Origin of the sequence: Streptococcus sp. 17.1, from assembly GCF_016648655.1 — a bacterium.
GTDB lineage: Bacteria > Bacillota > Bacilli > Lactobacillales > Streptococcaceae > Streptococcus > Streptococcus salivarius_E.
The window spans coordinates 214,233-271,903 of the sequence record NZ_JACLQM010000001.1 but is presented as its reverse complement, the minus strand read 5'-3'; the positions used below and the strand labels follow the sequence as shown (position 1 = coordinate 271,903).

Annotated in this window: 40 protein-coding genes and 3 pseudogenes (1 of these 43 only partly in view); 40 read left to right on the top strand and 3 right to left on the bottom strand. The window is 39.5% G+C overall.

Annotated elements, in window-relative coordinates:
- From H7T99_RS01255 to H7T99_RS01245, 3 genes are all read left to right on the top strand, one after another.
- Positions 1-130, top strand: the final stretch of a protein-coding gene (locus H7T99_RS01255; protein WP_037601048.1) for a glycosyltransferase. It extends 893 nt beyond the left edge of the window; 130 of the gene's 1,023 nt are visible here — the last part of the coding sequence; the start codon falls outside the window, past its left edge; its stop codon occupies positions 128-130.
- Positions 131-403: 273 nt separating this feature from the next.
- A complete protein-coding gene (locus H7T99_RS01250; protein WP_037601051.1) occupies positions 404-4,885 on the top strand; it encodes a glycoside hydrolase family 70 protein in 4,482 nt (1,493 codons plus the stop codon).
- A 427-nt stretch (positions 4,886-5,312) separates the two neighbouring features.
- Positions 5,313-9,869 (top strand): glycoside hydrolase family 70 protein, encoded by a 4,557-nt coding sequence (locus tag H7T99_RS01245; RefSeq protein ID WP_037601054.1) that lies wholly within the window; start codon positions 5,313-5,315, stop codon positions 9,867-9,869.
- Positions 9,870-10,082: 213 nt separating this feature from the next.
- Here H7T99_RS01245 and H7T99_RS01240 read toward each other — a convergent pair.
- A pseudogene (locus H7T99_RS01240) lies at positions 10,083-11,284 on the bottom strand (IS110 family transposase).
- Between the two features lie 242 nt (positions 11,285-11,526).
- Between H7T99_RS01240 and H7T99_RS10650 the strand changes: the two are divergent.
- Positions 11,527-11,592, top strand: a pseudogene (locus H7T99_RS10650) (DNA-3-methyladenine glycosylase I); the annotation flags it as partial.
- Positions 11,593-11,673: 81 nt separating this feature from the next.
- Here the strand turns inward: H7T99_RS10650 and H7T99_RS01235 are convergent.
- Positions 11,674-11,937: a SemiSWEET family transporter gene (locus tag H7T99_RS01235; RefSeq protein WP_037599404.1), complete on the bottom strand. Its 264-nt coding sequence runs from the start codon at positions 11,935-11,937 to the stop codon at positions 11,674-11,676.
- A gap of 204 nt (positions 11,938-12,141) precedes the next feature.
- On the opposite strand from H7T99_RS01235, the gene H7T99_RS01230 reads away from it, so the two are divergent.
- The 26 genes and pseudogenes from H7T99_RS01230 to H7T99_RS01105 all read left to right on the top strand — a co-directional run bounded on the left by H7T99_RS01230 (position 12,142) and on the right by H7T99_RS01105 (position 39,784).
- A complete protein-coding gene (locus H7T99_RS01230) occupies positions 12,142-13,248 on the top strand; it encodes an IS256 family transposase (RefSeq protein WP_037601060.1) in 1,107 nt (368 codons plus the stop codon).
- Between the two features lie 208 nt (positions 13,249-13,456).
- Positions 13,457-18,256, top strand: a complete 4,800-nt coding sequence (locus tag H7T99_RS01225; protein WP_037601063.1) for a glycoside hydrolase family 70 protein — start codon at positions 13,457-13,459, stop codon at positions 18,254-18,256.
- 140 nt (positions 18,257-18,396) lie between these two features.
- A pseudogene (locus H7T99_RS01220) lies at positions 18,397-19,566 on the top strand (FtsW/RodA/SpoVE family cell cycle protein); the annotation flags it as partial.
- A gap of 377 nt (positions 19,567-19,943) precedes the next feature.
- Positions 19,944-21,182 (top strand): GTPase HflX, encoded by a 1,239-nt coding sequence (gene hflX, locus H7T99_RS01215; protein WP_037601066.1) that lies wholly within the window; start codon positions 19,944-19,946, stop codon positions 21,180-21,182.
- Positions 21,175-21,816, top strand: coding sequence for a cystathionine beta-lyase (locus H7T99_RS01210; protein ID WP_037601068.1), 642 nt, complete (start codon positions 21,175-21,177; stop codon positions 21,814-21,816). The genes hflX and H7T99_RS01210 overlap by 8 nt, the downstream gene beginning before the upstream one ends.
- Positions 21,817-21,847: 31 nt before the next feature.
- Positions 21,848-22,777, top strand: coding sequence for a ribonuclease Z (rnz, locus tag H7T99_RS01205; protein WP_037601071.1), 930 nt, complete (start codon positions 21,848-21,850; stop codon positions 22,775-22,777).
- Positions 22,777-23,544: an SDR family NAD(P)-dependent oxidoreductase gene (locus H7T99_RS01200; protein ID WP_037601073.1), complete on the top strand. Its 768-nt coding sequence runs from the start codon at positions 22,777-22,779 to the stop codon at positions 23,542-23,544. Before rnz ends, H7T99_RS01200 begins: the two co-directional genes overlap by 1 nt.
- An 11-nt stretch (positions 23,545-23,555) precedes the next feature.
- On the top strand, positions 23,556-24,266 hold the full coding sequence (locus H7T99_RS01195) for a class I SAM-dependent methyltransferase (RefSeq protein WP_037601076.1): 711 nt from the start codon (positions 23,556-23,558) through the stop codon (positions 24,264-24,266).
- 1 nt (position 24,267) lies between these two features.
- Positions 24,268-24,672: a GNAT family N-acetyltransferase gene (locus tag H7T99_RS01190; protein ID WP_037601079.1), complete on the top strand. Its 405-nt coding sequence runs from the start codon at positions 24,268-24,270 to the stop codon at positions 24,670-24,672.
- A gap of 310 nt (positions 24,673-24,982) precedes the next feature.
- On the top strand, positions 24,983-27,184 hold the full coding sequence (recJ, locus tag H7T99_RS01185; RefSeq protein ID WP_037601081.1) for a single-stranded-DNA-specific exonuclease RecJ: 2,202 nt from the start codon (positions 24,983-24,985) through the stop codon (positions 27,182-27,184).
- Between the two features lie 120 nt (positions 27,185-27,304).
- Complete coding sequence (locus H7T99_RS01180; protein WP_037601084.1) at positions 27,305-27,823, top strand: adenine phosphoribosyltransferase; 519 nt, start codon at positions 27,305-27,307, stop codon at positions 27,821-27,823.
- Between the two features lie 172 nt (positions 27,824-27,995).
- On the top strand, positions 27,996-28,940 hold the full coding sequence (gene metA, locus H7T99_RS01175; RefSeq protein ID WP_037601087.1) for a homoserine O-acetyltransferase MetA: 945 nt from the start codon (positions 27,996-27,998) through the stop codon (positions 28,938-28,940).
- Between the two features lie 71 nt (positions 28,941-29,011).
- Positions 29,012-29,710 carry a DnaD domain-containing protein gene (locus tag H7T99_RS01170; protein ID WP_002890756.1) on the top strand — a complete coding sequence of 233 codons (699 nt, stop codon included), beginning with the start codon at positions 29,012-29,014 and terminating at the stop codon, positions 29,708-29,710.
- Positions 29,710-30,354: an endonuclease III gene (gene nth, locus H7T99_RS01165; RefSeq protein ID WP_013990728.1), complete on the top strand. Its 645-nt coding sequence runs from the start codon at positions 29,710-29,712 to the stop codon at positions 30,352-30,354. The genes H7T99_RS01170 and nth overlap by 1 nt, the downstream gene beginning before the upstream one ends.
- A gap of 127 nt (positions 30,355-30,481) precedes the next feature.
- Positions 30,482-31,243 (top strand): hypothetical protein, encoded by a 762-nt coding sequence (locus tag H7T99_RS01160; protein WP_037601090.1) that lies wholly within the window; start codon positions 30,482-30,484, stop codon positions 31,241-31,243.
- Between the two features lie 186 nt (positions 31,244-31,429).
- Positions 31,430-32,758, top strand: a complete 1,329-nt coding sequence (gene xseA / locus H7T99_RS01155) for an exodeoxyribonuclease VII large subunit (RefSeq protein WP_013990727.1) — start codon at positions 31,430-31,432, stop codon at positions 32,756-32,758.
- The gene (locus tag H7T99_RS01150) at positions 32,748-32,963 is read left to right on the top strand and encodes an exodeoxyribonuclease VII small subunit (RefSeq protein ID WP_002884058.1); all 216 of its coding nucleotides are present in this window, start codon (positions 32,748-32,750) and stop codon (positions 32,961-32,963) included. Before xseA ends, H7T99_RS01150 begins: the two co-directional genes overlap by 11 nt.
- Positions 32,963-33,835: a polyprenyl synthetase family protein gene (locus H7T99_RS01145; protein WP_037601093.1), complete on the top strand. Its 873-nt coding sequence runs from the start codon at positions 32,963-32,965 to the stop codon at positions 33,833-33,835. Before H7T99_RS01150 ends, H7T99_RS01145 begins: the two co-directional genes overlap by 1 nt.
- On the top strand, positions 33,828-34,655 hold the full coding sequence (locus H7T99_RS01140; RefSeq protein ID WP_037601096.1) for a TlyA family RNA methyltransferase: 828 nt from the start codon (positions 33,828-33,830) through the stop codon (positions 34,653-34,655). Before H7T99_RS01145 ends, H7T99_RS01140 begins: the two co-directional genes overlap by 8 nt.
- Positions 34,642-35,088 carry an arginine repressor gene (locus tag H7T99_RS01135; protein ID WP_037601099.1) on the top strand — a complete coding sequence of 149 codons (447 nt, stop codon included), beginning with the start codon at positions 34,642-34,644 and terminating at the stop codon, positions 35,086-35,088. The genes H7T99_RS01140 and H7T99_RS01135 overlap by 14 nt, the downstream gene beginning before the upstream one ends.
- 8 nt (positions 35,089-35,096) lie before the next feature.
- The gene (recN, locus tag H7T99_RS01130) at positions 35,097-36,767 is read left to right on the top strand and encodes a DNA repair protein RecN (protein WP_037601101.1); all 1,671 of its coding nucleotides are present in this window, start codon (positions 35,097-35,099) and stop codon (positions 36,765-36,767) included.
- A gap of 69 nt (positions 36,768-36,836) precedes the next feature.
- Complete coding sequence (locus H7T99_RS01125; RefSeq protein WP_037601103.1) at positions 36,837-37,679, top strand: DegV family protein; 843 nt, start codon at positions 36,837-36,839, stop codon at positions 37,677-37,679.
- Entirely contained in the window at positions 37,672-38,547 is an 876-nt protein-coding gene (locus H7T99_RS01120) for an SGNH/GDSL hydrolase family protein (RefSeq protein WP_037601106.1), read from the top strand. The genes H7T99_RS01125 and H7T99_RS01120 overlap by 8 nt, the downstream gene beginning before the upstream one ends.
- Positions 38,540-39,112 carry a YpmS family protein gene (locus H7T99_RS01115; RefSeq protein ID WP_037601109.1) on the top strand — a complete coding sequence of 191 codons (573 nt, stop codon included), beginning with the start codon at positions 38,540-38,542 and terminating at the stop codon, positions 39,110-39,112. Before H7T99_RS01120 ends, H7T99_RS01115 begins: the two co-directional genes overlap by 8 nt.
- Positions 39,113-39,248: 136 nt before the next feature.
- The gene (locus H7T99_RS01110) at positions 39,249-39,524 is read left to right on the top strand and encodes an HU family DNA-binding protein (RefSeq protein ID WP_002884048.1); all 276 of its coding nucleotides are present in this window, start codon (positions 39,249-39,251) and stop codon (positions 39,522-39,524) included.
- A 59-nt stretch (positions 39,525-39,583) separates the two neighbouring features.
- A complete protein-coding gene (locus H7T99_RS01105; protein WP_002890779.1) occupies positions 39,584-39,784 on the top strand; it encodes a hypothetical protein in 201 nt (66 codons plus the stop codon).
- Between the two features lie 62 nt (positions 39,785-39,846).
- Here H7T99_RS01105 and H7T99_RS01100 read toward each other — a convergent pair whose 3' ends face one another.
- A complete protein-coding gene (locus tag H7T99_RS01100) occupies positions 39,847-40,782 on the bottom strand; it encodes a dihydroorotate oxidase (RefSeq protein ID WP_037601112.1) in 936 nt (311 codons plus the stop codon).
- 255 nt (positions 40,783-41,037) lie between these two features.
- Here H7T99_RS01100 and H7T99_RS01095 point away from each other — a divergent pair, with 255 nt between their 5' ends.
- The 10 genes from H7T99_RS01095 to H7T99_RS01050 all read left to right on the top strand — a co-directional run.
- Positions 41,038-41,730: a phosphoglycerate mutase gene (locus tag H7T99_RS01095; protein WP_000240128.1), complete on the top strand. Its 693-nt coding sequence runs from the start codon at positions 41,038-41,040 to the stop codon at positions 41,728-41,730.
- Between the two features lie 346 nt (positions 41,731-42,076).
- Positions 42,077-43,633, top strand: a complete 1,557-nt coding sequence (locus H7T99_RS01090) for a 2-isopropylmalate synthase (RefSeq protein ID WP_037601116.1) — start codon at positions 42,077-42,079, stop codon at positions 43,631-43,633.
- Between the two features lie 18 nt (positions 43,634-43,651).
- Positions 43,652-44,689, top strand: coding sequence for a 3-isopropylmalate dehydrogenase (gene leuB, locus H7T99_RS01085; protein WP_002884071.1), 1,038 nt, complete (start codon positions 43,652-43,654; stop codon positions 44,687-44,689).
- 4 nt (positions 44,690-44,693) lie between these two features.
- Positions 44,694-44,975 carry a DUF1294 domain-containing protein gene (locus tag H7T99_RS01080; protein WP_037601120.1) on the top strand — a complete coding sequence of 94 codons (282 nt, stop codon included), beginning with the start codon at positions 44,694-44,696 and terminating at the stop codon, positions 44,973-44,975.
- A gap of 30 nt (positions 44,976-45,005) precedes the next feature.
- The gene (gene leuC, locus H7T99_RS01075; RefSeq protein WP_013990716.1) at positions 45,006-46,397 is read left to right on the top strand and encodes a 3-isopropylmalate dehydratase large subunit; all 1,392 of its coding nucleotides are present in this window, start codon (positions 45,006-45,008) and stop codon (positions 46,395-46,397) included.
- An 11-nt stretch (positions 46,398-46,408) separates the two neighbouring features.
- Positions 46,409-46,999: a 3-isopropylmalate dehydratase small subunit gene (leuD, locus tag H7T99_RS01070; protein ID WP_002884116.1), complete on the top strand. Its 591-nt coding sequence runs from the start codon at positions 46,409-46,411 to the stop codon at positions 46,997-46,999.
- 214 nt (positions 47,000-47,213) lie between these two features.
- Positions 47,214-50,324, top strand: coding sequence for a DNA polymerase III subunit alpha (locus H7T99_RS01065; RefSeq protein ID WP_201035936.1), 3,111 nt, complete (start codon positions 47,214-47,216; stop codon positions 50,322-50,324).
- A gap of 91 nt (positions 50,325-50,415) precedes the next feature.
- Positions 50,416-51,435, top strand: a complete 1,020-nt coding sequence (gene pfkA / locus H7T99_RS01060) for a 6-phosphofructokinase (RefSeq protein WP_013990713.1) — start codon at positions 50,416-50,418, stop codon at positions 51,433-51,435.
- 69 nt (positions 51,436-51,504) lie between these two features.
- Positions 51,505-53,007, top strand: a complete 1,503-nt coding sequence (gene pyk / locus H7T99_RS01055; protein WP_037601125.1) for a pyruvate kinase — start codon at positions 51,505-51,507, stop codon at positions 53,005-53,007.
- 748 nt (positions 53,008-53,755) lie between these two features.
- Positions 53,756-57,671 (top strand): CshA/CshB family fibrillar adhesin-related protein (locus H7T99_RS01050; RefSeq protein ID WP_201035935.1); only part of this gene is annotated, 3,916 nt, incomplete at its 3' end.

The window sequence follows — 57,671 nt, the reverse complement described above, 5'->3', positions numbered from 1 at the left end:
GGCCTGTAACTATTTCTTACTTAGTAGTCTAGTTGCTATTGGTTTAGGCTTGGTTCTGGCAAAACTAGTTACAGAAACCTTGCTCTTTTTAGTTAGCTACAGGGTCCAACATAATGTGGTTTTTGCTTAATAGCTGACTTGAAAATCGCTAAGTGATTGAATAGAGATAGCTTATTCACCTCTCGATTACTTCTAAAAATTTTCCTAAAAAATAGAAAAAACTACCGTTTTCGACATTCGGTAGTTTTTAATATTTATCGAAATGTTGTTCAATTTACATTATGATTAAAAAGTTAAAAGGGCTGATAAAGTTTCCAAATGCTTAAAAAAAATATGCTATAATGAAATTGTTTGAATTATGTAGATTTTTATTCAAACGAGGAAAATGAAATGAGGACCGAAAATGGGAAAAAAGGTACATTATAAGCTTCACAAAGTTAAGAAGCAGTGGGTGACGATTGCCGTCACTTCGGCAGCACTTGCCTCTATCGTAGGTGGTGCTACAGTAGCTAATCAAAAGGTTTCAGCCGATGAAACAACGAAACCAGTTGCCTCTACGACAGCTGAAAGCGATGTTGTGGTAGAAACGCATGAAGTAGCCGCTCCTGAAGCAACTGCTACGACAGATGCGACAGCAGTAACAACTGACAAGGCTGCTGATACTACAACAGTCGAAACTCCTGCGGCAGTAACCACTGCAGCAGACACCACTACTAATACGGCAGCACCAGCAGCAACTGATCGTGCAGCAGTAGCAAATGGTGCGACAACAGAAACACCAGCTGCAACTTGGACTGCGACAGATACAACGCTTACAGTAGCTGAAAAACCAAAATCTGGTGTTACTGAAAAAGAAGAAACAGCAGCACTCTCTTTGGACAACATCAAACAAGTTGATGGTAAATACTATTATGTCAAGGAAGATGGTTCATACAAAACAAATTTTGCTGTTTCAGTTAATGGCCAGTTGCTTTACTTCGGTAAAGACGGTGCTTTGACAAGCACATCAACACACTCATTCACACCAGGTACAACTAATCTAGTTGATGCTTTCTCTTCACATAATCGTGCTTACGATTCTAAGAAAGAAAGCTTCGAGTTGGTAGATGGATACTTGACACCAAACAGCTGGTATCGTCCAGTCACTATTTTGGAAAATGGTGAAAAATGGCGTGTATCAACTGAGAAAGACTTTCGTCCACTTTTGATGGCATGGTGGCCTGATGTAGATACACAAGTTGCCTACCTCAATACTTTCTCTAAACACTTTAACCTTAACGCAACTTATTCAACCAGCCAAAGTCAATCTGAATTGAATGCAGCTGCTAAGACAATTCAAATTAAGATTGAACAAGAAATTTCAGCTAAAAAATCAACTGAATGGCTTCGTCAAGCAATTGAGTCTTTTGTAAAAGAACAAGACCAGTGGAATACTACAACTGAAAACTATACCCTTGCTGACCACCTTCAAGGGGGAGCTCTTCTTTATGTCAATAATGACAAGACACCTTGGGCAAATTCTGATTACCGTTTGCTTAACCGTACACCAAGTAACCAAGATGGTTCTCTAAATGGTACAGGAAGATATTTGGGTGGTTATGAATTCCTACTTGCCAATGACGTTGATAACTCAAATCCAGTTGTGCAAGCTGAGCAGTTGAACCAAATTCACTATCTTGTGAACTGGGGATCAATTGTTATGGGTGATAAGGATGCTAACTTTGATGGTATCCGTGTTGATGCAGTTGATAATGTTGATGCAGACCTTCTCCAAGTTTATACAAACTACTTCCGAGCAGCCTTTGGTGTGGATAAATCTGAAGCCAATGCACTCGCTCACATTTCTATCCTTGAAGCTTGGGATTTAAATGATAATGCTTATAATCAAAAACATGATGGTGCAGCCCTTGCCATGGATAATAACCTTCGTTATGCAATTATGGGTGCACTTTATGGATCAGGCTCTTCATTGAAAGATTTGATTACTAGCAGTTTGACAGACCGTACAAATAATAGTAAGTATGGAGATACACAAGCTAACTACATCTTTGCGCGTGCTCATGATAACCTTGTTCAAGATATCATTCGTGATATCGTTCAAAAAGAGATCAATCAAAAATCAGATGGTTATACCATGACTGATGCTGAATTGAAACGTGCCTTTGAAATCTATAATGAAGATATGAAGAAGGCAGAAAAACGTTATACTATTAACAATATTCCAGCTGCCTATGCTTTGATTCTTCAAAATATGGAGCAGGTAACTCGTGTTTATTATGGAGATCTTTATACGGATAACGGCCAATATATGGCTACCAAGTCTCCTTACTACGATGCTATCACAACGCTCTTGAAGAACCGTATGAAATATGTTTCAGGTGGACAATCGATGAAAGTCGACACGTTCAATGGAAAAGAAATCTTGTCATCTGTTCGTTACGGTAAAGATATTATGACTGCTGACCAAACTACGGGTGTAGCAGAAACAAGTAAACATTCTGGTATGTTGACACTTATTGCCAATAATCAGGATTTCTCACTGGGTGATGGTACGTTGAAAGTTAACATGGGTAAACTTCATGCTAACCAAGCCTACCGTCCATTACTTCTTGGTACTGATAAGGGAATTGTCACTTACGAGAATGATGCAGCTGCAGCTGGAAAAATTAAATACACCGATGCTGAAGGGAACTTGACTTTCAGTGGAGATGAAATCAAGGGATATCGAACTGTTGATATGAGAGGTTATCTTGGTGTTTGGGTACCAGTAGGTGCGCCTGATAACCAAGATATCCGTGTTAAAGGTTCAGATAAGAAACTTGACAAGACATTTTCTGCTACTGAAGCATTGGACTCACAAGTTATCTATGAAGGTTTCTCAAACTTCCAAGATTTTGTTGAAAAAGATAGCCAATATACTAATAAATTGATTGCAGAAAATGCAGAACTCTTCAAGTCATGGGGAATCACATCATTCGAGATGGCTCCTCAATTTGTATCGGCTGATGACCGTACCTTCCTTGATTCTGTTATCCAAAATGGCTATGCCTTTACTGACCGTTATGACCTTGCCATGAGTAAGAATAACAAATACGGTTCTAAAGAAGATCTTCGTGATGCCCTTAAGGCGCTTCACAAGCAAGGTATTCAAGCAATTGCTGACTGGGTTCCAGATCAACTTTACCAATTGCCAGGACAAGAAGTTGTAACAGCAACACGTGCTAATAGTTATGGTACTCCAAAGGCCAATGCTTATATCAATAACACTTTATATGTTGCAAATTCTAAATCATCAGGTAAGGACTTCCAAGCTCAATATGGTGGTGAGTTCCTTGATGAGCTCCAAAAGAAATATCCACAGTTGTTTGAAGATGTGATGATATCAACTGGTAAGAAGATTGATCCATCTGTTAAAATCAAGCAATGGTCTGCTAAGTACATGAATGGTACTAATATCCTTGGTCGTGGTAATCGTTATGTTCTCAGCAACGATGCTACTGGTCGCTATTATCAAGTTACTGATAATGGCATCTTCTTGCCAAAACCTTTGACAGACCAAGGTGGTAAGACAGGTTTCTACTATGATGGTAAGGGTATGGCCTACTTTGATAATAGTGGTTTCCAAGCTAAGAATGCTTTCATTAAATATGCTGGAAATTACTATTACTTCGATAAAGAAGGTTATATGTTGACTGGTCGTCAAGATATCGATGGTAAGACTTATTTCTTCTTGCCAAATGGTGTACAGCTTCGTGATTCTATTTATCAACAAGATGGTAAATATTATTACTTTGGTAGCTTTGGTGAGCAATACAAAGATGGTTACTTTGTATTCGATGTACCGAAAGAAGGTACTTCAGAAACAGAAGCTAAATTCCGTTATTTCTCACCAACTGGAGAAATGGCTGTTGGCTTGACTTATGCTGGTGGAGGATTGCAATACTTTGATGAAAATGGCTTCCAAGCTAAAGGTACTAAGTATGTGACTCCAGATGGGAAACTCTACTTCTTCGATAAAAATTCAGGTAATGCCTATACAAACCGTTGGGCAGAAATCGATGGTATCTGGTATGAATTCAACGATCAAGGCTATGCACAAGCTACGAAGGGTGAATTCTACACAACTGATGGCTCAACATGGTTCTACCGTGATGCAGCTGGTAAGAATGTGACAGGTGCCCTTACTTTGGACGGTCACGAATACTACTTCCGTGCAAATGGTGCCCAAGTTAAAGGTGATTTTGTTACTGAAAACGGTAAGATCAGCTACTACACTGTAGATAATGGTTACAAGGTTAAAGACAAGTTCTTCGAAGTAAACGGCAAGTGGTACCATGCTGATAAGGATGGTAACCTCGCCACAGGTCGTCAAACAATTGACCACCTTAACTATTACTTCAATGCTGATGGAAGCCAAGTCAAATCTGATTTCTTCACTCTTGATGGTGGTAAGACATGGTACTATGCCAAAGATAATGGTGAAATCGTGACAGGTGCCTATAGCATTGGCGGTAAAAACTATTACTTCAAAGAAGATGGTAGCCAAGTTAAAGGTGACTTTGTGAAGAATGCTGACGGTTCACTTTCATACTATGATAAAGATTCAGGTGAACGTATCAATAACCGTTTCTTGACAACTGGTAACAATGTTTGGTACTACTTCAAAGATGGTAAGGCTGTAACAGGACGCCAAAATATCGATGGTAAAGAGTATTACTTTGATCATTTGGGACGTCAAGTTAAAGGTAGCCCAATCAGCACACCAAAAGGAGTGGAATACTACGAATCAGTTCTTGGAGAACGTGTGACAAACACATGGATCACTTTCCAAGACGGTAAGACTGTCTTCTTCGATGAAAATGGTTATGCTGATTTTGATAAATAATCAATCAATCTAATCTTAATCTGAGAGATTAAGTGAAAAACGATATGATTTGACATGAATTTATAGGTGAAATTTCTTGAAAACGAGAATCGTTTAAAGAAATTTTGCCTTTTTTTGCTCCTTAAAGAAAAAAATCTGACAAATATCAATTTTGAGTCAGAATCGTTGTAAAAGCCATTGTATCAAGGGTTTTAGTGGTTTTTATAAAAAATAGTTTTACTTATCAAATGATATAAAAATGAGAATTGAAAGCCTATGAAATAGGTGTGTTACAAAACCTTTCTAATATTAATATTATGTTACATATATTTTATAAAAAAAACAATTAATTCGAGAAATAGTTAGAAAATAATGATATAATGTAATTGTTTGAAATCGGATAGATTTCAGTCTGATTTTGACAAATAAAATCACGGGGAAAATTATAATGGAAAATAAGGTACACTATAAGCTTCATAAAGTTAAGAAGCAATGGGTTACAATTGCAGTTGCCTCTGCAGCACTTGCTACTGTCGTAGGAGGATTGTCTGCAACAACATCTTCAGTTTCAGCGGATGAAACTCAAGTTAAGACAGTAACTCAACCAAATTCAGATACAACAGCCGATTTAGTTACTTCTACTGAAGCAACCAAAGAAGTCGATAAACGTACAAATACAAAAGAAGCAGATGTTTTGACACCTGCTAAAGAAACAAATACTGTCGAAACAGCAGCTACAACGAATACACAAGCAACAGCTGAAGCAGCTAAAACAGCAACTACTGCTGATGTAGCAGTGGCAGCTGTTCCAAATAAAGAAGCAGTTGTGACAACAGATGCACCAGCTGTTACTACTGAAAAAGCAGAAGAACAACCAGCTACAGTTAAGGCTGAAGTCGTCAATACAGAAGTTAAAGCTCCTCAAGCTGCTTTGAAAGATTCAGAAGTGGAAGCAGCACTTTCTTTGAAAAACATCAAATACACTGATGGTAAATATTACTATGTTAATGAAGATGGTTCACACAAAGAAAACTTTGCCATTACTGTAAATGGTCAATTGCTTTACTTCGGCAAAGATGGCGCCCTTACAAGTTCATCAACACACTCTTTCACACCTGGAACAACAAATATTGTTGATGGTTTCTCAATCAATAACCGTGCCTACGATTCATCTGAAGCAAGTTTTGAATTGATTAATGGTTATTTGACTGCTGATAGCTGGTACCGTCCAGTTTCTATCATCAAAGATGGTGTGACTTGGCAAGCATCAACTGCAGAAGATTTCCGTCCACTTTTGATGGCTTGGTGGCCAAATGTAGATACGCAAGTTAATTACTTGAACTACATGTCTAAAGTCTTCAACTTGGAGGCTAAGTACACAAGCACAGATAAGCAAGCAGACTTAAATCGTGCTGCTAAGGATATCCAAGTTAAGATTGAACAAAAGATTCAGGCTGAAAAATCAACACAATGGTTGCGTGAAACTATCTCTGCCTTTGTTAAGACACAACCACAGTGGAACAAAGAAACTGAAAACTATTCAAAAGGTGGAGGAGAGGATCACCTTCAAGGTGGAGCCCTTCTTTATGTGAATGACTCACGTACACCATGGGCAAATTCTAACTATCGTCTTTTGAACCGTACGGCTACTAACCAGACTGGTACGATTAATAAGTCAGTTCTTGATGAGCAGTCTGACCCAAACCACATGGGTGGCTTCGACTTCTTGCTTGCTAATGACGTAGACTTATCTAACCCAGTTGTTCAAGCGGAACAATTGAACCAAATTCACTACCTTATGAACTGGGGTTCAATTGTTATGGGTGACAAGGATGCTAACTTCGATGGTATCCGTGTCGATGCGGTAGATAATGTCAATGCTGACATGCTTCAACTCTACACAAACTATTTCCGTGAGTACTATGGTGTAAATAAATCTGAGGCGCAAGCTCTTGCTCATATCTCAGTTCTTGAAGCGTGGAGTCTTAACGACAACCATTACAATGACAAGACTGATGGTGCTGCGCTTGCCATGGAAAATAAACAACGTTTGGCCCTCCTTTTCTCATTGGCTAAACCAATTAAGGATCGTACACCAGCTGTAAGTCCTTTGTATAACAATACTTTCAATACGACTCAACGCGATTTTAAGACTGACTGGATTAACAAAGATGGAAGCACTGCCTACAACGAAGACGGTACAGCTAAACAGTCTACAATTGGTAAATACAATGAGAAATACGGAGACGCGTCAGGAAACTACGTCTTTATCCGTGCCCATGATAACAACGTTCAAGATATTATTGCTGAAATCATTAAGAAAGAAATCAATAAAAAATCAGATGGTTTCACTATCTCTGATTCTGAAATGAAGCAAGCATTTGAAATTTACAACAAAGACATGCTCAGCAGCAATAAGAAATATACCTTGAATAACATCCCTGCAGCTTATGCTGTAATGTTGCAGAACATGGAAACGATCACTCGTGTCTACTATGGAGACCTTTATACAGATGACGGTCACTATATGGAAACTAAATCACCATATCACGACACCATCGTTAACTTGATGAAGAACCGTATCAAGTATGTATCTGGTGGACAAGCGCAACGTTCTTACTGGTTGCCAACTGATGGTAAGATGGACAATTCAGATGTTGAACTTTACCGCACAAGTGAAGTCTACACTTCAGTACGTTATGGTAAAGACATCATGACAGCTGACGATACAGAAGGTTCTAAATACAGCCGTACCTCTGGTCAGGTAACTCTTGTAGTGAATAATCCAAAATTGACTTTGCATGAGTCAGCTAAACTTAATGTTGAAATGGGTAAAATCCATGCCAACCAGAAATACCGTGCTTTGATTGTTGGTACAGCTGATGGTATCAAGAACTTTACATCTGATGCAGAGGCAATCGCAGCAGGTTACGTGAAAGAAACAGACAGCAATGGTGTCTTGACTTTCGGCGCTAATGACATCAAGGGTTATGAAACATTTGATATGTCAGGTTTCGTAGCAGTTTGGGTTCCAGTCGGAGCTTCAGATGATCAAGATATCCGTGTAGCACCTTCAACAGAAGCTAAAAAAGAAGGCGAATTGACCCTTAAAGCGACTGAGGCTTATGATTCACAATTGATCTACGAAGGATTCTCAAACTTCCAAACTATCCCGGATGGTTCAGATCCTTCAGTCTATACTAACCGTAAGATTGCTGAAAATGTTGATTTGTTCAAATCATGGGGCGTAACATCATTTGAAATGGCACCACAATTTGTATCTGCCGATGACGGTACCTTCCTTGACTCAGTTATCCAAAATGGTTATGCCTTTGCAGATCGTTATGATCTTGCCATGAGTAAGAACAATAAATATGGTTCTAAAGAAGATCTTCGTGATGCTCTTAAAGCCCTTCACAAAGCGGGTATCCAAGCAATCGCTGACTGGGTTCCAGACCAAATTTACCAATTGCCAGGTAAAGAAGTCGTAACAGCGACTCGTACTGACGGTGCAGGACGTAAGATTGCAGATGCTATCATTGATCACTCACTTTATGTAGCTAACTCTAAGTCATCAGGTAGGGATTACCAAGCTCAATATGGTGGCGAATTCTTAGCTGAACTTAAAGCTAAGTACCCTAAAATGTTCACGGAAAACATGATCTCAACTGGTAAACCAATTGATGATTCTGTTAAATTGAAACAATGGAAGGCTAAATACTTCAACGGAACAAACGTTCTTGACCGCGGTGTTGGCTATGTACTTAGCGATGAAGCAACTGGTAAATATTTCACTGTCACTAAAGAAGGTAACTTCATTCCTCTTCAATTGACAGGAAATGAAAAGGCTGTTACTGGGTTCTCAAATGATGGTAAGGGAATCACTTACTTCGGTACAAGTGGTAATCAAGCTAAATCTGCCTTTGTTACTTTCAATGGAAATACCTATTACTTTGATGCACGTGGTCACATGGTTACAAATGGTGAATACTCACCAAATGGTAAAGATGTTTATCGTTTCTTGCCAAATGGTATCATGTTGAGCAATGCCTTCTATGTTGATGCTAACGGTAATACTTACCTTTATAACTATAAAGGTCAAATGTACAAGGGTGGTTACACTAAATTTGATGTAACTGAAACTGATAAAGATGGTAATGAATCTAAGGTTGTGAAATTCCGTTACTTCACTAATGAAGGTGTCATGGCTAAAGGTCTTACTGTTATCGATGGTTCCACACAATACTTTGGTGAAGATGGTTTCCAAACTAAAGATAAGTTAGCAACCTATAAAGGTAAGACTTATTACTTCGAAGCTCATACTGGTAATGCTATCAAGAACACTTGGAGGAACATCGATGGTAAATGGTACCACTTCGATGAAAATGGTGTTGCCGCTACAGGTGCTCAAGTTATCAATGGTCAAAAACTTTACTTTAATGAAGATGGAAGTCAAGTTAAAGGTGGCGTTGTTAAGAATGCAGATGGTACTTATAGTAAGTACAAAGAAGGTTCTGGAGAATTAGTTACTAACGAATTCTTCACAACTGATGGAAATGTATGGTACTATGCAGGCGCTGACGGTAAGACTGTTACAGGTGCTCAAGTTATCAATGGACAACACCTCTACTTTAAAGAAGATGGAAGCCAAGTTAAAGGTGGCGTTGTTAAGAATGCAGATGGTACCTATAGCAAGTACGATGCTGCAACAGGTGAACGTTTGACTAATGAATTCTTCACAACAGGTGATAACAATTGGTATTATATTGGTTCTAATGGTAAGACAGTAACTGGTGAAGTTAAAATCGGTGCTGATACCTATTACTTCGCTAAAGATGGTAAACAAGTAAAAGGACAAACGGTAACTGCTGGCAATGGTCGTATTAGCTATTACTATGGTGATAGTGGTAAGAAAGCCATCAGCACATGGATAGAAATCCAACCAGGAATCTACGTTTACTTTGATAAGACTGGTATTGCTTACCCACCTAGAGTGTTAAACTAATAGAATAAAATAAAAAGGAGAACTTCGGTTCTCTTTTTCTACCATTTGCCAAGTCTATCAAGGCTTTAAGTAAAAAAAGAGATAAGATAGTGGCTATTCTGAGGTTACTGTCTTATTTTTAACACTTTTTGATCCATAAATGGGCATGCTAAAAAAACACCTCATCTGGTATTTTTTGAAACAAGGTGTTACCATAATACGGCATAGACAGCCTTATCGATTTTGGGTCAAAGAGTAATCGTAAAGTTTGTTATGCGTAATGAGGTAATACATTGTTCGAATGAGACGATGTATAGAGGAAATCGTATGTGGCTTAGTTGAAGCTATTGTCGATTGTCTGTTTCGTTTCTCATAGAAATCTGCGATATGACAAGGATTGGTATGGCTAGCTGAAGCGATATTGCGAATAGATTTGTACAGAATTTTTCTTGCACAAGGATTCCCACGCTTAGTAATATGCTCTTGACCTAGGAAATCTCCCGACTCATAGTGTTTGAGATCAATACCGATAAAAGCGTTGATTTGATTAGCAGACGTAAAGCGACGAATGTCTCCTAATTCGCCAATAACGCTTGTACCCGTTGTCTCTGCGATGCCAGGAATAGAGAGAAGAATCACATATTCAGGTAGAGGTTTAGCTAACTCTATCAACTGTTCTAAAACTTGTTCTCGACGGCTTGTCAACCTTATAAGTTTCTGTGCATTATACTTAACCTCTTCTATTATAGGAGAGGTTTTTGAAATGGCAGAATAAGATTGCTTTACCAGTCCAACTAGCTTCTCAGCCAAGTTACCTACTCTGTTCTCTGAAATGCGTTTAGAGGTTGACTGGCGAATAGTCTCTTTCAACTCAACTTCCGATAATTCCAGCACCTAATGCTTTGTTGGGAAGATGGACACGAGATTCTAATATTGCTCACCTGCAGGAGTAGATAGTAGAATCTCGATTTCTGGGAAGGCGACTTGAAGAACTTTGTGCAGCCTATTCTTCGTCCTTACGATATCCTCTGTCAGATTTTGGTAGAACCGGCTAAGATCATGCAAGTTTTGATAGACTTTTTCTTGAACATAAATTGGCTTACGGTTTAAAACGAATTGTGACGAAGCTAGTTTCCCTGCGTCAATTTTATCGGTTTTCCGGACTCGTAAGCTGTCAAGTTGCTTTTTAGCTTCCAAAGGATTAAGACGTGTATAGTCATAGCTGTTTTCTTCTAGAAAAGCCTGAAGTCGACAAGAGTAGACACCATTAGCTTCGAAAATAATTTCGGGGTTTCTCACGGTCTTTAGTCCTTCAGTAGACGAGAAAATCCGATAATGTCATTAGACATAGTATAGCCATGAACCCTTTCACCATTCACAAGAATAGCGACTTCTGAGCTTGCTTTACTCACATCAATTCCAAAAACTGTCCGCATTATGTTTACCTCTTTGTCTTGAATGATTCCTTATTTTAGTGATTTCATTTTCAATACTCGACGTCTAGCGTCCAACATACTTTGATAAAATTCCATCTAAAACAGGTGTCTTGCCAGTTTTTTTACGGCGTCTAGCGCCAAAAGAAGCCACGACTTCACAAGACACCTCTACTTTAACACAAAGAAAAAGTAGTGAGTACTCACTCCCGTCGGAGATTTCTTCACTACTAATCTTAGTATGTTTTCTACAGGCGGCAGGTCTAGTTGATGACCATGAGAATGATTGTGAATGGAAAAGCGGAAGTTAGTGAGTGCAGCGTTTAATTATCTGAGAATAGAGAAAAAGCTGAGAAACTCATCTCAGCTTTTTATACATACTATTAAATTTGTTAAAGTGAAGTCAAAAAAGTGAGTCCACCCAAAATCACACCAGCTGAGTTTGGAATAATTAGTATCCAATCTTTCTTGGGTTCTTTTGTCCATCCATAAAGAACCCAAATTAAACAAGATACTGCTGCGGATAAAGGCTGGAATGGTTGAGCTTTGTTGCCTTGTAAATTGGCAAAAATTTGTGGGATGTAGGCGATAAATACAATAATCCCGATAAAGGCCCCAATGGAACCGACAATTTGATTTATTTTTTGTTTAGTCATATATACCTCCAATTGTAGAGTATCAAAATGATTGAAAATAGGCAAGGAATATGGTCATTTGTTGTTATTTTCTGTACAAAATAGAATAAAATGTTTATATCTATATTTTGCAGAGGATAGTATACAATATGTTGTGTAAACACAAAAAGGAATAAATCCGTTATAGTAGAGTTGCGAAACATTACTAGAAAGAGATTTATTCCTATGACTCAGTTTAGCACAGAACTACTTAACTTCTTAGCCCAAAAGCAAGATATTGATGAATTTTTCCGTACTTCTCTTGAAACGGCGATGAATGATCCGCTTCAAGCAGAATTGTCAGCCCTTTTAGGGTATGAGCCTTACGATAAAGTAGGCTATAATTCTGGTAATAGTCGTAATGGAAACTTTAGTCCAGCTTTGATCCCCTCTTATGGACGTCGAGATGACCACTTGGAAGAGATGGTTATCAAACTCTATCAAACCAGCGTAACGACTCGAGAAATTAGCGACATCATCGAGCGAATGGATGGTCATCACTATAGTCCTGCCACAATTTCTAATATCTCAAAAACAACTCAGGAGAATGTCTCTGCTTTTCATGAGAGAAGCTTAGAAGCCAATTACTCTGTTTTATTTCTTGATGGAACCTATCTTCCATTAAGACGTGGAGCCGTTAATAAAGAATGTATTCATATCGCACTTGGCATTACACCAGAAGGACAGAAGGTTGTTCTTGGATATGAAATCGCCCCAAATGAAAACAATGATTCATGGTCCACCCTGTTAGATAAGCTTCAAAAACAAGGCATTCAACAGGTTTCTCATGTAGCGACCGATTGCTTCAAGGGGCTTGAGCAGATGATCAGTCAGGCTTACCCATTAGCTAAACAACAACGTTGCTTAATTCATATTAGTCGAAATCTAGCTAGTAAAGTGAAACGAGCAGATAGAGCGGTTATTTTGAAGCAATTTAAAACGATTTATCGTACTGAAAATTTAGAAATAGCAGTCCTGGCTTTGGAGGACTTTATCGCTGAATGGAAACCAAAGTATAGGAAAGTCATGGAAAGTCTGGAGAATACGGATAATCTTTTAACTTTTTATCAGTTTCCCTACCAGATTTGGAACAGCATTAATTCGACAAACCTCATTGAGTCTCTTAACAAAGAAATCAAACGTCAAACGAAAAAGCAGGTTCTTTTCCCTAACGAGGAGACTCTGAAACGTTACTTAGTTACTTTGTTTAAAGATTATAATTTCAAGCAAAGTCAACGAATCCATAGAGGGTTTGGCCAATGTTCTGACACACTTGAAAGCTTATTTGATTAACATTCTTCAACTCTACTTGAGTGTTTACACAAAATTATTGACAGTATCCAATTCGATTACATGACAATTATTTAATCTTTCATTAAGATAGTAAAAAACTCGTTAAAATAAGATTTATCAAGTTTTTTTGGCGCTAAAAAATGATATAATGAATGAGTCTTTAAGGTGTAGATTTTTAGACAAAAAATATATTGGGGAAAAATTGAATATGGAAAATAAAGTACGCTATAAACTGCACAAAGTGAAGAAGCAATGGGTTACTTTAGCGGTTGCTTCAGTAGCCTTGGCTACCATTGTTGGTGCTAGTGTTACCACGTCTTCACTTGTTTCGGCAGAAGAAATAAATAATACTAATGGATCACCTTCAACAACTACAGTCGGGGAAAATACAAATCCTGTGGTTGAAAAAGAGGTAGGCACAACAACAGAGGTGGCAAATACTTCAAATGCCACAACAACAGACCGAGCAGCAGTTACTGCTGATAAACCAGCTGAAACGACAGTTCAACCAAATTCAGGAGCAACTAGTGATAGAGCTGCAGCAGTAGAGGTTGAAGCCAAACCTGAAACGACTGCTAAGCCAGAAGTAGCCGCTAAACCAGAAACAGCTACAACATCTGAAGTAGCTGCAAATGCTGGAGTAGCCGCTCCAACGACTGAGAAGTCTAAAGAGCTTTCTGAAGCTGAAATTAAAGCTGCAGTCTCACTCGATAATATTAAAAAAGAAAAAGATGGTAAATATTACTATCTTTTAGAAGATGGATCACATAAGAAAAACTTTGCCATTACTGTAAATGGTCAGGTCCTTTATTTTGATGAGAATGGTGTCCTTTCAAGCACATCAACTTATTCATTCACACAAGAAACAACAAATCTTGTCACTGATTTTACTAAAAACAATGCTGCCTACGATTCAACAAAAGCAAGCTTTGAACTTGTTGATGGTTATTTGACAGCTGATAGTTGGTACCGTCCAAAAGAAATCCTTGAAGCAGGAACAACTTGGAAAGCGTCAACTGAAAAAGATTTTCGCCCACTTTTGATGTCTTGGTGGCCTGATAAGGATACTCAAGTAGCTTACTTGAACTACATGACTAAGGCTCTTAGCAATGGTGAAGAAACAAAAGATGTCTTTACGATTGAAAATTCTCAAGCTAGCTTGAATGCCGCTGCTCAAATCATTCAACGTAAGATTGAGGTTAAGATTGCTGCTAATAAGTCAACAGACTGGTTGCGTCAGTCAATCGAGGCCTTTGTTAAAGACCAAGATAAATGGGACATTAACTCTGAATCTCCAGGTAAAGAACACTTCCAAAAAGGGGCTCTCCTCTTTGTTAATAGTGATTTAACGAAGTGGGCTAACTCAGACTACCGTAAACTTGACCAAACGGCAACAAGTCGTTTGGCAAACGATAAGATCAAGAGTGGTAGTGATGCTGGTTATGAGTTCTTGCTTTCAAGCGATATCGACAACTCAAACCCAATTGTGCAAGCTGAAATGCTTAACCAATTGTATTACTTCATGAACTGGGGACAAATCGTCTTTGGTGACAAGGACAAAGATGCTCACTTTGATGGTATCCGTGTTGATGCTGTGGACAATGTCAGCATCGATATGCTTCAATTAGTGTCTTCATACATGAAGGCTGCTTACAAGGTCAATGAGTCTGAAGCACGTGCCCTTGCTAATATCTCAATTCTTGAAGCTTGGTCTCAAAACGACCCATATTATGTGGACGAACATAATACAGCTGCCCTTTCTATGGATAATGGTCTCCGTTTGTCTATTGTTCATGGATTGACTCGTCCAGTAACTAATAAAGGTACAGGTGCTCGTAATGCATCAATGAAGGACCTTATTAACGGTGGTTATTTCGGTTTTTCAAACCGTGCGGAAGTTACATCATATGATCAACTTGGTTTTGCAACCTATCTCTTTGTTCGTGCACACGACTCAGAAGTTCAAACGGTTATCGCAGACATTATCAGCAAAAAAATTGATCCTACAACAGATGGATTTACTTTTACATTAGATCAATTGAAACAAGCTTTTGACATTTATAATGCTGATATGTTGAAAGTGGATAAGGAATATACGCATTCAAATATTCCTGGAGCTTATGCTTTGATGCTTCAAACAATGGGTGCAGCAACACGTGTTTATTATGGAGACTTGTATACTGATAATGGTCAGTACATGGCTAAGAAATCACCATACTTTGATCAAATCACAACTCTTCTTAAAGCGCGTCCTAAATATGTAGCTGGTGGACAAACATCTTATATCCACAATCTTGCTGGAGATGGCGTATCGTCTGCTAAAGACAATAAAGAAGTTTTGGTTTCTGTCCGTTATGGTCAAGATTTGATGTCTAAGACTGATACAGAAGGTGGAAAATACGGTCGTAATTCTGGTATGTTGACCCTCATTGCTAATAACCCAGATTTGAAATTAGCAGATGGTGAAACAATTACTGTAAATATGGGTGCAGCCCACAAGAACCAAGCCTACCGTCCACTCTTGCTTGGTACGGATAAAGGTATCGTGTCCTCATTGAATGATTCAGATACTAAGATTGTTAAATACACAGATGCACAAGGAAATCTTGTCTTCACAGCTGATGAAATCAAAGGCTTTAAGACTGTTGATATGAGTGGTTACCTTTCAGTTTGGGTACCAGTAGGTGCGACTGACGATCAAAACGTTCTTGCCAAACCATCAACAAAAGCCTACAAAGAAGGGGATAAGGTTTATAGCTCTTCTGCAGCACTTGAAGCACAAGTGATTTACGAAGGTTTCTCAAACTTCCAAGACTTTGTCAAAGAGGATAGTCAATATACTAACAAATTGATTGCAGCTAACGCAGACCTCTTCAAGTCATGGGGTATTACGTCATTTGAGATTGCACCTCAATATGTCTCATCTAAGGATGGCACTTTCCTTGATTCTATTATTGAAAATGGTTATGCCTTCACAGACCGTTACGACTTTGCCATGAGCAAAAACAATAAATATGGTTCAAAAGAAGATCTTCGTGATGCCCTCAAGGCTCTTCACAAACAAGGTATTCAAGTCATTGCTGACTGGGTTCCAGACCAATTGTATACTCTCCCAGGTAAAGAAGTAGTGACAGCTACTCGTACAGATACGCATGGTAAGGTGCTTGATGATACTAGCTTGGTTAATAAGCTCTATGTGACAAATACCAAGTCATCAGGAAATGATTTCCAAGCACAGTATGGTGGGGCCTTCCTCGACAAACTTCAAAAACTTTATCCAGAAATCTTCAAAGAAGTTATGGAAGCGTCAGGTAAGACAATTGATCCATCTGTGAAGATTAAACAATGGGAAGCTAAGTACTTTAACGGTACAAACATCCAAAAACGTGGTTCAGACTACGTTCTCAGCGATGGTAAATTGTACTTCACCGTTAACGATAAAGGTACCTTCCTTCCAGCTGCCTTGACTGGTGATACAAAAGCTAAAACTGGATTTGCTTATGATGGTACAGGGGTAACTTATTATACAACATCTGGTACTCAAGCTAAGAGTCAATTTGTGACATATAATGGCAAACAGTACTACTTTAACGATAAGGGTTACCTTGTAACTGGTGAACAAGCTATCGACGGTTCAAACTATTTCTTCTTGCCAAATGGTGTTATGTTTACTGATGGTGTTATTAAAAATGCCAAAGGTCAATCATTGGTTTATGGTAAGTCAGGTAAATTGACGACTCAAACTGGTTGGAAAGAAGTTACTGTTAAAGATGATAGTGGTAAGGAAGAGAAATTCTACCAATACTTCTTCAAAGGTGGCATCATGGCTACTGGTTTGACTGAAGTAGAAGGTAAGGAAAAATACTTCTATGACAATGGTTACCAAGCTAAAGGCATCTTCATTCCTACAAAAGATGGACATTTGATGTTCTTCTGTGGCGATTCAGGTGAACGTAAGTACTCAGGCTTCTTTGAACAAGATGGTAACTGGTACTACGCTAATGATAAGGGCTATGTTGCCACTGGATTTACTAAGGTAGGCAAACAAAACCTTTACTTCAATGAAAAAGGTGTTCAAGTTAAGAACCGCTTCTTCCAAGTTGGTGATGCTACATACTATGCAAATAACGAAGGTGATGTTCTTCGTGGTGCGCAAACCATCAATGGTGACGAGCTCTACTTTGATGAGTCAGGTAAACAAGTTAAAGGTGAGTTCGTGAACAATCCTGATGGAACGACTTCATACTACGATGCCATTACAGGTGTGAAACTTGTGGATACATCACTAGTAGTTAATGGTCAAACCTTTAATATCGATGCTAAGGGTGTTGTGACTAAGGCACATACACCAGGCTTCTATACTACAGGGGACAACAACTGGTTCTATGCAGATTCACATGGACGTAATGTCACAGGTGCTCAGATTATCAATGGTCAACATCTCTACTTTGATGCAAATGGTCGTCAAGTTAAGGGTGGCTTCGTAATGAACACTGACGGTAGTCGTTCATTCTACCATTGGAATACTGGTGATAAATTGGTATCAACCTTCTTCACTACCGGTCATGATAGATGGTATTATGCTGATGATAAGGGAAATGTCGTTACAGGAGCTCAAGTGATTAACGGTCAAAAACTCTTCTTTGCTACTGATGGTAAACAGGTTAAAGGTGACTTTGCAACAAATGCGAATGGCAGCCGTTCATACTACCATGGAGCTACTGGTAATAAGTTAGTATCAACCTTCTTCACTACTGGAGACAACAACTGGTATTATGCTGATGCCAAAGGTGAACTTGTTGTTGGCGAACAGACGATCAACGGCCAAAACCTTTACTTTGACCAAACTGGTAAGCAAGTGAAAGGTGCAACAGCTGCGAATCCTGATGGCTCAATCTCTTACTATGATGTTCATACAGGGGAAAAGGCTATTAATCGTTGGGTTAAAATTCCTTCAGGGCAATGGGTATACTTCAATGCTCAAGGAAAAGGCTACGTGTCAAATTAAGATTAATGAATGAAAGAAGTCAATCACTTTTGTGGTGGCTTTTTTCGTAAAAAATTGTCTAACTTTTATACATTCAGGTCATTTGTCTGGCCAAAAAAGTGGTATAATAACTCTTGCTAAATCTTTATTTTGGAGTACACATGGCTAAGTCAAAAAATACTATTGAAAGTCGGATAGATTACTCGATTCTCCTGCCAGTTCTCATATTGCTACTGGTTGGCCTGGTTTCGATATTTATCGCGACAAATTTTGATTACCCAAAGAATCTTGTGCAAGTCATGTCTCAGCAAGTACTATGGATTTTTCTAGGTTCAGTACTTGCTTTTGTTGTCATGTTATTTAATACAGAGTTTCTTTGGAAGGTAACCCCCTGGCTCTATATTTTCGGTCTGGGGCTTATGGTTCTACCTCTCGTTTTCTATTCCCCTGCTTTGGTAGCTTCGACGGGAGCAAAAAACTGGGTAAGCATTGGATCAGTCACCCTTTTTCAACCATCTGAATTTATGAAGATATCCTACATCCTTTTTCTATCAAGAATAGGTGTTTGGGCTAAGCAAGGTAAGGAAGTGACCAACCTTCAGGATGACTGGTTATTGCTCTTCCAATATGTTGCAGTCACGCTCCCTGTTTTAGGTTTACTGGTTCTTCAAGGAGATATGGGGACTGCCTTAGTCTTTCTGGCTATTTTAGCCGGTATCGTAGTGGTCTCGGGGATATCCTGGCGTATTATCTTGCCGGTAGTTCTAGCTTTTGCAACAGGATTAGCCTTGTTTGTAATGGTATTTACCACAGATTGGGGTAAGGAAGCCATGCTCAAGATGGGGGTGCAAACCTACCAGATTAACCGTATCTCAGCTTGGTTGGATCCCTTCACTTATGCAGATGGTATCGCCTTTCAACAGACCCAAGGGATGATTTCGATTGGTACTGGAGGAATCTATGGTAAAGGCTTTAATCATCTGGAGTTGAACGTACCGGTTCGTGAGAGTGACATGATTTTCACAGTCATTGCGGAAGATTTTGGTTTGGTAGGCGGTGGATTGGTTCTTTTAACCTATCTCTTCCTCATTTACCGCATGTTGCGAGTGACGTTTAAGTCTAACAATCGTTTCTATACCTTTATTTCGACAGGTTTTATCATGATGATTGTCTTCCATATTTTTGAAAATATTGGGGCAGCAGTGGGAATTCTTCCTTTGACAGGTATTCCTTTGCCCTTTATTTCACAAGGGGGATCATCGCTCATCTCTAACTTGATTGGTGTTGGTTTGGTGCTTTCAATGGCTTATCAGACTAACCTCAACGAGGAAAATAAAATTCTCCTGGCTATGTCTCGTCGTATGCGTACGTCTGGAACTAGTCAAGTGAAACCTGTTTCTAAGAGCAAGTCTAAGAAAAACAAGCCTTCGAAGAGTGTTACTATGGCCACTCAAGAATTGGGCAAGGCTAAAGATAAGGTTGATAAGGCCACTGAGAAAATGCGTCAAACCATTTCTCAAAATACGCCAAGCATTCATCAAGGCAAGCGTCGTAAGGGTTCGAAAAAGAAACCGACACGTAAACATTAAGAGAAAGCAAGTTGGTTAATCCAACTTGTTTTTCTTTGAAAAAAATTAAGGTCTGTGACCTTTTCTTTGCCCCTGCCTGTGGTATAATAGAAGTCGACTATTTCGAAAAGGGGTTTGCTATGATAGAGACAGCCAAACAGCAAGAACGTGCTATTTTAGTAGGTGTTGAATTGCAAGAAACAGAGCATTTTGACATGTCAATGGAGGAACTTGCCAGTCTTGCCAAAACTGCAGGAGCAGAGGTTGTAGCTAGCTATACCCAAAAACGTGAACGCTATGATAGTAAGTCTTTCGTAGGTTCAGGAAAATTAGAAGAAATCAAGGCTATGGTGGATGCGGATGAGATTAGCACTGTCATCGTCAATAACCGTTTAACGCCTCGTCAAAATACCAATCTTGAAGCAGCATTTGGCGTAAAAGTTATTGATCGTATGCAATTAATTTTGGATATCTTTGCCATGAGGGCTAGAAGCCATGAAGGAAAACTTCAGGTTCACTTAGCTCAACTAAAATACATGTTGCCCCGTTTAGCTGGTCAAGGGATTATGCTCAGCCGTCAAGCAGGGGGCATTGGTAGCCGTGGACCTGGTGAAAGTCAGTTGGAGCTCAATCGTCGTTCGATTCGTAACCAGATTGCTGATATTGAACGCCAGTTAAAGATTGTTGAGAAGAACCGAGAAACCATTCGCGAAAAGCGTGTTGATTCAAGTACCTTTAAAATTGGTTTGATTGGTTATACCAATGCTGGGAAATCAACGATCATGAACCTAATGACGGATGATAAGCAATATGAGGCTAATGAACTTTTCGCGACCTTGGATGCAACGACTAAGAAAATTTACTTAAAGGATCAGTTTCAAGTGACCTTGACAGATACGGTTGGTTTTATCCAGGACTTGCCAACAGAATTGGTTGCTGCCTTTAAGTCAACTCTTGAAGAAAGTCGTAATGTGGACCTTCTTTTGCATGTTATTGATGCGAGTGATCCTAATCACGAAGAGCATGAAAAGGTGGTCTTAGACATTCTCAAAGACTTAGACATGACTGATATCCCTCGTCTAGCAATTTACAATAAGATGGATGTAGCTGATAACCTAGTAGCAACAGTCTTTCCTAATGTTCGCCTCTCAGCACGTGACAAGGGAAGTCGTGAGGCCCTCAGAAGACTCTTGATTGACGAAATTCAACAGATTTTTGAACCCTTTAGTATTAAGGTCCATCAGGATCAAGCTTATAAACTTTATCAATTGAGTCAATTAGCCTTGCTAGATAGCTACACTTTTGAGACAGAAGTGGAAGAAATTACAGGTTATATTTCACCGAAAAATAAATGGAAATTGGAAGAATTTTATGACTGATTATATGGATTTAGCTTTAAAATATGGTGGTTTTACAAGTTTAGATAAGGTCTATTTAGAAAATACCTTGTCAGACCTTTCTGACAGTCAAAAATTGGCTTTCATTACGCCACCACCAAGCGTGATTAATGCTTATTTTGCAGAGATTTACCAAAAACAATCTCCTGAAGCAGCGACGGAATACTATTTGGACCTTTCAAAGGAGTTGAACCTCTTTAACCCTGAACCATCTTTTGATGAGCACAAGCCTTTTATTCGTCTCAATCTGTCAGGAAAATCTTATGGATTTTGCTATGAAAATGCTGATGAGGTGGCCTTAGTCTTTGCCGAGCATTTAGAGGTTCCAACGGCTAGCATTTTGTTTGAGCTTGCTCAAGTTTTCCCGCAGTATAAGGTTTATCTTGAAGGCACTCAAATTAAGATGACCAAGGTTGATTTTGATGAAGAAGTATTGGAAGAGTTAACACCTGAGACACAGTTACTTAGTCGTGTAACTAAATTGAAGGAAAATGTCATTAAGTTGGCTAGCTTCAATCAAGACGAATTAGTGGAACTTTTGTCTCAATATAAAGGGCAAACTGTTTATTATGGCTTTGCTCAGCGTGAATGCCTGGCTTATATTGTCCAGAAATAAGAAGAACGATAGATAGAAAGTATAGGAAGTCATGGAATTACAATTTTTAGGGACGGGTGCCGGGCAGCCCTCCAAGGCCCGTAACGTGTCGAGTCTGGTTCTGAAGTTACTCGATGAAATCAATGAGGTCTGGATGTTTGACTGTGGAGAAGGTACCCAACGTCAGATTTTAGAAACAACAATCAAACCTCGTAAAGTTAAAAAAATCTTTATCACACATATGCATGGAGACCATATCTTTGGCCTACCTGGTTTCTTGGCTAGCCGTTCTTTCCAATCGAGTGAAGAACAAACAGATTTAGAGGTTTATGGTCCAGTCGGCATTAAACAATATGTTATGACTAGTCTTCGTACCTCTGGAACACGCCTCCCTTACCATGTGCATTTTAAGGAAATTGATGAGCATAAGCTTGGCTTGGTTATGGAAAATGACAAGTTCGCTGTTTATGCAGATAAGTTGGATCATACCATTTTTTGTATTGGTTACCGTGTGGTTCAAAAGGATCTTGAAGGAACCTTGGATGCTGAGGCCCTTAAAGCAGCAGGTGTGCCATTTGGACCACTTTTTGGTCAAATTAAGAATGGTCAAGATGTGGTTCTTGAAGATGGAACGAAAATCATTGCCAAGGACTTCATTTCCGCACCTAAGAAAGGTAAGGTTATCACTATCTTAGGTGATACCCGTAAGACAAATGCCAGTGTTCGTCTTGGATTGGGGGCAGATGTCTTGGTTCATGAGTCTACTTATGGGAAGGGCGATGAAAAAATTGCCAAGAGCCATGGGCATTCAACCAATATGCAAGCAGCACAGGTCGCTAAAGATGCGTCAGCTAAACGCCTTCTTCTAAATCACCTATCAGCACGTTTCATGGGGCGTGATATCGGTAAGATGGCAGCAGATGCTAAAACAATTTTCGAAAACACCCACATCGTTCGTGACTTGGAAGAGGTAGAAATCTAATGGCTAAACAACGTATTATTGCTATTACTGGTGCCTCAGGAGGCCTTGCTCAAGAAATTGTCAAGCAGCTCTCACCCAGTGATGGTATTATCCTCTTAGGACGAGACAAGGACAAACTTGAGAAATGTTATCGCCATGTGGAAAATAAAACCTGCCTTGCCATTGACCTAAGAGACGACAGGGCCATTAAAGAGATTGTCGATTATCTCTATCAACGATTTGGACGTATTGACGTCTTTATCAATAATGCTGGTTTCGGTGAATTCAAGTCTTATGATAACTACACTAGCCAAGAAGTCCGTGATATGTTTGATATCAATACCTTTGCGACGATGACCTTTTCACGTTTGATGGCTGAGAAAATGGTGGAGCAAGGCCATGGTCATATCATCAACATCGCCAGTATGGCGGGGAAAATTGCGACAGCCAACTCAAGTGTCTATGCAGCGACAAAGTTTGCGGTAATTGGCTTCTCAGATGCCCTGCGTCTAGAGCTAGCTGATAAAGGAGTCTATGTGACTACGGTCAATCCAGGTCCAATTGAGACATCTTTCTTCAATCAAGCTGATCCCTCTGGAGCTTATCTTGAGAGTGTTAAGAAATTTGTCCTCAGTCCTAAATACGTGGCTAAAAAGATTGTCCGTATTCTGGGCAAAAATAAACGTGAACTCAATCTTCCTAGGCTATTGAATGTTGCCCATAAACTCTATACCCTTTTCCCTCGTATCTCGGACAAACTAGCTACCAATGTGTTTAACTACAAATAGGAGGATACTAGATGGCCGCAAATATCCAAGCGTATTTAGAGAATCTCAAGCAACCCTGGGGTCAAATCTATTATGATATTCTTTTTGACCAATTACAGGACATCAAGGGGAAGCGAGTTCTTGATTTTGGCAGTGGCTTTGGCCTTGTGGCCAACCACTTGGCTCAAGAAAATCAAGTTCTAGCTGTAGAACCCAATGAAGAAATGGTGGCCTTGCGGCCCCAGAATCACCCCTATCAGCAACTAGTCGGGAGTCTGGATCAGTTAGAAAGCTTTGAGGATGCTAGCTTTGATGTCATTCTCTGCCACAATGTCTTAGAGTATGTAGAGGATCGCAAGGTGGTTCTCAAGGAATTCACCCGCCTCTTGAAACCAGGTGGCCTGCTCTCTATCGTCAAGCACAATGAAGTCGGACGCGTCCTGCAGACCGTCGTCTTTGAAAATGATACTCAGAAAGCGCTTGATCTCCTAGCAGGTCAGAATCTGGAAACCCACTCCATGGGCTTGGCCCAGGCCTATGATCTAGATAGAGCAGTAGAAGACCTAGCCCTCGAAGTTCAGGACTACCAAGGAATTCGTGTCTTTTACGCCTTGCAGGACAATCACTTTAAAGGACAAGAAGGCTGGCGAGAGTCTATGCTCAAGATGGAGCTGGCCGTTTGCCAAGAGTCCCCTTACAGAGATATCGCCTTCTTCCAGCACTATACCTTAAAAAGGAGTTAAGATGTTAAATTATAAAAAAGAGATTCCAGCGATAACAGACCTACTCGCACTGTACAGTTCAGTCGGCTGGACCAATTATACTAACAATCCAACCATGCTAGAAGAAGCTGTCAAAGCCAGTCTATGGCAGTTGGCGGTCTATGATAAGGAAGAGTTAGTAGCCTACATTCGCTTGGTAGGAGATGGGCACTCTGTCCTTTTGGTGCAGGACCTCTTGGTGCGACCAGATTACCAGCGCCAAGGCATCGGAAAAAAACTCTTAGAAAAGGCTTTAGAGACGTTCCCCCATGTCTATCAACGGCTCCTTGTCACTGAACGTAGCGAGAAAAATTTAGCCTTTTACCAGTCCCTGGGATTTGTCGAACTTTCAGAGCAAGCTTGTACAGGGATGATTTATAAATATTGATGTAGAGGATTTCCAAATAGGGAATCTTTTTCTTGTTTTTCCTAATATTACTTGAAAATGATAGTAGAATAGAGTTAGTTAACGTAAAGAGGATAAAGGAATATCTGAGAAAACACAAGTCAAAAAGGGAGCAATATCCAGACTATTATTTTGTCTAGAAAAGCAGGTCTTGATTGGAAATGTACCACAAGTCTAAGCAACTTACGATGTTTGACATTCTCTTTTTAGGAAACTTAGCTTTCTATCCACTATGATAAATTTTTTCATGTTATAATAGATAGACTAGATGACAGGGAGAAAAGATAAAAACATGATTACATCAACGTATGATTGGAAAATAAACACAAAAGAGCCAGATGCTGGCTTTTTTAAACTTGCCAAAGAACATGGGCTGGCAGAAACTGCAGCCAAGATTGCCTATGAACGAGGCATTACGACAGAAGAGGCTCTTGAAGGCTTTCTAAAGGCTGATTTATCACACCTTCATGATCCTTATCTTCTTCATGATATGGATAAGGCGGTGGCTAGAATTCGTCAGGCTATTGAAAATTATGAGCAAATCTTAGTCTATGGAGACTATGATGCGGATGGGATGACGTCAGCATCGATTGTCAAGGAAGCTCTTGAAATGATGGGCGCTGAAGCTCGAGTCTATTTGCCTAACCGTTTTACAGATGGTTATGGGCCAAATGAAAGTGTCTACAAGTACTTCATTGAACAGGAAGGCATTTCACTCATTGTTACAGTGGATAATGGGGTAGCGGGGAATGAGGCTATCGCTTATGCGCAAGAGCAAGGTGTGGACGTTATCGTTACAGACCATCACAGTATGCCGGCACAGCTTCCAGATGCCTATGCTATTGTCCATCCAGAGCATCCAGATGCCGATTATCCTTTTAAGTATTTGGCAGGTTGTGGTGTAGCTTTCAAATTGGCAACTGCCCTCCTTGAAACTATTCCTACTGAGATGTTGGACTTGGTAGCCATTGGTACCATTGCCGATATGGTTAGCCTAACGGATGAAAATCGTATTATGGTCAAGGTCGGCCTGGAAATTCTAAAGACTACTGAGCGTATTGGACTGCAAGAGTTACTCCGTATTTCAGATGTAGACCCAACAACGATTTCTGAAGAAACGGTAGGATTTAAGCTGGCCCCTCAACTCAATGCCTTGGGGCGCTTAGATGATCCAAATCCAGCCATTGAACTGCTGACCGGATTTGACGATGAAGAAGCCCAAGCCATTGCTCTGGAAATCAATGCTAAAAATGAAGAACGTAAGGAAGTTGTTCAAAAAATCTTTGATGAAGCCATGACTATGGTGGATTTGGATAAACCTGTTCAGGTTTTGGCCAAGGAAGGTTGGCATCCTGGCGTTCTAGGTATTGTGGCGGGGCGTATCATGGAACAAATCAGTCAGACAGTAGTGGTTTTGAATATTGAAGATGGCTTGGCTAAGGGTTCCGCTCGTAGTTTGGAATCTATCAATATCTTCCATGCCCTTGATGACCATCGAGACATCTTTACTGCTTTTGGAGGACATGCTGGAGCGGCGGGGATGACCCTTCCTGAAGAAAATCTTGGACGACTATCAGAGATTTTGTGTCATTATGTCTACGATAATGACATTGATACGAGTGCCAAAAATACGTTAAATTTAGACGAGGAGCTCCAGCTCAGTGAGCTTAGCTTGGATACCATCAAGAGCCTTGAAAAATTAGCACCTTTTGGTATGGACAATAAAAAGCCAGTCTTTTGGCTACATGATATTACCGTTACTCAAGCTAGGACTATGGGACAAAACGGAGCCCATCTTAAGTTTAAGGTTAAGCAAGGAAAGGATAGTTTTGATGTTGTGGCCTTTAATAAAGGTCATTTGCTTCAAGAATTCCAACAAGCTCAGGGGTTGGAATTAGCAGTGACCCTGTCCGTTAATGTATGGAATGGTCAGACAACGCTCCAGCTCATGCTAGAAGATGCGCGTGTGGATGGTGTTCAGTTATTTGATTTTCGCTCAAAAAATATGGCACTACCTGAAGGCCTACCAACGGTAGAAGAAGCATCAGACACTGAACCTGCGGTTGTCCTCAACACCTTACCTGATTCAGCAACGGAATTAAAAGAGTGGTTTGAAGGTAAAGATTTCCAGGCTATCTATTTTAAAAATAGTATTAAGGAAACCTATTATCTGACAGGTTATGGAACTAGAGAGCAATTTGCAAGACTCTATAAAACCATTTACCAATTCCCAGAATTCGATGTTCGCTATAAACTGGATGAGCTCAGTCATTACCTTAAAATCGATAAGATACTTCTGATTAAGATGATTCAGATTTTTGATGAATTGGATTTTGTGACTATTGATAATGGTGTTATGACAGTCAATAAAGAAGCTGAAAAACGTGAGATTGAGGACAGCAAGATTTTCCAAGATCTTAAACATCTCGTCAAGTTCCAAGAACTCATGGCTCTGGGAACACCACAGGAAATTTATGACTGGCTTTATAAGTAGGAGAAGTACTTAATCCAAAGGATTCGTCTTGAAATGAGGGTTAGCATTTTCTAAATCTGAAGATTCATGCTATAATGATATGTAAATATTTTTTTGGCGAAAAGCCTATAGGAAGAACAAATGAAATTAGAAGATTATATTGCATCTATTGAAAACTACCCTAAAGAAGGGGTTACTTTCCGTGATATTAGTCCTTTGATGGCTGATGGAAATGCTTATAGCTATGCTATCCGTGAAATCGTTCAGTATGCGACTGATAAGAAGATTGACATGATTGTTGGTCCTGAAGCGCGTGGTTTCATCGTTGGTTGTCCAGTTGCTTTTGAACTTGGTATTGGCTTTGCTCCAGTTCGTAAACCTGGTAAATTGCCACGTGAAGTGATTTCAGCAGATTACGAAAAAGAGTATGGTGTCGATACACTTTGTATGCATGCTGATGCAATCAAACCAGGTCAACGTGTACTTATCGTTGATGATCTCTTGGCGACTGGTGGTACCGTCAAAGCTACAATTGAAATGATTGAGCGCCTAGGTGGTGTCGTTGCTGGCTGTGCCTTCTTGATTGAGCTTGATGGTCTTGATGGACGCAAAGCTATTGAAGGTTACGATACTAAAGTATTGATGAACTTCCCAGGATAAATCTATCTATGAATTAACAAAAGGCCTTAGGGCCTTTTTAACTCTTTTAAAACAAAGGTGGCCTCTAAATATAGTTTAAAGCTATAGCTAACTAGAGAAAATATATATTTGATAACAATACCTCCCCGGTTTATAATATGAAGATAGAATAAATAAGGATGGAGATATTGTTATGCCTATAAAACTTGATAATAAGTTACCAGCTCTTGATGTATTGCGTTCGGAAAATGTCTTCATCATGGATGAGAACAGAGCTAGTAGCCAGGATATTCGACCAATGGAGGTCTTAATCCTTAACCTTATGCCAACTAAAGAAGTGACAGAAACTCAGTTACTACGTCTTTTGGCTAATACCCCACTTCAAATTAACGTCGAGTTTCTTTATATGGCTAGTCATAAGTCAAAAAATACCCATGCCGAACACATGGAAACCTTTTATAAGACTTTTGATGAAATTAAGCATAAGTATTATGATGGTCTCATCGTAACAGGAGCTCCTGTTGAGCAAATGCCTTTTGAAGAAGTTGATTATTGGCAAGAATTAACACAGGTGTTTGATTGGTCTAAAAAGCATGTCTATTCAACCCTTCATCTGTGTTGGGGAGCTCAAGCAGGTCTCTATTATAAGCATGGTGTCGACAAGGTCCCATTGTCAGAGAAATTATCTGGAATCTATAAACAAACTGTTGACATGCCTGAAAACTTCCTTATGAATGGCTTTGATGATAGCTTTGTGTCACCGCACTCACGCTATACTGAGGTTAGGTTCGAGGATATTAAAAACAAGACGGATTTAGATATTGTTGTGTCAGGACCAGAAGTTGGCTTATCCATTCTAGCAAGTAAGAATCTTCGTGAAGTATATAGTTTTGGTCATTTTGAATATGACCGTGATACTCTGGCAAGAGAATACCGAAGAGATTTGGATGCAGGCATTAATCCAGATGTACCGGCAAACTATTTCCCAGAGGATGATCCAAGTCAGGAGCCTAAACTTCGTTGGAATCTTGCGGCATCTGCCTTCTTTAGCAATTGGATTAACTATGCGGTATATCAAGAAACACCTTATCGTTTAGAAGAGTTGGAAGACGATTTTTCATTCTACGGTTATTTGTAGTAGACAGTCTCAAAGGACTTATGTGAGAGCATTTGACTTTTTGGGGTGTCTAGCTACTCTGAAAGGTAAATATGAGTTTTTTTGAACAGTATCGATCAGGTAATCTGGTCCTTCCTAATGCTTTATTTTTCCACTTTAAGGATATTTTCCCATCTGCGGATGACTTTCTGGTTTGGCAGTTTCTCTATCTACAAACGACAACTCAGATTGGAGAAGTGGCTTCTAGTCAGATTGCGCAAGCAACTGGGAAGACGCCAACTGAAGTTAATAAAAGTATTACGACATTGACTGAGGCTGGACTTCTTGATTTCACGACTATTAAGATTAACAATGAAATTGAGATGGTTGTAGATGCCTCACCTGCCTTGGCAGTGTTGGACAAGTTAGTGAGCAATGAAAAGACAACGGCAGGGCCTGTCGTTGGTCAACCAACAAATACCCAGCTCATCAAGCAATTAACAGATGAATTGGAACAAGCTTTGGGAATTTTGAATCCTATGGTTGTCGAAGATTTAAACAAGGAAATCCAAGAAGAACATACTGATCCCGAACTTATCCGTGAGGCTTTGAAAGAAGCAGTATTTAACCGCAAGACAAATTGGAATTATATAAAAGGAGTTCTTCGTAACTGGAAATTAAGTGGTATTACAACTAAAATTCAAGTTGAAGAGCGTCGTTTGGAGCATCAAGGTAAGAAGCACCATCATCAGGTTTCCGATGACTTCAAAACAGGAATGGATGCCGCCCGTCAATTATGGGGTGGCCAATAATGTTAGGAAGAAAACGTGTTAATGAGGCTCTAGCTCTCATGGGAGAGATGTTTCCCAATGCTCATGGAGAGTTGGAGTGGGAAACGCCTTTCCAGCTATTAGTTGCTGTTATTTTATCGGCCCAGACAACAGACAAGGCTGTTAATAAGATTACACCAGGCTTGTGGGCGCGTTATCCAGAAATTGAGGATTTGGCTTCTGCCAACCTCGATGATGTTGAGATGTGTTTGCGAACGATTGGTCTATACAAAAATAAAGCAAAGAACATCATCAAGACTGCTAGAGCTGTTTTAATGAATTTTGATGGACAGGTTCCGAAAACGCGTAAGGAATTGGAAAGTCTACCTGGTGTGGGACGAAAAACGGCTAATGTGGTTTTAGCTGAGGTTTATGGCATTCCTTCGATTGCAGTAGATACGCACGTCTCACGTGTTTCCAAAAGGCTAAATATCGCCCCAGAGGATGCTAGTGTAGAGGAAATCGAAGCAGAATTGATGAAGAAAATCCCAAAGAAGGATTGGATTATCAGCCATCACCGTATGATTTTCTTTGGACGTTATCATTGCTTAGCTAAGAATCCGAAATGCCAGACATGTCCTCTTCAAAGTTATTGTAAGTATTATAAAGAAACAACCAAGAAATAAGCTGGAGAATGTGATTTTCTTCGGCTTTTTACAACTGTAAGAATTTGTTACAAACTAGTAACTTGACAAAAGTCTCAGGCTTTAAGAAAATAGAAGAAACGATTTAGAAGCAGGAGCGATTTAGTGAATGGCTGAATTCAGTAATGAAGAGTATCTGAGAGCCTTAGCTGATAATGGTGATAGAGAAGCAGCCAAAGAATATGAGCAAGCTTTGGATAATCGTATTTTTCAGTTGCAGATTTCATTGGCTCAAACGAGTGATCCACAGGGTCGTAGGGAAGTGCAAAAGCTCTTGGAACAAGAGGAAAAGAAAAAAAGGGACTACTTTCAAGAAAAAGAGGAAAAAGCTGTGAGCGAATTTAGACGTCGTAAAAATGAAACTACAAAGGGAAGAAAAGTTTCGAGTTTTGACAAACTCAAAGATCCTAAGAACATTAGATGGGTAATTGGAGTTGTTGCAGTACTTGCAGTGGTTATTCCTGTTGTTACCTTGATGTGGTATAGTAATAACCAAAAAGAGAGTGAAACAAATCCATGGAAAAACGGTCAGTTAGCAAAAAGTAAGGAAGCAGCTGCAGCATCATCTGATAATCAATCCTCTCAAGTTGATACCTCATCTTTGTCTGATCAACAGTTAGAAGACTGGGTTGTTTCCACCTATGCTAAAGAACAAGGTTCAACTGGAGAAAATTATAAAAATTTAGGTTGGAATGTCTATTCATGGACCGATGATGACGATGAATTGGTATACGCTCAACTTTATGATGCCTATGGTAATGATGTTCTTCTTTTCCGTGTAGATAAGAAGGGACAACTCGAAGCCTATGGTGGTATTGACGGTTCAAGTGATTCTTGGGACGTCGTTTCAAAAAAATATACAACCGATTAATGAAACTATATAAAACACCTGACAATGGTGGTTGAGACTGTCTTTTGACAGTCTTTTTTGGTATAATTTTAAGTAATCGTGTATACAATTAAAAAGCCGACTGAGAAGATTTGGGGATGATAGTTCTGCAGAACTTTTTTAATGTCTTCAGTTTTTCAAGGATAGCTTAAATAAAGGAGAGTTGTCGTGTCAGACTATTTATCGGTCACATCCTTAACCAAATATTTGAAAATGAAATTTGACCGTGATCCTTATCTAGAGAGGGTATATTTGACGGGGCAGGTTTCCAATTTTCGTCGACGTCCGAGTCACCAATATTTCTCGCTAAAGGATGAAGGTGCTGTTATTCAGGCGACGATTTGGGCTGGAGTTTTCAAAAAGCTTGGTTTTGAACTCGAAGAAGGGATGAAGATCAATGTCGTTGGTCGGGTCCAGATTTATGAGCCTAGTGGTTCTTATTCCATTATTATCGAGAAGGCTGAGCCTGATGGTATTGGGGCTTTGGCCATCCAGTTTGAGCAGCTTCGTAAAAAATTGACTGCAGAAGGCTACTTTGATGATCGTCATAAGCAAGCTCTGCCTAATTTTGTCAAAAAAATTGGGGTTGTCACGAGTCCTAGTGGTGCGGTTATTCGAGATATTATTACGACCGTTAGTCGTCGTTTTCCTGGGGTAGAAATCTTACTTTTTCCTACCAAGGTTCAAGGTGAAGGAGCTGCACAGGAAATTGCTGAAAATATCCAAAAAGCCAATCAAAGGGATGACCTAGATTTACTTATCGTTGGTCGTGGTGGAGGTTCTATTGAAGACCTCTGGGCTTTTAACGAGGAAATTGTAGTTCAGTCGATTTTTGAGAGTCGTCTCCCTGTGATTTCAAGCGTTGGCCACGAAACAGATACGACTTTGGCTGACTTTGTTGCAGATCGTAGAGCTGCTACGCCTACCGCAGCGGCAGAACTTGCTACTCCGGTATCAAAGGCTGATACCTTGGTTTGGATTCGTGAAAGACAAAATAGAGCCTATCAAGCCTGTTTGAGACGTATACAATATAATCAGGAACGCTTGGCCAAATTGTCACAATCTGTTGTCTTTAGACAACCTGAACGCCTTTACGATGGTTATCTACAAAAGTTGGATCGACTAACAACAAGGCTTGAAACCTTTATGAGTCAAGATTTCGCACGCAAACAAAAAGAAGCGGAACTTTTGAGACAACGATTACAAGGCTTAAATCTTCTAACTAGTGTTCAGAACTACCAAGACCGTCGAGAGTCTTTGCAACGTTTATTGGTGACTACAACTAGGAACACCATTAATGGTAACCGTGTGAGGTTAGAAAAGGCACAGGATGCCTTATTGTCTCTAGATACTAGCCGTATTGTTGCAAGGGGCTATGCCATTGTCAAGAAAGATGATAAACCTTTAACAAGTACGAAGAATATTACCGAAGGTGATCAATTAACCGTCCAAATGAGAGATGGAGAACTAGAAGTAGAGGTGAAAAATGTCAACTAAAAAAACATTTGAGGAAAATTTACAGGACTTAGAAGCTATCGTCACTAAGCTCGAAACAGGTGATGTTGCTCTTGAGGATGCTATTGCTGAGTTCCAAAAAGGTATGGCCTTGTCTAAAGATTTGCAGAAGACCTTGGAAGATGCTGAAAAAACACTAGTTAAGGTCATGCAAGCAGATGGTACAGAAACGGAAATGGATGCCTAATGAGCAAGTTAAATAAAATTGATGCGGCTATCCGTGATTATTACCAAAAAAAGAATCTTCCTGTATCAAGTGATTTAATCACTGCCATCCTTTATTCAGTTGATAGTGGAGGCAAGCGTATTCGTCCACTGATTTTCTTAAATTTACTTGAAGGTTTTGGTTTAGAGCTTACTCCTAGTCATTTCGATGTCGCAGCAAGTCTTGAAATGATTCATACTGGAAGTCTTATTCACGACGATTTGCCGGCCATGGATGATGATGATTACCGTCGAGGACGTTTAACCAACCATAAGAAATTTGATGAAGCAACGGCAATCTTGGCTGGAGACTCTCTCTTTTTGGATCCATTTGACCTCCTGGCTCAAACAGACCTATCCGCAGAAATTCGAGTTCAATTGATTCAAGCATTGTCTCATTCTTCAGGCACCTTCGGTATGGTAGGTGGTCAGATGCTGGATATGAAGGGTGAAGGTCAGGAACTTGATTTATCGCAACTGGCTAAGGTTCATGAGCATAAGACAGGTAAGCTTTTAACCTTTCCTTTTGTGGCGGCAGGTATTGTTGCTCAAAAAGATCAACAGGTCTTGGAAAATCTTCAAGAAGCTGGTCGCCTGATTGGTCTTGCCTTTCAAGTACGTGATGATATTTTGGATGTGACTGCTGATTTCGAAGAACTTGGGAAGACACCTGGAAAAGATGTAGTTGCTGGAAAATCAACTTATCCGGCTCTTCTTGGTCTGGAAAAATCACATGCTATCCTCGAGAAATCACTTAATAAAGCGGAGGCTATTTTCCAAAATCTAGCTGAGACTCAAGGTTTTAAGAAAGACAGTATTATAGAAATCATAGAAAGGTTACGACTCCATGCCTAAGGAAAGAGTAGACGTTTTGGCTTATAAACAAGGCCTTTTTGAAACACGAGAACAAGCTAAACGTGGCGTTATGGCTGGTTTAGTTGTTAATGTTATCAATGGTGAACGTTACGATAAACCCGGTGAAAAAATTGATGACGGTACAGAGTTGAAGCTTAAAGGAGAAAAACTCAAGTATGTGAGCCGTGGAGGACTCAAACTTGAAAAAGCTTTGGAAGTATTCAATCTGTCAGTTGAAGACATGACGACCATCGATATTGGAGCTTCAACAGGTGGATTTACCGATGTTATGCTTCAAAATGGGGCCAAACTGGTTTATGCTGTGGATGTCGGCACCAATCAGTTGGTTTGGAAATTACGTCAAGATGAGCGTGTTCGTTCCATGGAGCAATATAATTTCCGTTATGCTGAACCTATTGATTTTACAGAAGGTCTACCGTCTTTTGCATCAATCGATGTCAGCTTCATCTCTCTTAATCTGATTCTACCGGCTTTGGCTAAGATATTGGTTGATGGGGGGCAAGTTGTTGCTCTTGTGAAACCACAATTTGAGGCGGGCCGTGAACAAATTGGGAAAAACGGGATTGTCCGTGAGAGCAGTGTCCATGAAAAAGTGTTAGAAACAGTGACTGCTTTTGCGGTTGACTATGGCTTTTCAGTTAAGGGGCTGGACTTTTCACCTATCCAAGGTGGTCATGGTAACATTGAGTTTCTCGCACACTTGGAGAAGACAAATTCTCCTCAAAATGATGCTCAAACCTCTATTAAGGAAGTTGTAGCACAAGCACACAAGGAGTTTAAAAAGAATGAAGAAGAATGATCGTTTGGAGTTAATCCGAAAGATTGTCCAAGAAAATAAAATTACGACTCAAGGAGAATTGGTAAAATTACTCCAAAATGAGGGATTAAAGGCTACTCAAGCGACTGTATCGCGTGATATCAATGAAATTGGTATTACCAAAGTACCGACTGAAGACGGTTCTTACATCTATGGGCTCTCAACTGCTCCTAGACGAGTAGGTGGAACCTCTGTTGCGACTCGTCGCTTGTTGCGCGTTGATCGTCAACATGCCTTTATGAATATCGTTGTTCAACCTGGGACAAGCCGCCTCATCAAGAAGATTCTTTTAGATGAGTACAGGCATTTGATTTTTAGTGTTATTGCTGATGATGATACCCTCTTTTTAGTGGCTCAGTCAGAGTTAGCAGCTATTGAACTACAGGGGCAAATCATTAAGTGGGTTGAAGAATAGGAGGGCCTATGCTTCTCGAAATTACGATAAAGAATTTCGCAATTATTGAAGAGATTTCTCTAAACTTTGAGAATGGTATGACCGTCCTTACTGGTGAAACAGGTGCTGGTAAGTCCATTATTATAGATGCTATGAATCTTATGTTGGGTGCTAGGGCTTCTAGTGAGGTCGTCCGTCATTCAGCATCTAAGGCTGAAATTCAGGGCTTCTTTTCAATCGAACAAAATCCTGCCTTGGTTAGTATCTTGGAAGATAATGGGATTCCTGTTGAGGATGAATTGATTATCCGTCGTGAAATCTTCCAAAATGGTAGAAGTGTTAGTCGCATCAATGGGCAGATGGTCAATTTAACGACACTTAAAGCTGTTGGGCACTTCTTGGTAGATATCCATGGACAACATGACCAGGAAGAGCTTATGAAACCTGCTCTGCATATTACCATGCTTGATGCCTTTGGTGACAAGGAATTTTTCCAGACTAAGAAAGAGTACCAGGAGTATTTTGACCGCTATCGTGAGTTAAGAAAAGCTGTTCTTGAAAAGCAGAAAAATGAGCAGGAGCATAAGGCTCGAATTGAAATGCTAGCTTTTCAGATTGCAGAAATTGAAGCAGTCTCTCTAAAATCAGGAGAAGATTTGGCTTTGATGCAGGAGCGAGACAAGCTTCTTAATCATAAGCAGATTGCTGATACCTTAACAAATGCCTATGTCATGCTGGATAATGAGGATTTTTCAAGCCTTTCAAATGTTCGTTCTGCCATGAATGACCTCCAGTCTCTTGAAGAGTATGACTCTGATTACAAAGAACTCTCTGGAAATCTATCAGAAGCCTATTATGTTCTGGAAGATGTCACTAAGCAACTAGGTGATTTTTTGGATAATCTGGACTTTGATGCTGGGCGTTTACAAGAGATTGAACACCGCTTAGATACCATTAATGCCATTACTCGTAAATATGGTGGGACTGTCGATGACGTCTTGGATTATCTGGAAAATTCAAGTAAAGAATACAATCTTCTGACAGGAAACTCTAGCTCGTCAGATGCTATGGAACAAGAGCTTAAGCAACTTGAAAAGGACCTGCTTGCGTCTGCGGAGACCCTACAAACAGCACGCCATCAAATTGCTACGGCTCTTGAAGCTGAGATTAAGAACGAGTTATGCGACCTCTATATGGATAAGGCTGATTTTAAAGTCACCTTTACTAAGGGGAAATTTAATCGTGATGGTAATGAGCAGGTTGAGTTTTACATCTCAACCAATCCAGGTGAAGGCTTTAAACCGCTTGTTAAGGTAGCTTCAGGTGGTGAATTATCTCGACTCATGTTAGCAATTAAGTCAGCCTTTGCCCGCAAAGAAGATAAAACAAGTATCGTCTTTGATGAGGTTGACACTGGCGTTTCAGGACGTGTTGCCCAAGCCATCGCTCAGAAGATTCATAAGATTGGGAGTCATGGTCAGGTCTTGGCCATCAGTCACCTTCCGCAAGTTATTGCTATTGCTGATTATCAGTTCTTTATTTCTAAGGAAAGCGATAATGAGACAACTGTCTCTCGTGTTCGTCTTTTGACACCTGAGGAAAGGGTGCAAGAAATCGCTAAGATGTTAGCAGGTGATAACGTGACGGAGGCTGCCTTGAGCCAAGCAAGAGCTTTGTTAAAGGTGGATGACTCTCTTTAGGAAAAGACTTGGGAAAAACTTTCCAGTCATGCTATAATAGAATAAAAATTTGTGTTAAGCGAGAAAATTATGAGTAAAATCAGAATTGTAACCGATTCGTCAATCACGATTGAACCAGAATTGGTTAAAAAATATAATATCACTGTTGTCCCATTGTCGGTAATGGTGGACGGTGTCATCTATTCAGATAGTGACCTTCGAGAAGAAGGCCGTTTCTTGGAAATGATGAAGCATAGTAAAGAGTTACCAAAGACAAGCCAACCACCTGTAGGTTTGTTTGCTGAGACATATGAAAATCTTGTCAAAGAAGGTGCAGAACAAATTGTGGCAATCCACATTATGCACACACTCTCTGGGACATGTGAAGCCTCACGTCAAGGAGCTAGTCTTTCAGGAGCAGATGTAACTGTCATCGATTCAGGCTTTACGGATCAATGCCTCAAGTTTCAAGTTGTTGAGGCAGCTAAATTAGCTGAAGCAGGAGCTAGTCTTGATGAGATTGTAGCCCATGTTGAAGAAGTGAAAAATAAATCAGAACTTCATATTGGTGTTTCTACCCTTGAGAATCTGGTCAAAGGTGGTCGTATTGGACGTGTAACAGGTCTTCTGTCTTCATTACTCAATATCCGTGTCATCATGGAGTTGAAAGACTATCAGTTGAATACGGTTGCTAAGGGGCGAGGAGCTAAGACTTTCACGAAATGGTTAGATTCTTATATTAATGGTATCAAGGATAAGGACCTAAAAGTGGCAGAGATTGGTATTTCTTATGCAGGGACACCTGATTTAGCACATGAACTGGCTGAAAAACTTGAGGTTTTGGGTGCTCCAATTTCAATCCTTGAGACTGGTTCCATCATTCAAACGCACACTGGTGAAGGCGCCTTTGCCGTAATGGTTCGTTATGAATAAGTGGAAAGAATCAGAATTAGTTAGAAGCCTCGTAGGCTTCTTCTTGCTTTTTCTCTTATTTGTAGGCCTCTTCATTTTTATCGTTCCTAGTACGCATCAGTCATCAAAAATTGCAGAAAAGATTAAATCTATCAAAAATGAAAATGTGACCTATGTTGCTATTGGTGATTCCCTTACTCAAGGGGTAGGTGATAGTAGTAATCAAGGAGGATTCGTTCCTGTGCTATCACAGGCATTAGAGTCAGATTTTGACTGGCAAGTGACTTCTCGTAACTACGGTATTGCGGGGAATACGAGTAATCAAATTCTCAAAAGAATGCAAGAAAAGAAGGATATTCAAAGAGATCTCAAAAAGGCTAAAGTGATGACTCTGACAGTTGGTGGTAATGATGTAATCCATGTCATTAAGGACAATATCACGAATCTTAATGTAGCTACCTTCACTAAGCCTGCTCAGGCCTATCAAAAGAGATTAGAACAGATTATTGAGCTAGCCCGCAAGGAAAACAAAACATTGCCAATTTATATTGTTGGTATTTACAATCCTTTTTATCTTAATTTTCCAGAGATGACAGAAATGCAAACGATTGTAGATAATTGGAACCAGTCTACTGAAGAGGTGTGCAAAGAGTACGATAATGTGTATTTTGTTCCTGTAAATGATTTGCTTTATAAGGGAATTGATGGTAAGGGCGGTGTTACAAGTTCTGATGATACCTCTCAGTCTAGTAAATCTTCTCAAGATAGTCTGAACGATGCTCTTTTTGAGGATGATCATTTTCATCCAAATAATACAGGTTATCAAATTATGTCAGATGCCATTTTGAAACGTATTAACCAAACAAAAAAGGAGTGGTCAGGTGAGTAAGATATGGAAATGGCTATTTTTAGGACTCTTGGCCTTAAATCTAGCCTTAGTAAGTGTTGTGACATATAGAATCATGACTCCAGTGGAGACGACAAGTTCTGTATCTCTATCCAAGGGAGCAACTAAAATTGGAAAATATAGTATGACTAAGGATGAGCTTGACGCTGCTCTTACAGGCTTTGCCCAGGATTATTCGACTGATAAGATGCGTTTCAAGGTCAAGGTTACCAATTCTAAAATTGTTTTTGAAAGTAGCTATAAGGTTTTAGGTCATCCTGTTCCTCTATATGTCTATTTTACGCCGGTTGTTAGTGAATCAGGAGCAATTGTACTGCATGTTTCTGAGCTTTCAGCTGGAACCTTGAAACTGCCTGTTTCGGATGTCCTTAAGATGATTAAACGTTCGACTAACCTTCCTGATTACATCGCAATCGATAGTAAGAAGGGAAAGGTTACCCTAAATATTCAGTCTATGAAGAATGAGAAGGGGATAACAGCACGTGCTCAAAGCCTAGATTTGGTTAATGACCGTATCGAATTTGACATCTATAAGACAATAAATTAAAAAGCCTTTACTTTTTGCAAAAAAGCGATTAAATTAGCGTTTATTACTTGACCTCATAGGTCTTTTAGGATAAGATAATACTTGTTCAAGCGCTAAAAAAACTATTCGCTTAGAAATAAATTGGAGGATTGTTACAATGGCTAACAAACAAGATTTGATCGCTAAAGTTGCAGAAGCAACTGAGCTTACTAAAAAAGATTCAGCAGCAGCTGTAGATGCAGTTTTCGCTTCTATCGAAGAATTTCTTGCTGCAGGTGAAAAAGTACAATTGATTGGTTTCGGTAACTTTGAAGTACGCGAACGTGCTGCTCGTCAAGGTCGTAACCCACAAACTGGTGAAGCTATCTCAATCGCAGCTTCTAAAGTTCCTGCATTTAAAGCTGGTAAAGCTCTTAAAGACGCAGTTAAATAATGTAAAAACCCCTAAGATTTTAGGGGTTTTGATTTATACGAAATAAGTTAAGGGAATCTATGAAAACCATAACAGTGGTATTGATTTTTCTTTTGGTTTTTACTGTTATTAAACTATCAGGTATTGTTGCTATTAGCAAACTGATGAAGCCAAGTGAAGAACAAATTGAAGAAGCGCGTCAGAAACGTCTTCAAGCTGAAAAAGAGGGCAAGGACCCTTTTGAAGACTGGGATGAACGCGATGATGATGGTCTTGTCTAATAAGAGAATCCTCATCAAATAACAAAAAAAGTTTGGAAGATTTTCCAAACTTTTTTTATAGACTAGTCGATGTAGTGAAGTTTTCCTCGGAAGTCTTCAAGAGTTTCGTAACCTTTTTCTTCCATGATTTCTTTAAGTTCTTTAGTAATACGGTCAAAAATAGCGACACCTTCTTTTTGAAGGGCAGTACCAACTTGTACCATACTTGCGCCACAAAGGATGTGTTCAAAAGCATCACGACCAGATTTTACACCACCAGTACCAATAATTTGGATTTCAGGTTTCAAACGTTGGTAGAAAGCATGAACGTTTGCCAAGGCAGTAGGTTTGATGTAGTCACCACCTATACCACCAAAACCATTCTTAGGTTTGATGACAACAGACTCATCTTCAATGTAAAGGCCATTACCAATTGAGTTCACACAGTTAACAAAGACAAGTGGGAATTGGTTGAAAACGGCAGCAGCTTGATCAAAGTGCACAATATCAAAGTATGGTGGTAATTTCACACCAAGAGGTTTCGTAAAGTAAGAAAAGACTTCAGTTAGGATCTCTGTTGTTGTTTCAAAATCGTAAGCGATTTGAGGTTTACCCGGAACGTTAGGACATGAAAGGTTGAGTTCAACCAGCCCTTCATAGTCACTTTCTTGAACTTTTTTAAGAATGGTGTGTGTTTCCTCAGGTGAAAGACCAACGAGAGAAAGAAAATGATTTTTTGTATTGGGTTGCTTTTGTAATTCAATGACATAGTCAAGGTAGTATTCGAAACCGTTATTTGGCAATCCCATTGAGTTGATTGACCCAAGAGGAACATTCACATAACGTGGTTCAGGATTACCGGGACGGGCCTCAAGTGTTCCGGTTTTTGTGACAAATGAACCTGCAGCTGAAGCCTCAACCTCTGCCAATTCTTCCTTAGTCATACAATGAACACCAGCGGCATTCATAAGACAGTTAGCAAATGTAAACTGACCAACTTTTGTAGCAGTAGAAACCATAAGATCCTCCTTAAAGATCACAAAGTAAAATGTTACTATTTCATCTCATTTTAGCATGAAAAGGGGCCTAAAACAAGGAAATATTGGACGGGCTAAAGCCTCTAAAACGAAATTCTGATATCGTCTCTTTTTGCCAAGACAAGAGGCAATAGAATTTTACAGAATTTTTTGGATTTTGCTAGCTTTTTCAAGGTTTTTTGGGTAGAATAGATACAGTAAATGGGTTTAACCCAAAATAAAAAGGAGACATAACTAATGGTAAAATTGGTTTTCGCTCGCCACGGTGAGTCTGAATGGAACAAAGCTAACCTTTTCACAGGTTGGGCTGACGTAGATCTTTCTGAAAAAGGTACTCAACAAGCTATCGACGCTGGTAAATTGATTAAAGAAGCTGGTATCGAATTTGACCAAGCATACACTTCAGTATTGAAACGTGCGATCAAAACAACTAACTTGGCTCTTGAAGCATCTGACCAACTTTGGGTTCCAGTTGAAAAATCATGGCGCTTGAACGAACGTCACTACGGTGGTTTGACTGGTAAAAACAAAGCAGAAGCTGCTGAGCAATTTGGTGATGAGCAAGTTCACATCTGGCGTCGTTCATACGATGTATTGCCTCCAGCAATGGATCGTGATGATGAGCACTCAGCACACACTGACCGTCGTTACGCTTCACTTGATGACTCAGTAATTCCAGATGCTGAAAACTTGAAAGTGACTTTGGAACGTGCCCTTCCATTCTGGGAAGATAAAATCGCTCCAGCTCTTAAAGATGGTAAAAACGTATTCGTAGGTGCACACGGTAACTCAATTCGTGCCCTTGTAAAACACATCAAACAATTGTCAGATGACGAAATCATGGATGTTGAAATTCCAAACTTCCCACCATTGGTATTCGAATTTGACGAAAAATTGAACGTTGTTTCTGAATACTACCTCGGAAAATAAGCTGAGATAAGTAGTTATCATTAATAAATAAAAAGTTGACTTCGGTCAGCTTTTTTGTTTTTCTGAAAAAAATTGTAAAAAACGGTCAGAAAAGTCAGTCAATTCAGTAATTTTTCCTTGACTTTCAACTTGGAAAGATGTATTATATTAACCAAGATACATCGAAAGGAAATGAGTCAAATGACATTCGCAACTACAACTGTTTTGCTATTGCGTAATGAGGGCTAGTGCAAAAGCATTAGTCCTGTTTGGCTTACCAAGCGGGAGGTAAAAACATCTCGCTTGGGTTTCCGAGTGAGATGTTTTTTTACTACTATCGTTTTTACTTTTAGAAAGAGGATTGTCTATGCGTAAAGTTGAATTTTTTGATACAAGTCTTCGTGATGGGGAACAAACACCAGGTGTTAACTTTTCAATCAAAGAAAAAGTTGCCATTGCTAAGCAACTTGAAAAATGGGGAATTTCTGTAATTGAAGCTGGTTTCCCTGCAGCTAGCCCAGATTCATTTGAAGCAGTAAAACAAATTGCAGAAGCTATGACAACAACTTCTGTTACTGGTTTGGCTCGTTCAGTAAAATCTGATATTGATGCTTGTTATGAGGCTTTGAAAGATGCTAAGTATCCACAAATTCATGTCTTTATCGCAACAAGTCCGATTCATCGTGAGTTTAAATTGAAGAAATCAAAAGAAGAAATTCTTGAAGCTGTAAAAGAACATGTGTCATATGCACGTTCAAAATTTGAAGTTGTTGAGTTTTCTCCTGAAGATGCTACTCGTACTGAGCTTGATTTCTTGACTGAAGTTGTTCAAACAGCAGTTGATGCTGGTGCCTCATATATTAATATTCCTGATACAGTTGGCTTTACGACTCCAGAAGAGTTTGCACGTATTTTTGATCACTTGACTGAAAATATTAAATCAGATCATAAAGTTGTCTTTGGTGTTCACTGCCACGATGACCTTGGTATGGCAACTGCAAATACTTTGACAGCAATTAAACATGGTGCTGGACGTGTTCAGGGAACAGTCAATGGTATTGGTGAGCGTGCGGGTAATGTTGCTCTTGAAGAAGTAGCTGTTGCTTTGAAAATTCGTGAAGACTTCTTCCAAGCAAGTTGTGATATTGTTTTGAATGAAACTATGAATACATCAGAGCTTGTTTCTCGCTTCTCAGGTATTCCAGTTCCTAAAAATAAAGCTGTTGTTGGTGGAAATGCTTTCTCTCATGAATCAGGTATCCACCAAGATGGTGTTCTTAAGAACCCTCAAACTTATGAAATCTTCACACCAGAATTGGTAGGTGTCAAGAGTAACAGTCTTCCTCTTGGTAAATTGTCAGGACGCCATGCCTTTGTTGAAAAATTGAAAGAACTTGAGCTTGACTTTGTTGAAGAAGATATCAAGCCACTCTTTGCCAAATTCAAAATCTTGGCTGGGAAAAAACATGATATTACCGATGCAGACATTCGTGCACTTGTTGCTGGTACTAGTGTAGATAATCCAGAAGGTTTCCACTTCGAAGATCTTCGTTTGACCACTAATGCTGATGAAACAATTACTGCAACTGTTAGCTTGGCTAATGAAGACGGTGAATCTGTAGAATTTTTGGCCAATGGTCAAGGGTCAGTTGAAGCTATCTTCAATGCTATTGACAAATTCTTCAACCAAACAGTTCGCTTGACTTCTTATAATATTGACGCTGTAACTGATGGTATTGATGCGCAAGCGCGTGTACTTGTAACTGTTGAAAATGTAGATACAGATACTATTTTCAATGCGTCTGGTTTGGACTTTGATGTCTTGAAAGCATCAGCAATTGCCTATATCAATGCTAATACATTGGTTCAAAAAGAAAATGCTGGTGAGATGGCACGTAAGGTTTCTTATCGTGACCTTCCATAAGCCAAAGAGGAGTTAAACATGACAAAGAAAATCGTAACACTTTCAGGTGATGGAATTGGACCTGAGATTATGGCAGCAGGTCTTGAAGTTCTTGAAAAAGTAGCTTCAAAAATTGGATTTGATTATGACATTGATGCTAAACCATTTGGTGGTGCTGGTATTGATGCTGAAGGTCATCCACTTCCTAAGTCAACTTTGGATGCTGCTAAATCAGCAGATGCTATCCTCTTGGCTGCAATTGGTGGACCAAAATATGACAATGCGCCAGTTCGTCCTGAACAAGGACTTTTGGCCATTCGTAAAGAGCTAAATCTCTTTGCTAATATCCGTCCTGTCCGCATCTTTGATGCTTTGAAACACTTGTCACCTCTTAAACCAGAGCGTATCGAGGGCGTAGATTTTGTAGTTGTTCGTGAGCTTACAGGTGGTATTTACTTTGGTGAGCATATTCTCGAAGAAGATAAGGCTCGTGATATCAATGATTATTCAGCAGATGAGATTCGTCGTATCATGCGTCGTGCTTTCAAGATTGCCCAAGGTCGTGGCAAAAAGGTCACTAGCATTGATAAACAAAATGTCTTGGCGACTTCTAAATTGTGGCGTAAGATTGCTGATGAAGTTTCTTTGGAGTTTCCAGATGTAACTCTTGAACACCAACTCGTTGATAGTGCCGCAATGATTATGATTACCAACCCAGCTCGTTTTGATGTGGTTGTGACAGAAAATCTTTTTGGAGATATCTTGTCTGATGAATCAAGTGTCCTTCCAGGAACTTTAGGTGTTATGCCATCTGCCAGTCATTCTGAAAATGGTCCTAGTCTTTATGAACCTATTCATGGTTCAGCACCAGACATTGCCGGTCAAGGTATTGCCAACCCAATTTCAATGATTTTATCAGTAGCTATGATGTTGCGTGAAAGTTTCAATGAAACTGAAGGGGCAGAATTGATTGAAAATGCTGTTGATAAGACCTTGAACCAAGGTATCTTGACACGTGATTTGGGTGGTCAGGCTTCGACTGCTGAAATGACAGCAGCTATTATTAGCAATCTCTAAACTCATGACACTAAAACTAGTGTTACTAAGTGTTTTGTTGGTATGGAATATCCTTGTTTTATGTGCTTATGGACTTGATAAAAGTAAGGCCATTCAACATAAAAGACGGATTTCTGAGAAGGCATTATTATTACAGACTCTGATTTTTGGTGGTATTGGTGCATTTCTAGGTGGAAAACTTTTTAGACATAAAATTAACAAATGGTATTTTAAGCTATGTTGGCTTATAGGCATTGTTATTGATGTCGTTATTTTATACCTTATTCTAACAAGACTTTCGGATTAGCTAATCCTTAGATTATATTTGGAGTATTTTATGAGCGGAAAATCAATTTTTGATAAACTTTGGGAACGCCACGTCGTTACTGGAAACGAGGGCGAACCACAATTGATGTATGTGGATCAGCATTATATTCACGAGGTTACAAGTCCACAGGCCTTTCAAGGACTTCGTGATGCTGGACGTAAAGTTCGTCGCCCAGATCTAACTTTTGGTACGACAGACCACAACGTTCCTACAGTTGATATTTTTAACATTCGTGACCTTATTTCTAAAAACCAAATTGATACTTTGGCGAAAAACGTCGAAGAATTTGGTATTGATGCGGCTACCCACGGTACTGCTCGTCAGGGGATTGTCCACATGGTTGGTCCTGAAACAGGTCGCAGTCAACCCGGTAAATTTGTCGTCTGTGGAGATAGTCATACGGCTACGCACGGTGCCTTTGGTGCTATTGCCTTTGGTATTGGTACATCTGAGGTAGAACATGTCTTTGCGACACAATGTTTGTGGCAAGTAAAACCTAAGAAAATGAAGGTTGAATTTGTTGGTAAACCTCAGCCAGGTGTCTATTCAAAAGACTTTATTCTTGCACTTATTGCACGCTATGGCGTTGATGCTGGTGTAGGATACGCGGTTGAATATTGTGGTGAAGCTATCGATGCCCTTTCAATGGATGAACGCATGACCATCTGTAACATGTCTATTGAATTTGGTGCTAAGATGGGTCTTATGAATCCAGACCAAAAAACTTATGATTATGTTGAAGGGCGTCCTTGCGCACCTAAGGGTGAGAAGTTTGAAGAAGCAGTAGCCGACTGGAAAACCTTGGTCTCAGATCCAGATGCTGAATACGATAAAGTAATCACTATTGATGTTTCAGAATTGGCACCTATGGTTACATGGGGAACTAACCCTGAAATGGGTGTTGAGTTTGATCAACCATTCCCAGAAATCAAAGACTTTAATGATGAACGTGCTTACGAGTATATGGATGTTAAGCCTGGCGAATATGCTAAAGATATCGATCTTGGCTATGTCTTTATTGGTTCTTGTACTAACGCACGTCTTAGCGACCTTGAGTTAGCTGCTAAATTCGTTAAAGGAAAACATATCGCACCAACATTGACAGCTATTGTTGTTCCAGGTTCACGTCCAGTTAAGAAAGAAGCTGAACGTCTTGGTTTGGATAAAATTTTCTTGGATGCAGGATTTGAATGGCGTGATCCAGGTTGCTCAATGTGTCTTGGTATGAACCCAGACCATGTTCCAGAAGGCGTTCACTGTGCATCTACAAGTAACCGTAACTTTGAGGGACGTCAAGGATATGGAGCTCGTACTCACCTTTGTAGTCCAGCAATGGCAGCAGCTGCGGCAATCGCTGGTAAATTTGTAGATGTCCGCGATATGCCAGAAGTTCAAGCATAAGGGAGAAGATAATGGAAAAATTTACCGTCTATACAGGGAAATCAGTACCTTTGATGAATGATAACATCGATACGGACCAACTCATTCCCAAACAATTCTTGAAAGCCGTTGATAAAAAAGGCTTTGGTAAGAATTTGATGTTTGAATGGCGTTATCTTAATGATGACTACGAAGAAAATCCTGATTTCGTTTTCAATAAACCTGAGTATCGTGATGCGACTATTTTGGTTACTGGTGATAACTTTGGTTCAGGATCATCTCGTGAACACGCTGCATGGGCATTGGAAGACTATGGTTTCCGCTGTGTTATCGCTGGATCATTTTCAGATATCCACTATAACAACGAATTGAAGAATGGTATGTTGCCAATCGTTCAACCCTTGGAAGTACGTCAAAAATTGGCTGCCCTTCCTGCGGGTGAAGAAATCACGATTGACCTTCCAAACCAAGTCATTAAATCTTCAGCTGGAGAGTTTCCATTTGATATTGATCATGAGTGGAAACGTAAATTGGTTGAAGGGCTTGATGATATTGGAATCACTCTTCAATATGAAGATTTGATTGCTGCCTATGAAAAACAACGCCCATCATATTGGCAATAAGGGACTAAGTTGTTTTTCTAAACTTTGATATTCAATCTTGCTATCAAAAGTAATGATGTGTTAGTAAAAAAATAATGATCACTTAAAAGAATGGGATAAGGACAATGTCTAAAATATTGTTCTATCTCATTCTTTTTGTTTGAAACAGTTAATATGGTAGAGGCGTTTTTACTAGTAGCGTATGCTATAATAGAAAGATAGAAAGGAGGCCTTCATGTTTGCACAATTGGATACAAAATCCGTCTATAGTTTCATGGATAGTGTAGTAGATTTGAACAGCTACGTTGCGCGTGCCAAAGAGCTTGGCTATCAAGCCCTTGGTTTGATGGATCGTGACAATCTCTATGCTGCTTATCATTTTGCCCAGCTTGCAAGTAGAAACGGTTTACGTCCTTTGATTGGTATGGAAGCTAATCTATTTTACGAGGGAAGAAAAATTCCTTTTCGCCTGTTAGCTAAAAATAATCAGGGCTATAAAAATTTGATGAAGTTGGCAACAGAGCTTTCCTCAGGACAACGTGAACTTACAGCTTTTTCGGACTATCTGAATGCTATTGCCCTCATCCTTCCGAGTGAAGACTGGGAGCCAGGGATGACTCTTGGTTCAGAGGTTTTTATTGGGATAAGGCCAGAAGATGCTGGCAAAGAGTTTGATTATCCTGTAATTCCTTTACATACAGTGCGTTATTTTGAGAATGTAGATCGCTCGACAATTCAGATGTTACACGCCATCTCACAAAACGTTTCCTTGTCAGAGGCCTCTATTTGTCTTATGAATCAGCTTCTTTTCTCTCCTCAAGAAATGGAAAGTGCATATAGTGATATTCCAGAGGCTTTGAACAATTTGGAGCAACTTGTTTCAGACATTACTTATCAATTTGATACGGATTTGAAGCTTCCCCGTTTTAATCGTGATATGCCAGCAGTTGACCAATTACGTCAATTAGCCCAATCTGGATTAGAAACTAAAAAGTTAAGCGCAGCAGTTTATCAGGAACGTTTAGACAAAGAATTGTCTATCATTCATCAGATGGGCTTTGATGATTATTTCTTGATTGTCTGGGACTTATTACGCTTTGGGCGTAGCCAGGGTTATTATATGGGAATGGGACGTGGGTCTGCTGCAGGAAGCTTGGTGGCTTATGTCCTTGATATTACTGGAATTGATCCCGTTAAAAATGACTTGCTTTTTGAGCGTTTTCTAAATGAAGAACGTTATAGCATGCCTGATATAGATATCGACTTGCCTGATATCTATCGAAGCGAGTTTCTTCATTATGTTAGGGACCGTTATGGTAGTAAGCACTCTGCTCAGATTGTTACTTTTTCAACTTTTGGGGCCAAACAGGCTATCCGAGATGTTTTTAAACGTTTCGGAGCCAAGGAATTTGAACTATCACAACTTAGTAAAAAGATTTCTTTTCGTGACACCTTGACCTCTGTCTATGAGAAGAATATGTCATTTAGACAGTTGATTAATCAAAGACAAGAATTTCAGAGGGCTTTTGAGATTGCTAAGGCTATTGAAGGCCAGCCAAGACAGACCTCAATCCATGCTGCTGGTATAGTGATGAGTGACGATGACCTAACCAACCATATTCCTCTAAAAGCTGGTGAGGATATGATGGTTACTCAGTACGATGCCTCCGCAGTCGAAGCCAACGGCTTGCTTAAGATGGATTTCTTGGGCCTCCGTAATTTGACCTTTGTTCAAAAAATGAAGGAGAAACTTGAAGAAGAGCAGGGAGTCGCTATAGATATCAAATCAATTGATTTGGAAGATCCCCAGACCCTAGCTCTTTTTGCCAAGGGTAAAACTAAGGGAATATTTCAGTTTGAGCAGGCGGGTGCTATTAACCTTCTTAAACGGATTAAACCCGCTAAGTTCGAAGAAGTGGTGGCGACAACCTCTCTTAACCGACCTGGAGCTAGCGATTATACAGACAATTTCATCGCTCGTAAGTATGGTAAGGAAAAAGTAGATTTGATTGATCCAGTAGTTGCACCAATCCTTGAGCCTACGTATGGTATCATGCTTTATCAGGAGCAGGTTATGCAGATTGCCCAAGTATTTGCAGGCTTTACACTCGGAAAAGCCGATTTGCTTCGTCGGGCAATGTCGAAAAAAGATGCCAATGAAATGTCCAAGATGTCCGAAGAGTTCATGGAAGGAAGTCGTCGGTTGGGACGTAACCCACAGATTGCTGAACGACTCTTTAGTATGATGGCTAAGTTTGCAGGTTATGGCTTTAATAGAAGTCATGCCTATGCTTATTCAGCACTAGCCTTTCAATTAGCCTATTTCAAAACGCATTACCCTCAGATTTTCTATGACGTCATGTTAAACTATTCGTCTAGTGATTACATTAAGGATGCAATTGAAAATGGCTTTTCTCTAGCCAGCCTTGATATTAATAGAATTCCCTATCTGGACAAGATTTCAGATGGAAAGATTGTATTAGGTCTTAAGACTATCAAAGGCTTGCCAAGAGATTTTGCCCTTTGGATTATTGAGGATCGCAAACAAAATGGTAAATACATTTCTATAGAAGACTTTTTGACACGTATTCCTAGCAAATATCAGAAAGCCGATAGTCTGACACCTCTTATCCAGATTGGTTTGTTTGATATTTTTGAACCAAATCGTCAGAAAATCATTGGTAATTTAAGTAACCTCTTTACTTTTGTCAATGAGTTAGGAAGTTTGTTTGCAGAGTCATCTTACTCTTGGGTTGATTATGAAGACTATAGTCAGACGGATCGTTATAATTTAGAACAGGAGTTACTAGGAGTTGGGCTTAGCCCCCATCCTTTACACTTGGCTCAAAAAATGGCCTCTCGTCCCTATCAAGCCATTTCTGATTTGGCTGTTAATACTAAGGCAACGGTTTTAGTTCAGATAGAATCCGTTCGAATTATCAGAACTAAAAAAGGTGATCAGATGGCCTTTCTGAACGTCACTGATGGGATCAATAAACTTGATGTTACCCTATTTCCAGAAACTTATTTCTATCATAAGGATAAATTAAGTGAAGGTGGTCTCTTTTATCTTGATGGACGGACCCAAGAGCGTGATGGACGCATTCAGTTAATCTTGTCAAACATGGAGGAAGCTAGCACGGAGCGTTTCTGGATTTTACTTGAGAATCATGATAAAGACATAGAAGTTTCTCAAATATTAGCTAAGTATCCTGGACACATTCCTGTCATTATCCGTTATCAAGGAAGTAAGGAAACTATCGTTAGTCAAAGATACAGAGTAACTAAGAACGAGGAACTAAATCAGGAATTAGCACCTTATGTGCTGAAAACGGTTTTACGGTAAAAAAATAATAAATCTTTTCAAATTTAAAGCCATTTAGAATTCTTTGTGTTATAATGAAAATGTTAAATATATAAAAGGAGTATCAGGAATAATGAAACGTATTGCTGTTTTGACTAGTGGTGGAGATGCCCCTGGTATGAACGCTGCTGCTCGTGCAGTTGTTCTCAAAGCAATTTCTGAAGGAATTGAAGTCTTCGGTATTAACCGTGGATACGCTGGTATGGTTGAAGGAGATATCTTCCAACTTGATGCCAAAGGCGTAGACAACATCCTCAGCCGTGGTGGAACTTTCCTTCAGTCTGCTCGCTATCCTGAGTTTGCCCAACTTGAGGGTCAACTTAAAGGTATTGAGCAACTTAAAAAACATGGAATCGAAGGTGTAGTAGTTATTGGTGGAGATGGTTCTTACCATGGTGCTATGCGTTTGACTGAACATGGTTTCCCAGCTGTTGGTCTTCCAGGAACTATCGATAACGATATCGTTGGTACAGACTATACAATTGGTTTTGATACTGCTGTTGCAACAGCAACAGAAGCTATCGATAAGATTCAAGACACTGCTTTCAGTCACGGACGTACTTTCGTCGTTGAAGTTATGGGACGTAACGCTGGTGATATCGCTCTTTGGGCTGGTATTGCTTCTGGTGCAGACCAAATTATCGTACCTGAAGAAGAGTATGATATTAATGAAGTTGTACGTAAAGTTAAAGAAGGTTACGAATCAGGTGCTAAAACTCACCATGTAATCGTAGTTGCTGAAGGTGTCATGGGTGCTGAAGAATTTGCAGCTAAAATGAAAGAAGCTGGAGATACTTCAGATCTTCGTGCAACAAACATTGGACACGTGGTTCGTGGTGGTTCACCAACTGCGCGTGACCGTGTTCTTGCTTCATGGATGGGGGCACATGCGGTTGACCTCCTTAAACAAGGTATTGGTGGTGTAGCTGTTGGTATCCACAATGAAGAGCTTGTTGAAAGCCCAATCCTCGGTACAGCAGAAGAAGGAGCTTTGTTCAGTCTTACTGAAGACGGTAAAATTATCGTCAACAATCCTCACAAAGCACGTCTTGACTTTGCAGACCTTAACCGTTCATTGTCTAACTTGAGCTAATCTCAGTTACTTAAATTATTGTTAATCCGTCGCTAATGCGACAAAAAATATAAGGGAGTTTTATTTATCATGAATAAACGTGTAAAAATCGTTGCAACACTTGGTCCTGCGGTTGAAATCCGTGGCGGCAAAAAATTTGGTGAAGATGGTTACTGGGGTGAAAAACTTGACCGTGAAGCATCTGCTAAAAACATTGCTCAATTGATCAAGGAAGGTGCCAACGTTTTCCGTTTCAACTTCTCACATGGTGACCACGCTGAACAAGGTGAACGTATGGATGTCGTTCGTATGGCAGAAGACCTTGCTGGTCAAAAAGTAGGTTTCCTTCTTGATACAAAAGGACCTGAAATCCGTACTGAATTGTTCGAAGGTGATGCTAAAGAGTATTCATACAAAACTGGTGAACAAATTCGTGTTGCTACTAAACAAGGTATCAAATCAACTCGCGACGTTATCGCTTTGAACGTTGCAGGTGCACTTGACGTTTTTGACGATGTAGAAGTTGGTAAACAAGTTCTTGTCGATGATGGTAAACTTGGTCTTCGTGTTGTAGACAAAGATGCTGAAAAACGTGAATTCATCGTTGATGTTGAAAATGATGGTATCATCGCTAAACAAAAAGGTGTAAACATCCCTTACACTAAAATTCCTTTCCCAGCACTTGCTGAACGTGATAACGCTGATATCCGTTTTGGTCTTGAACAAGGTCTTAACTTTATCGCTATCTCATTCGTACGTACTGCAAAAGATGTACAAGAAGTTCGTGCTATCTGTGAAGAAACTGGTAATGGTCACGTTCAATTGTTGGCTAAAATCGAAAACCAACAAGGTATCGATAACATTGATGAAATCATCGAAGCTGCTGACGGTATTATGATTGCTCGTGGTGACATGGGTATCGAAGTACCATTCGAAATGGTTCCAGTTTACCAAAAAATGATCATCACAAAAGTAAATGCTGCTGGTAAAGTTGTTGTTACAGCTACTAACATGCTTGAAACAATGACAGAAAAACCACGTGCAACTCGTTCTGAAGTATCTGACGTATTCAACGCAGTTATCGATGGTACAGATGCTACAATGCTTTCTGGTGAATCTGCAAATGGTAAATACCCAGTTGAATCAGTTCGTACAATGGCTACAATTGATAAAAACGCTCAAACTCTTCTTAAAGAGTATGGTCGTCTTGATTCATCAACATTTGACCGTTCAACTAAGACTGAAGTAGTTGCGTCTGCAGTTAAAGATGCTACTAACTCAATGGATATCAAACTTGTTGTTGCTCTTACTGAATCAGGTAACACTGCTCGTTTGATTTCTAAATACCGTCCAGAAGCTGATATCTTGGCTGTAACATTCGATGAAATTACTCAAAAATCATTGATGCTTAACTGGGGTGTTATTCCAGTAGTTACTGAAAAACCAAGCTCAACTGATGATATGTTTGATGTTGCTGAAAAAGTTGCATTGGAATCAGGTCTTGTAGAATCTGGTGATAACATTGTTATCGTTGCTGGTGTTCCAGTAGGTACAGGTGGTACAAACACTATGCGTATCCGCACAGTAAAATAATTTAAGTAGAACTTAAATTGAAAGAAGGTCTTTGGATCTTCTTTTTTTGGCTCTATAATCGATTTAGTAGGTTAAACTATTGAAGAGATTATAGAGCTTTTTTCCTAGCTAGGTAAATCAATTGGATAATAATAACAAGTGAAAAAGTGAAGAATATCATACTTATTCCGAATGGTTTAAAGCAAGATGGCTGATTTGGTTTGTATTTTCAACAGATTTAGTTCTAAGTGTCATATGACTTAGAAGGTCTTTAGAGAAGAGGGAAATTATCTTTTCAAAGAAATTTTGCTTTTCTTGAAAACAACAGGATAAAAAATGTCGTTAAATAGGCTTCTAAACTATAGTTAAGATGGTTATAAGCTATATTTTTTAGAAGGACTGAGTTGATAACCAACCATTTTTATTTCAATAATGACTTACTAATTTAAAAGTTCTAATGAATTATTAATTCTGAAAATCGATTTTTGAAAAAAATGAAATCATAAGTTTCTTTTTACTGACAATTCTAAAAGTAAATAATTATAAAATTATTAATTGAAACGTTTATAAAAATAGTGATATCTATAATCATTCTATTGTTTACATGATTATTTTTAAGTGAACCTTATAAAAAATTTGAAAATAAGAGCATTTCTTTTCACAAATATTAGGATTTTTGTTAGAATATTTAACGATTAGTATTTTTAAATACTTTTAATCTCATTGAGGGGTGAGATACTTAATAGTATAAGTGTGGAGGATTACCAAAGTGGGTAAAGATTTATTTAATGATCGTATAAGTCGATTTTCGATTCGTAAGCTGAATGTAGGGGTTTGCTCCGTTCTTCTTGGGACTCTGGTTATTGTTGGTACTGCTAGTCAAGTATCTGCCGATGAAACAGCTAACCAAGTCCAAGCAGGAGATGTAGCTAGCACTACTGCTACAGTGAGTGATGAGACATCTTCTCAGAATGCTGTTGCTGCTCAAGCTTCGACGGAAGTCGCAAATTTCTTATCAATTTCTGAGACTAATAGTCAGTCTCAAACAGTTTCAAATGCTAGCGCAGCTACTTCTGAAACGTCTACAACACAAGCTTCTAGTGAGACTACATCTCAAGCAGCTACATCAACGTCAGCAACTACTGCAGCATCTACCACTAGTGTTGCTGGCTCTACAAGTGTAGGCAATACTACGGGAGTTTCAACGACAGCCTCTGTTACACCAGCATCATCTGAGACAACTGCTTCAGAAACAGCATCTGAAGCACAAGGTGTGGACGTTCAAGCAGAAGCTTCTACAACGAATGCTCTTTCAAGTGGTGCCGAAGCGTCTGCTCTAGAGCAACCTGTTGTAACAGCAGAAACTTCTGGTCGCCGTCGTACACGTCGTGCAATCGGTGACCCTAATGACGAAAGCTTGATTGGTGATGATGTAGAAGATGCAACCTCAACTCCAAAAGTTGAAAAACCAACAGAATTTTCTAAAATTAATGCAAAAGAACTAGTTAAACAAATTAACTGGTTAGATTTTGGAGATACAACTGCTTGGACCAATACTACAACATCTAAAGACGGTAGAACAGCTCTTCAAGTAGGATCAACTTACACTAAAGAAATTATGCCTGGATATATAGTTAACATTAAGGTTAAGAGTCTTAAACCATTCCAAGCAACTGAAATTTATAAAAATCGTATGGAAGCACAAGGTGCTACAGAAGCTGAAAAAGCTACATATGATCCAAATGCAAAAAATGGATACATTGGAACTATTGGAGATCCTACAACTAGAGCAGCTTTCGCAAACAGAGAAGAAGCATTAGTAGTAGCAGACGCTCAAAATCGTTGGACTGAAATTCGTCAAGAAGGAATTGATACTGGTTCAAAACGAACAACAATTTCATCAGAGTATAATGGTGCGAATATCGGTGTTCAATTTGAGATTTCTGCAACATTCCGTGGTAAATCAGTAAAACCTGCAGTAGTAGCTGCTGATGGTGAGTCAGCTAACCCTGGTGAATTAGTGTTATTCACTACAAATGGTGCTGGTTGGAAACATATCGGAGAATGGAAAAAAGCTTCTAATACTGAAACGTATGTAGTTCAAGACACACACAATTATTTTGATCCCGCAAATAACTATAGTAGATCAAAATTTGTTGATGTAAATGGTGCTAGAATATCAGGACTAAACTTGGAATTACTTCGTAATGCTAATGAGGTTGGCCCAGATAAAAAACCAGTAGCGTGGAAATACTTTGGTAGTCCAGACCAAGTTACGGGTGGATTAGGAACTGGAGTTTTCGGACCGAACGTGTCTGCTAGCCGTTTTTCAGTACCTCTAGTTATGACTCAAGGAGCTTCAGAAGTGGGACTTTATATCGCATCATCAGGTAAACAATCTGCTATGCTTGGATTCTTCCCTCTTGATGAAGGAGACGCTCCAGAAAGTTATGGAAAAGCACAACACTCAATTGGAACGGTAGACGGTGTAACAGGTACAAAACTTGCTCAACCATACTTAGGAACTGTAAGTCCTGATATGGATGAAAATAACGCAAATGACTGGACAGGTGATGATAACACTATTTCTGCTGATGAAGGTGTTGATCAAATCGTACCTGATAACTTAAAAGGTCAAACTAATGATATGATTAAATTAGACCGTACTCGTCCAGGAACGTATACTTTAGATGTTGAAGCACATACTGATGGTGCTGCTAAAGCGTATGTTTACGGTTGGATCGACTTTAACCAAAATGGAACATTCGATGAGGATGAACGTTCTGACTTGGCAACTGTTACAAAAGATGGAACAGTTAGACTTGAATTCAGAAATGCAAAAACAATGATTGATCCAAGTGTTACTGAATTAGGTACACGTGTTCGTATTGCTAGTAATCAATCAGATATTGAAAACCCAACAGGTTTAGCTTTATCTGGAGAAGTAGAAGACTTTAAAACTCAAATTACTTTCCCTCCAAAAGGTGAACGTAAAGAAACAATCGATGTTCAAGGAGCGACACAAACAGCAACAGTTGCTTTCACGGCTCAAGGACTATCCAAGTACAGCCGTGATAAAAATGCAGAAATCGATCAAACTGTAGCTCCAGTTATTATTGATAATAGAACGAAACAAGTAGTAAATCCAAAAGCTGATGGATATTATGTAATACCAGGAGAAGGTAAATATAAAATTACTCCAAACGGTAATAACGTAGATATTGAATTTACTCCAGAAGATAACTTTGTAGGAACTGCGAGCGGTATAAGTATCCGTCGTACAGATGATAATGGTTATACAACTGATTGGGTTTCTAAAGATAAAACATTATTACCATCAATTAATGAAGTGATGGATAATATGGATGGTCTTTACATTCCAACAGTAACACCTAAAAATATCGAAGGGGAAGACAAGAAATCTACGGATGTTCAAGGAGCTAGTCAAACTGGTACGCCAGAATTCGCTCTTGAAGGAACAAATAGTAATGGTGAGAAAGTTAAAATCACACCTGATTTTGATTATCCGGCTAAGTTTGTCGATCCAGCGACTGGAAATGTCATCAATGATCCTGTTTTGACTGTAGAAGGAGAAGGAATTTACTATCTAGACGAGTTGACTGGCAAGGTTACTTTTGTACCAGAACCAGGATTTACTGGAACTGCCAAGGGGGTAACAGTTTCTCTTACGGCTCCAGTTGGTCGTGACAAAGATGGTAGAGTGCCAGATAATGCTCTTAAGACTGCAACTGCTAAGTACACACCAACTGCCACACCAATCACAGTGACTCCTACAGACAAGGTTTCTGAGGATGTTCAAAATGTTCCTCAAACCCAAACTCCTACATTTGAGTTGAGTAACGACAAGGCTGCGAAAATCACAAGCAAGAAAATGGTGGATCCCGCAACTGGTCAACCGACTGATGAAACAACTGTAACAGTAGCAGGGGAAGGAACATACACAATCGATCCTACTACTGGTGCTGTGACATTTACTCCTGAAAAAGATTTTGTTGGTACTGCAAAAGGTGTAACTGTTCAAGCAACTGCGACTATTACCAATGCTAATGGTAAGACAGCAATAATTACTTCAGATGCGAAATATACACCAACTGTAGTGCCAGCTGTTCCAACTGAAAGCCCTGCAACTTCTAAAGATATTCAAGGGGCAACACAAACAGGGACACCAAGCTTTGCAGGAACGACTGTCCAAGTAAATGGTGAAGATAAAGCTATTACGATCAAAGATAATAGCTACACGCTTTTGGATAGTGATGGCAATGAAGTGACAAGTACACCAGCTTATGCCGCTGATGGTACAACTGAAATTGGTACTTACTCAATTGATTCAGCCACTGGTCAAGTAACCTTCACACCGACTGATAAATCATACACTGGTGCAGTCACACCAGCAAAGGTTCAAGCTGAAAGCTCAAACGGTATCAAGGTGGATACAACTTACACACCAGAAATCGTTCCAGTAACCCCAACAGCTACACCAGCTGAAACAACTGATATTCAAGGTGCGACACAAACTGGTAAACCTGAATTCAAGGGTGGAACTGTAACAGTAGATGGCGTTGAGAAAACAGTAGCTATCAATGAAGCTGTTCCAGCAACATTTGATGATGGCTCAACTACCAAGTCAGTTGATGGCGTTGGTACCTACACAGTAGCAGCAGACG

Coding starts and splice junctions, on each gene's coding strand:
- H7T99_RS01250 (WP_037601051.1), top strand. CDS start 404: ATGGGAAAAAAGGTACATTATAAGCTTCACAAAGTTAAGAAGCAGTGG.
- H7T99_RS01245 (WP_037601054.1), top strand. CDS start 5,313: ATGGAAAATAAGGTACACTATAAGCTTCATAAAGTTAAGAAGCAATGG.
- H7T99_RS01235 (WP_037599404.1), bottom strand. CDS start 11,937: ATGACTAAACAAAAAATAAATCAAATTGTCGGTTCCATTGGGGCCTTT.
- H7T99_RS01230 (WP_037601060.1), top strand. CDS start 12,142: ATGACTCAGTTTAGCACAGAACTACTTAACTTCTTAGCCCAAAAGCAA.
- H7T99_RS01225 (WP_037601063.1), top strand. CDS start 13,457: ATGGAAAATAAAGTACGCTATAAACTGCACAAAGTGAAGAAGCAATGG.
- hflX (WP_037601066.1), top strand. CDS start 19,944: ATGATAGAGACAGCCAAACAGCAAGAACGTGCTATTTTAGTAGGTGTT.
- H7T99_RS01210 (WP_037601068.1), top strand. CDS start 21,175: ATGACTGATTATATGGATTTAGCTTTAAAATATGGTGGTTTTACAAGT.
- rnz (WP_037601071.1), top strand. CDS start 21,848: ATGGAATTACAATTTTTAGGGACGGGTGCCGGGCAGCCCTCCAAGGCC.
- H7T99_RS01200 (WP_037601073.1), top strand. CDS start 22,777: ATGGCTAAACAACGTATTATTGCTATTACTGGTGCCTCAGGAGGCCTT.
- H7T99_RS01195 (WP_037601076.1), top strand. CDS start 23,556: ATGGCCGCAAATATCCAAGCGTATTTAGAGAATCTCAAGCAACCCTGG.
- H7T99_RS01190 (WP_037601079.1), top strand. CDS start 24,268: ATGTTAAATTATAAAAAAGAGATTCCAGCGATAACAGACCTACTCGCA.
- recJ (WP_037601081.1), top strand. CDS start 24,983: ATGATTACATCAACGTATGATTGGAAAATAAACACAAAAGAGCCAGAT.
- H7T99_RS01180 (WP_037601084.1), top strand. CDS start 27,305: ATGAAATTAGAAGATTATATTGCATCTATTGAAAACTACCCTAAAGAA.
- metA (WP_037601087.1), top strand. CDS start 27,996: ATGCCTATAAAACTTGATAATAAGTTACCAGCTCTTGATGTATTGCGT.
- H7T99_RS01170 (WP_002890756.1), top strand. CDS start 29,012: ATGAGTTTTTTTGAACAGTATCGATCAGGTAATCTGGTCCTTCCTAAT.
- nth (WP_013990728.1), top strand. CDS start 29,710: ATGTTAGGAAGAAAACGTGTTAATGAGGCTCTAGCTCTCATGGGAGAG.
- H7T99_RS01160 (WP_037601090.1), top strand. CDS start 30,482: ATGGCTGAATTCAGTAATGAAGAGTATCTGAGAGCCTTAGCTGATAAT.
- H7T99_RS01150 (WP_002884058.1), top strand. CDS start 32,748: ATGTCAACTAAAAAAACATTTGAGGAAAATTTACAGGACTTAGAAGCT.
- H7T99_RS01145 (WP_037601093.1), top strand. CDS start 32,963: ATGAGCAAGTTAAATAAAATTGATGCGGCTATCCGTGATTATTACCAA.
- H7T99_RS01140 (WP_037601096.1), top strand. CDS start 33,828: ATGCCTAAGGAAAGAGTAGACGTTTTGGCTTATAAACAAGGCCTTTTT.
- H7T99_RS01135 (WP_037601099.1), top strand. CDS start 34,642: ATGAAGAAGAATGATCGTTTGGAGTTAATCCGAAAGATTGTCCAAGAA.
- recN (WP_037601101.1), top strand. CDS start 35,097: ATGCTTCTCGAAATTACGATAAAGAATTTCGCAATTATTGAAGAGATT.
- H7T99_RS01125 (WP_037601103.1), top strand. CDS start 36,837: ATGAGTAAAATCAGAATTGTAACCGATTCGTCAATCACGATTGAACCA.
- H7T99_RS01120 (WP_037601106.1), top strand. CDS start 37,672: ATGAATAAGTGGAAAGAATCAGAATTAGTTAGAAGCCTCGTAGGCTTC.
- H7T99_RS01110 (WP_002884048.1), top strand. CDS start 39,249: ATGGCTAACAAACAAGATTTGATCGCTAAAGTTGCAGAAGCAACTGAG.
- H7T99_RS01105 (WP_002890779.1), top strand. CDS start 39,584: ATGAAAACCATAACAGTGGTATTGATTTTTCTTTTGGTTTTTACTGTT.
- H7T99_RS01100 (WP_037601112.1), bottom strand. CDS start 40,782: ATGGTTTCTACTGCTACAAAAGTTGGTCAGTTTACATTTGCTAACTGT.
- H7T99_RS01095 (WP_000240128.1), top strand. CDS start 41,038: ATGGTAAAATTGGTTTTCGCTCGCCACGGTGAGTCTGAATGGAACAAA.
- H7T99_RS01090 (WP_037601116.1), top strand. CDS start 42,077: ATGCGTAAAGTTGAATTTTTTGATACAAGTCTTCGTGATGGGGAACAA.
- leuB (WP_002884071.1), top strand. CDS start 43,652: ATGACAAAGAAAATCGTAACACTTTCAGGTGATGGAATTGGACCTGAG.
- H7T99_RS01080 (WP_037601120.1), top strand. CDS start 44,694: ATGACACTAAAACTAGTGTTACTAAGTGTTTTGTTGGTATGGAATATC.
- leuC (WP_013990716.1), top strand. CDS start 45,006: ATGAGCGGAAAATCAATTTTTGATAAACTTTGGGAACGCCACGTCGTT.
- leuD (WP_002884116.1), top strand. CDS start 46,409: ATGGAAAAATTTACCGTCTATACAGGGAAATCAGTACCTTTGATGAAT.
- H7T99_RS01065 (WP_201035936.1), top strand. CDS start 47,214: ATGTTTGCACAATTGGATACAAAATCCGTCTATAGTTTCATGGATAGT.
- pfkA (WP_013990713.1), top strand. CDS start 50,416: ATGAAACGTATTGCTGTTTTGACTAGTGGTGGAGATGCCCCTGGTATG.
- pyk (WP_037601125.1), top strand. CDS start 51,505: ATGAATAAACGTGTAAAAATCGTTGCAACACTTGGTCCTGCGGTTGAA.